This window comes from Paenibacillus sp. IHB B 3415 (assembly GCF_000802655.2).
Classification (GTDB): Bacteria; Bacillota; Bacilli; order Paenibacillales; family Paenibacillaceae; genus Paenibacillus_AQ; species Paenibacillus_AQ phytohabitans.
In genome coordinates, this window is record NZ_JUEI01000066.1 from 1 (window position 1) to 57671 (window position 57671).

Genomic DNA, 57671 nt, shown 5'->3' on the forward strand with positions numbered 1-57671 from the left:
TCAAAAAAACCGCTCCCAGCAAGGGTTTGGAATTATGAAATTGTCTCTTTCATACAACAATTCCGGATTTGGGGCGATATGTGAGGGGAAATGTTGTATTATGTGCAGGATTTCAACCATCTGCTGAAACGCTGAGACAATATCTAGGCCGCACGCAGAAATGGCACCTGTCCCGGAAGGTCCGGGGAGGCGCCATGCTTTTGATATCAGAAACCGGGCAGCCGTTCACGCCGCCTTTCGTTTATATACACGCATCGCAAACAGATATGCGGCAACCAGTATCCCCAGGCACCAGGCAAGTGCAGTCCAGATGTCATGTCCGGCAGGCTGCCCCGCCAGCAGGGCGCGGATAGTCTCCACAATGGAGGTTACCGGCTGGTTCTCGGCAAAAGCGCGGACAGCCCGCGGCATGGTTTCAGTCGGCACAAACGCAGAGCTGATGAAGGGAAGGAAGATTAGCGGGTAGGAAAAGGCGCCTGCGCCGTCCACCGATTTGGCGGACAGTCCGGCAATCGCCGCGATCCAAGTCAGGGCCAGCGTGAACAGCGCCAGTATACCAACCACGGCAAGCCATGCCAATACTCCTGCCGGAGAGCGGAAGCCCATAAGGAGTGCTACAAGAATGATGACGGCAACCGAAATCGCATTGGACACGAGTGAGGTCAGCACATGCCCCCAGAGCGCCGCCGAACGCGCAATCGGCATCGAGTGGAACCGTTCGAAGATGCCGCTCTGCATATCCATGAACAGCCGGTAGGCCGTATAGGAGATGCCACTGGCAATTGCGATCAGCAGGATGCCGGGCAGCAGGTAATTCACATAGTTGTCTGTACCGGTCTGAATGGCCCCGCCGAACACATAAACGAACAGCAGCAGCATGGCGATCGGAGTGATGGTGACTGTGATGATGGTATCCAGGCTGCGGATAATATGGCGCATGGAACGTCCAAGCATAACGCTCATATCACTGAGGAAGTGTCTCGCTGTCATTTCCATTTTACTTTCCCTCCCTTTTACCGGTGATGGCGAGGAATATCTCTTCTAATGTGGGTTGTTTCTCCACATACTCCACCTTGTCAGGCGGAAACAGCTTCTTCAGCTCCGTGAGTGTGCCGCTCGCAATGATCCTGCCCTCATGCAGGATGGCGATTTGATCGGCCAGCTGCTCGGCTTCCTCCAAATACTGCGTGGTCAGGAATACGGTTGTGCCCTTAGCAGCAAGCTCTTTGACCGTCTTCCAGACTTCGCCCCGCCCTTCGGGGTCAAGTCCGGTGGTAGGCTCGTCGAGAAAGATAAGCTGCGGCTCTCCCACAAGGCTCATGGCGATGTCCAGTCTCCGGCGCATACCGCCCGAATAAGCAGACACCCTGCGGCTCCCGGCTTCGGTCAGGCCGAACCGCTTCAATAGTTCATCCGCTATCTGATACGGATGGTTCAGGTGACGGAGTCTGGCGATCATGATCAGGTTCTCACGCCCGGTCAATATCTCGTCCACGGCGGCAAACTGTCCGGTCAGGCTGATCGACTGGCGTACATGATCAGGCTTCGATGCTACATCAAAGCCGTTTACGGTGGCACTTCCCCCGTCCTGTTTCAGCAGGGTAGTGAGGGTTCTGACAATCGTTGTCTTACCCGCACCGTTGGAACCGAGCAGCGCGTAAATTTCGCCGCGCCGCACCTCGAAATCGACGCCTTTCAGAACTTCTATATTATTGAAGGATTTTCGCAAACCTTTTACTTCTATTGCATTGCCCATTTCTGTTTCCCCCTTTCACTTTGTTTTATCCGTCACCTTTTTCATGGCCTTGGCTTCTTCCTGGTCTACAGATTCCTGATAGAGGTCAGCGTAGGTTTTGGAATCTTTGATGAGATCGTCACAGAACGCCGCTACATCACTGCCCGTCACTTCGAGCACCCCTTTTCCCAGGGCAGCACCCTCTGCAAAAAGATCGACAATCCCCGAAAGCAAACCATTTCCCTCTGTCAGCTCTACAGGACCGACCTTAAACAGATATTTTTGCAGCTCTTTATATACAATCTGGTAATCCTGCGGCAGTGCTTTGACACGCGCAACATGCGCCCGCCACTCTTTTTTGCCCTCGATCATATCCCGTATTTTCATAATATCCTCCTACTTCCCTAATTTTTTGGCAATATTATCGTTAAGCTGCTTGCGCCATTTGTCGCGGTAAGTCTTTGCTCCTTCTTCACCAGCCAGCGCTGAACAGAAGCCTTTGATATCGTCACCTAATACCTCGCCGGCATTCTGGCCGTCCGCCGCCGTTTCTTCCAGCAGGCCAAGCACACCGTCAAGAATGGGCATGAGGTTACGGCCGGTGAAATCAGAGTGCGGCCAAAGCTCGGCTTTAATTTTTTCCCAGGCCGCCTGATAATCAGCCGGGAGCTTTTTTACCCGCAGCTCAAAAGCCTGGAATTCTTTGGTCATGTCTCTGCCGGTGATTTTTTCCCAAAAATTCATTGATTTCTCTCCTTTAACTCGTTCATTTTGGATGATACAAACTCCCATTTCCCCCAAAACTTATGCAGCTCCTCACGCCCCGCATCATTCAGCGCAAAGAATTTTCGCGGCGGTCCCATATCCGAAGGTTTCTTAGAGGTATCTACCAGCTTGCTTTTCTCAAGCCGGATCAGGATGGTGTACACCGTTCCCTCTACAACATCGGTGAAGCCGAGGGCATTCAGCTGCCTTGTGATTTCGTAACCGTAGGTTTCGTTGCGGCTTATAATTTCGAGGACACAGCCCTCAAGTACGCCCTTGAGCATTTCTGTCAGATTATCCAGCACAATTCCTCCTCACTACTCTGTATGACTGGTATTCAGTATTACTTACTACCACTACATAGTAACACGTAGTAGTGGATTGTCAATAGCTGTTATTCTGATAATTAAGCTAAAGGGCGGGTTTGTTTAATCCACCCTCCTCCGTTAAACTAAGGTTGTATCCGGCAGGCTAAAAAGGAACATAAGGAGGCTGCATATGGGGCGTGTAATCCTGCAGATGAATGTGACACTGGACGGTTGCTGTGACCACACGCAGGTGATAGCGGATGAGGAGCTCCACCAGTATACGGTGGACTTGATGGACCAGGCCGATGGCCTGCTTATGGGACGTAAAATCTACCAGCTGATGGAAAGCGCTTGGCCAGCCATTGCTATTAGCGGTGAAGGACCACAATTTATGGTCGACTTTGCACATAAGCTCGACCGGAAACCCAAGTATGTCTTCTCGCGGACGCTGGATCACTTGTCGTGGCAGAACTCTTTTTTGCTAACGGGGACAGTATCAGAGGAAGTGCAGCAGCTTACTGCAGAAGGAAAGAGCCTGGTCGTTAACGGCGGTCCCGGCCTCGGCTCTACTCTGGCAGGACTAGGCTTGATAGATGAATATCACTTCCTGATTCAGCCAATCGTTGCCGGACGTGGTCCCCAATTGTTAGGGGGAGTCCGTGACCGGCTGGATCTGAAGCTGAGCGGGACCACAACCTTCGGCTCCGGCGTCGTGGTGCTCCGCTATATGCCCGTCCGTTAACCGTCTGACTGACCACCTAGGCTTTAGCACGGCATATATTTATGTCTAATGGCAAACGTTAGCACAAAAACAGCGATAGTCCGGGATTTATTTCGCCCGCGGCTACCGCTGTTTTTATAATTGGACCCGCTGTTATCCTGCAAAGTTTATGTAAGCTGCGGTTCAGCATAGCAAACCTGGTTTCTGCCTTTTCCTTTAGCCTCATATAAAGCTTCGTCGGCTTTCTCCAGCATTTCTGCCGGGGCAGATTCCGGAAAAGAAGAAACCCCTACAGAAATCGTAATCCTTAGCTGGGACTGGTCAGGAAGTACAAAGATGCTGTCTTGAACCGAGGAACGCAGCTTCTCGGCAACCGTCATGCCCTTATCCGCCGTACACCGCAGAAGCAGAACCGCGAACTCTTCCCCACCTTTGCGCGCACAATAATCGCGTATACGGATACCGGACTGGAGAATATCAGCGAGTTTGGACAGGACCACACCTCCGGCCGCATGACCGTATGTATCATTAACAACCTTGAAATGATCGATATCTATTAACAGCAGAGAGAACGTTTCATTCTGGAGCGCGCTTATTTCCGCCGTTTTTTTGAAAATCAGATTAAAGGACCGGGGATTATGGAGTCCCGTAAGGAAATCCCGCTCTGCCGCCTCTTTAAACATTTCTAATGCGTCATGGGATTTCTCCAGGTGGTTAATGAGCAGATAATTAAACAGGCATGCCATGAAACAGATCATGTCAAATAGAAGAATCGTGCCTATGTTAGTCCAGCCTACCAGCGGAAGCAGTATACAGGTGGAGAGTATGACCATCCCGCAAGCTGCAACCAGCCACCGGTAAAAAGCGGGGATTTTAAGCGAAAAAGCAAAAACGCCCACCAGAAAAGTAATCGCGATATTAACAACACCTAATAGGGTCGCTTCATTAATTTCACCAAGGAAAAAAAGCCGGAACAAAGCAATTAAACTTGTCGAAATCATCCCGGTAACAGGCCCGCCAAGATATGTGGATGCCAGAATCGAGACTTGCCGGAAGTCTATAATGGTGCCATCGCCTAAAGGAAAAGCAAAATACAGCTGAACAATGCCAAACAGTCCAAACCCGATTCCATATAAAGCATGTAATTGAAGCCTGGAGAACGCCCGCTTTCCTTTTAAGAGAGCCAATATCATATCCCCGAAAAAGATAAACGTAGTAAGCAATGAAAAATTGATGAGCAAATTAACAAGCATAACATACTCCTTACAAAATAAGTGATATCCCCTTTGATTCTATAATGAGGGATAGTTGAAGACACCCCATCAGTATAGCATGGACATTCGTGTAATTCTCTATCAAAATAACCCCCCAAATCGTTTGCATTTTTGTCGAAAGGTGGAGTCGTTTTATATAGAAAAAACTTCCTTTAATTGCTAAACTAATTGGAGTCAACCAATACATTAAAGGGGTTTATTATGTCACGTTCAAAAAAAGCTCTCATCATTAGTGCAATTGTTATTTTGTTTGAAATCCTCTTGCTATTATTCTTCCCTTTCCTTGTAGTAATCGCCTTCAATTTCCTTTTCCTTGCTCTCGCCGCCATCCCTGTCTGGTTATTCGGAATGATCTTCCCTCAGAAAGTGATCTGGTGGGGGAATGAGGATAACCGTAACCGGAAGAAGGTTACAAAGTACGCAGGTATTCAGCTGGTCATTTGTTTTATTATTGCAATCATCATTATCCCTGATACCCAAGACCCGGTTCTAAACACCGCTGCCCCCTTACCTTCATCCTCTCCTGCCGGGAAGAGTGTAAGTACAATTGCCCAGGCAACCCAAGAGCCGGGAGTTTCCAGAAATAAAATCGCCGCAGCTCAAACGCAGAAGCCTGAGGCTACACAGCAGCCCGCTCCTACAAAGAAACCTGCTCCAACTAAGAACCCCGTTGCAACTAAAAAACCCGTTAGCACAACAAAGCCCAAGGCCACCAAAAAACCTGCGGCCACTAAAGCGCCAGTTCAGGATGTATATTACAAGAATTGTGATGCTGTTCGGGCGGCAGGAGCTGATCCTATCCGCGCCGGAGACCCAGGATACTCGCGTAAACTGGATAAAGACGGTGACGGTGTAGGCTGTGAATAAAAATAGGCAATGACACTCAGCAGCATATCAAAGAGGCCATGCGCAAACCGCATGGGCCTTTCATATTTGAGTCTTTAATGTTCGGCTTGCACAGCCATTTCATTCTTCATAAATGTCCGTTTAATCAAGGAGTAGCCTTTCGCAAAGCCATACACGACGCAGAATGAACAGGCTACAGTTGTGAGATAAACCAGGACCAGCGCTACCAAGAACGGCAGCTGGTCAACTAAACCGCCGAACAGCTTCAACACGACGTACAGAATAAACACATTCGCTGTAAAGGCCCGGTACGCATACGTAGACAGCCATTTATAGAACGGAAGCGTGCGTGACTGCACAAGAAGCAGATGTCTGGCCAGCATATAGATGAGGGCGATGACCACCAGACTGTACAATGTCATGGATGGTTTCAGATAGATCAGATTGCCGAAGCTCATATCCTCAAATCCGAAGCTGAAGAACTCGCGATTGGTCCAGATGAGCAGCAGCAGCATGACGGGAATAAGAATGAACTGGATGCGGTGAAGAATCCCATCGAACTTATCCTTATAGACCCAGGCGATTCCGCCCAGCAGGCCATAAATAAAGTAGCTGACAAAGAAACGGTCCAGATAACGCAAGCTGGTAGCATACACACCGTGGAATACGTAGGTATCATACATCCACAGCCACGCGCCGAAGAACAGGAAGCTTACGACGAGCAGCGGGATCACCCGTGACGGCTTGGACAGGAACTTATAACAGGTATAGATCAGAACCGGCATCAGAACCTGGAATTGCAGCATCATAACCGTATACCAGTACTGAGATGAAGAGTTACCGACTACATAGGACTCAATCAGTGACCAGAAAGAGGTAGCATGACGGTTAACCTGAAGACTTGGAATGAAGATCAGACTGGCTGTTGCCCACAGGAAGTAGGGAATCACCAGCTCATAGAATTTCTCCTTGTAAAAATGGCCAGTCTTCGTATGCTGGTTCCCTTTCACCATTCCATACACAATAGCGAAAATAAACACTGGCGCGGTGTATTTCACAAGATTATAGATCACGGCCAGCAAGGCCAGATCAGAATTACCGTGGGCATGCTTCAGGAATATACCCAGCACACTCTGCAGGATTGCCCCGCTTACGGCAAATACCTTCAGAATATCGCTTTCGTTCATATTTAGTTTTGCACTCTCCGCTATTTCCTCCATAATTTGCACATAACCGTATGAGGATGGATCACCGCTCAACCGATTGTACTTCCTCCCTTTTTGCCTTTGATAAAAGCTTGATTCACCGCCAAGGGTTTCGGACTAACCTCGAGCCATGGATAGTCCGCAGTACCACCGAGTCTGTCAGACCGTTGACGAGTTCACGCAGGATATAAGCTCCCTCTTCAATCTCCCATTGAATATCAATCCGCGGACCGAGCTTATCCAGCTCACGCAGCAGAATTTCGGCCTGTCTGCGCCCGATCATTCCCGAACTGCCGATCACAAGATCGAGATCGCTAGTTTCCTTCAAGGAAGGATACCCTGTAACCATTTCAAAACCCGCACTGCCGGCCGGTCCCCAGTGCCATTCCTTCAGCAGCTCCGCGGCCTTATCCATGATTCTAAGGACGGGAAGCTCTTGTCTTTCAGCGGGCAAAGTCGTCCACAGCCGCTCCCTGGCAACCTCATACGGAGTAATACTCCGCCTGATTCCCTGCGGCGCAAGGCGGGCAGCAGCCCGCTGATTCCGCTCAGCTCCCCGGATTCCTACGGGAATACCGCCATCCTGGAGCTGCTCCGCCCGCCGGACGACAACAAAGGGGATGCGCCGCAGCGAGGCGGCAGTCCACTCTTGGTTCTCATCCATGCTGAGCCAGGATAGATCGGTGATTTCAATCAGATCATGCGTCCGGTTTACCACTGGTCCCGCAGTACCTGACGCACTTTAAGCGTTGCTGCGCGGCCGCCGGATAAAGCTTCCTCCGTCTGATAGCGGAAGCTGAGATCGCGGGGAGCGTCTATGGTGGACTCTATGGCTTCCAATATAGTCTGTTCAACTTTGGCAATATCAGCAGCCTGCGGTTCATCCGCCTCGATACCGGACAACAGTTTGTATAGTGGGCCCAGTGTGCTGTAGCTGTTCACGTCGTAGGCCATGGCCGGAACCTTCTTGCTGGCTTCTTCCAGCTCTTCAATTGTCCGCTTGGTGATCCGCGCTGCGGAAGCCTTGGACATCGCCTGGATATTGATCTCTTGATCATTCAGTGCGATCAGGCGGTTCGACTGAAGTCCGTGCGAGAGGAAAGCTCCAGAGATGGCATTGCCGACAATCACGCCAATGACGGGATGACCTTGCTGTCTTGCCGTTGCATAGGCATCGGTGCTTGCTGCAAGCGCCATACTGATGCCGACCATTTCTTCTTTATAGCCGTAAGCTTGGCTGGGTACATCAATGACGGCAATGATCGGGCGTTTGATCTCTTTGTCTTCGTCCTGCTTGATGACATCTCTTACGATTTGGGCAAGGGTCCAGCCTTCCAGCAAGCCGACTTCCCCTTTGCGGGCACGCTTGAAACGGCTGCCGGAATCAGGAACGACGGCAATCACTCTGGATAAATGTCCGTTCTTCTCCACATCGGCAGCAAGTACCGAAGGAACCTCACTGACCGGATGGGCAATCCCTGTCAATTTGGAGAACCAGCGGTAGCCTCTGCTGTCCGCAGCATCAGCCGGACCTGGCTGAGTTATTGGAACAGACTGCGGAGCAGCTGCCACCTGCTGATAGAAATCCCGGTAACGCTCAGGTGTCCATTCCGTATCCGTATCCAGTTGCTTCAGCAGGTTAAGATTGAAATCTACCTGCTCCGTTCTGGACGGCTTGGCCGGAGCTTCAAAAGCTGCAAACACCGCTTCGATGATTGCATCAGTTGAATCCTCTACTACCTTATCAACGAGGCCTGTAGCCAGACGCTGGTTCGCACCAATCGTATTCCAGATCAGCGCCTTGTCGCTGGCATCAAACTCCATCACGCCAGCTTCCTGCTCGATAACCTCAGGCCCATTCAGGCCGAGGCGGGCCTTCTTGGTAGCAATGATTGTCGTGAACAGCTCCGCTGTAATCGACATACCGCCGAAGGCTCCTACACGTCCGGGGATTAGCCCCACTACCGGAACAATCTTCCGCAGTGCTACAATTTGGCTGCAAATTTCCGAGATGGACAGCAGCCCGTAGTTCGCTTCCTGCAGCCGGACACCGCCGGTATCAAAAATCATCACCGGATACACGGTATTGCCTTTGTGATTCTCTTCCAGCGCCAGCTCCAGCGCACCGGCGATCTTAGCGCCGCTGACTTCCCCGATGCCCCCGCCCTGGAAAGCTCCCTCCATGGAGATGACCAGAACCTTCCGCCCCCGGATTTCCCCGAGCGCCAGCACAATACCGTCGTCACTCTGCGGAACGATGCCCTGCGGTTCAAGATGCGGGGACTGGATACCGTCCAGCGGGCCAAGCAACTCCCGGTAGGTACCGTGATCCAGTAGTGCCATGGCGCGTTCGCGTCCTTTTAACTCTACAAAACTATTCTGCATAATCCAGCACCTCCAATACCTGCGATAATCTGAGTGCAACTACCCCCGGAGTAGCTCCGAAGTCATGCACCGTAACCTTTGCGTGAATCGGATACCGTGTGAAGAACCGCTCCAGTACGTTGTTCCATACCTGGGAGAATCCGTCGCTTCCTGTAAGGACGCTGACTGTAGTGAATTCGCCCTCCGCTGGCTCCATAATAATCTCCAGGTCCCCTGATCCGACAACACCGATATGCGCCGGTTTCTCAATCGGCTTATTCGTTTTATATTGAAATTGCAGTTTCTCCATCTGCACGTACACCTCCAGATAAATTCTTATATTTCAAGAAACAATATAGCAGCAAGCAGATCTGCGCTGCCTCCAGGAGACAGACGTCTTGCAGTGCAGTACTCCGACAGCCGGTAAAATATCTTTCTGCCCGTCTGCGAGCTGAAGCCGCCTGCATGGAGGAAAGACGCGGACATCCCTTGGATAGCCGTCAGATCACTCCAGCTCCCACGGTGCAGGATGCAGGTATCTTCCACGGTCGACATCAGCGCCAGCAGTGCCTCGACACGCGCTTCATCCTCTGTCTTTCCGCTGGCTCTGGCCCGGAGTAACGCAGGCAAGGCAGCTTCCCTTATATGGGGGAATCCCAGTTGGGCTTCCTCAGCGGCACCGGTTACCTTGTATTTCCGCTTTACCGCCTGGCCGTTGGTTGACAAAAGCGGTGTGTAGCGGTCTTCAAAGGAAGCTATCTGACCCGCAATACTGAGGATACGGTACGGATCACATTCTTCCGGGCAGGCTGCGCGTGCACTGGTCAGCAGCCCGAGTGCCCAAATGGCCCCTTTGTGCGTATTCACACCACCAGTGGCCGCAAGCATCTGCTGCTCGCCCTCCCGGCCGATGGCAGCGATCGCTTCACGCAGGGACTGATTCACCGGATGCAGATATGAGATATCGGCGATGCGCCGAAACGTCCCTTCGAGTGCCCGGGCCGATGTGAGCATCAGTCCGATGGACATATCCGCGTGCGAGCCGCTGTCCCTGGCATCGACAAGTCCCGGCTTCGGTGTGAGCAGCGCCTCCTCTACCAGAGCCTGCACGGCCCCCGCGGCCAGCTCTGCCCCGAACGTTGTACTGGCTGCGGCTACCATAGGCTTAAGACCAGGTCCGGAATTTAGCCGGCGGCTGATACAAGCCATCCGACCAATCCACCAGATCATTAATCGTCTGCGCCGCAAGCAGAGAACGTTTGGCTTGTCTGCGCTGGATGCCGAGATCCTCCGGCAGCGCTACAATGCCTCTGCTGCGGAGCTCGGTCACATCCTGCTCACTGCTCTCCATACCGAGCGGTGTAACTCCGGCGACCGCTGCCAGCGCCTGCTTCCGTTCTTCCATGCTGTCTGTTTTGTACAGGTAGGCAATGCCTTCTTCGGTAACGACGTGCGTGACATCATCCCCATAGATCATTACCGGCGTAGTAGCCAGGCCGGATTCATCCTTCACCTTGATCGCATCCAGCGATTCCACGAAGACCGGCTTCTTGTTCGCACCGTAAGTCTCGATCATCTGCACAACAAGCTTTTGGCCTTTGGACAGCTCATGCGGTTTCTGAATCATATCCAGCCAAGCTGGAGTAGCATGACGGCGTCCGCGCGGATCATGCCCCATGTTCGGCGCTCCGCCGAAGCCGGACAAGCGGCCGGCAGTTACGGTCGAAGAGTTGCCGAGCGGGTCCATCTGCAGGGTTGAGCCGATGAACATGTCCACCGCGAACTGGCCGGCTACCTGGCCCATCGCCCGGTTGGAGCGCATGGTGCCGTCCTTGCCGACGAAGAATACGTCGGAGCGGGCCGAGATGTATTTCTCCATCCCCACTTCGCCGCCGAAGCTGTGAATGCTCTCCACCCAGCCGCTTTCAATAGCAGGGATCAGCGTCGGATGCGGGTTCAGCACCCAATGCTTGGCAATCTTACCCTTCAGGCCGAGCTGCTCTCCGTATGTCGGCAGCAGCAGCTCAATGGCCGCTGTATTGAATCCGATACCGTGGTTCAGTGACTGCACCTGATGTTTTCCGTAGATACCTTTGATCGCCATCATACCCATCAGGATTTGCAGCTCTGTAATGTTCTGCGGGTCACGGGTAAAGAGCGCTTCAAGCGCATATGGTTTGTCCGCCTGAACGATGACATCCACCCAGGATGCCGGAATATCCGTTCTTGGCAGCACATCAACGATTTCATTGACCTGCACAATCACAATGCCATCCTTGAAGGCGGCCGCTTCGACAATCGTTGGTGTTTCCTCCGTGTTGTAGCCGGTATACAGGTTGCCTTCGCGGTCAGCTTTGTCAGCCGCCACCAGGACCACATCCGGAATCAGATCGACGAACAGACGGCCAAATAATTCAAGATACGTATGAATATCGCCGAGCTTCAACGTTCCATCCTCAATCATTTGGGCAACCCGCAGACTCTGGGAGCCGCAATACGAGAAGTCCAGCTTGCCCGCAATCCCTTTCTCGAAGATATCCAAGTGCTCGGGTCTGGAGATACTGGACATAATCATGTGCAGATCATGAACCTTCGCGGGATCAACCTCCAGCAGCTTTTGGGACAGGAATGATGCCTGCTTTTGATTATCCCCTTCCAATACAACTCGCGCGCCCGGCTCAAGCAATGCCTCCATTAATTCAACAATCCGGGACGGATCGACGTATTTTCCATCCAGCCATTTCTGTACATTCGATAATTTTTCAAGCTTCTTGTCGCGTTTTTGTGACCAGGAACGTTGTACCTTATTCATTTTCCTGCCCCTTCCATTTTCTGATTAAATACTGAGCCGCTTCGGGTCCTACCTCGTCCACGGCAATCTGCCGGGTACCCGGGTGGGCCTGCTTCACTAGCCGGGATAATGTGTTGCCTGGAGGCATTTCCACGAAACAATCGGCCCCGGCTTCAACGCATATACTGGCCATATCCATCCACCGTACGGGGTGCGCCACATTCAGGGCCAGATCCTCGGCAATTTTCTCCTTGGCCCGGATCATTCGGCCTGTATGGTTAGACAAGTAAGGAATCTTGGCATCCTGAAGCGAAACTGTGGAGACTAATTTCAATAACTCCTGGGATATACTTAACATCAAGGGAGAGTGCGAAGGGATAGGGACCTTGAGCAACATGGTTTTGGCCGCTCCCAGTTGTTTGGCGTGCTGAAAAGCGAACTCTATTCCTTCCAAAGAACCCGAAACAGCGATCTGCTGCTCCGCATTCATATTGGAGAGATACACAGGTGCTTCTACGCTATGAGCCAGATCGACGGCTTGCTGAACTTCTTTCTTCGTAAGGCCGATAATGACGCCCATCCCATAGCCTCGGGTGTACGCTGTTTCCATCAGCTTAGCCCGCTGCCAGACGATCCGCAGCGCATCCTCGAACGGGAGAACCCCGGCAATTACCGCTGCCGGAAAAGCTCCTATCGAATGTCCCGCCACAAACTGCGGGGTGATGCCCGCTTCAATCAGCCCGTTCGCCGCTGCAATTTCCTTCACGAACAGCGCCGTCTGAATCCATACTGTTGAATTCAGCGCCTCTGCATCATCACGGATTTCTACCCCTAAGACATTTGTTGCCTTTTTCACATACTCAGGTATGTCATCTAGCATACCAGGGACCTGTGACCCCTGACCGGGGAACATAAATACAATATTCAGAATCACACCACCTTTAATCTTGTGCGGATTAGGGGCTCGTTACTTGTACAATTGTAAAGGCCGGACAATTCGCTGTAAAATACATAGATATGTATATTATTGATAACCTGCGGGTTATATATAGAGGAGATGGGCACCGATGGAGTTTCTGCAGCTCAAATATTTCCAGCTCACGGCAAAGCATGAGAATGTAACTAAGGCCGCAGGTGAGCTGTTTATCTCCCAACCGGCACTCAGCAAAATGATCCGGAATCTGGAGACTGAACTAGGGGTGCAGTTGTTTGACCGCGAGGGGAAGCATATTGTGTTGAATGCATACGGCAAGAAGTTTCTCAAACGGGTCGACCAGGCGATGTATACCCTGGAGCAGGGAGTTACTGAAGTGAAAGAAATGAAGCATGAGAAAATTGAGGTGATTACACTGTATATCGCCGTGGGCTCCATGCTGCTGCCAAGCATTGTCCGGCAATTCCGCGACCGCTATCCGCACATCCGCTTTAACCTGACCCAGCACCCGGCCCAGATTAAGAAGGGAATGGATTATGATTTCGCGATCACGTCTGAGAGAATCGAAGATAACGAGCAAATTGTGCTGTTAGAGGAAGAAATCCTGCTAGGGGTCCCCGCCGCTCACCCGCTTAGCGCTCTGAACACCGTGGCCTTGAAAGACCTGGAGCATGAGAAATTCATCAGCCTCACCACCGCAAACGCACTGCGCAGAACCACAGACCGCTTCTTCTCGAACATCCCATATGAACCGGATATCGTCTTTGAAAGTGATGATCCGGCTACAGTCAGAGGATTGATCCAATCCGGCCTCGGTATTTCCTTTATCCCTTCCGTGCTGTGGAACAGGGTAGTCTCCGATGATATCCGGCTCCTCCCGATAAGTGAGCCGCTATGCATGCGGACAATCTATTTGTCCTGGCCTGCCGGTAAGCAGTTTACGGATACGGAGAAGTCGTTCTTCGAGTTTATTTTGCAGCTATTTAGGGATATCAGTGCTTCAGGGCTGTAAGCGGAATGACCAATAAATGCAAAGCAGCAATTCTCCAGTAACGGGGAAATCGCTGCTCTGCTCACCAATAGATCAGATGAGGTTATTGCCCCATCAATATTTTGGCATATGGCGAATCAATCGGTATCATGATAACCGGCTCATTCTTCAGCGTAGTCACATAACTCTCCAGCGTACGATAGAAGCTATAGAACTCGGGAGACTTTCCATAGGCCTGGTTATAGATCCTGGCGGCTTCCCCTTCTCCTTCAGCGATGATTTTTTTAGAATCGGCTTCGGCCTGGGCCATCAGCTCTCTTGAGGAACGGTCGGCCTTGGAGGTTATTTTCTTGGATTCCTCGTCACCCTCGGACAGATAACGCGCGGCGATGGATTGGCGGTCCGATATCATCCGGTTGTATACACTTTGTTTGTTCTCCTCCGGCAGATCCGTACGTTTGATCCGTACATCAATCACTTCAATCCCGTAATTATCACGGGTTAAGGCGGCGATGACATCATTGGTGATCTCATCGTTAATATTGCCCCGTCCGGTGTCCTCACTGATAATATTCTCATAATTGACTTCCGACAGCTTGCGCCGCACGGAGTTATATACCGCTTCATCAATACGCTGAATCCCGCCGCCTACCGATTGTACTGTTCGCAGGAATTGCGAGGCATTGGTAATTCTCCAGACGGTGTAGTTATCAACCACAATCGGCTTCTGGTCCTTCGTCAGAATGCTGGTAGGTGAGCTTTCGTATGTCATCTGATACTTGGGGAGAGCTGAGACATTCTCGATAAAAGGGATTTTCAGCCTCAGTCCAGGCTCCTCAACAGTACGCATCGCTTCACCGAAGCGCAGGACCACCTTGTATTCGCCCTCCTTTACTACATACAAAGAGCCGGCAAGCAGAATAGCTAGCACAATAGTTGATATCAGTCCGATGATCTGGTTTCTTGTCACTCTGCATCTCCTCCTTGCGGCGTGGCCGAAGCTGCCGGGCTGACCGGAGTGCTTCGCATCAGCTCATTCAGCGGCAGATAATTCACAGTATCGCTATCCGAGTTGGTTATGAAGATCTTGGCGCTAGGTAATATAGTCTCCAATGTCTCCAGAATCAACCGGCTTTCGGTTACGCTCTTATTGTTGCTGTATTCGGCAAATATGGCGTTAAACTGAGCTACATCACCTTGCGCATTCAGGATACGTGATTTCTTCTCGCCTTCGGCGCTCTCGATCAGCGCCTGCGCTTCACCGCGTGCCTTAGGGATGATATCATTCTCATATTTCTTGGCGTTGTTAATCTTCGTGTTCTTCTCTTCACGGGCATTGGTAACCTCGCGGAAGGCTTCTTCTACCTGGCCGCTCGGCGGTTCAATATCCTGGAATTTGATATCAATGATCTGAATACCGGTGTTGTATTTCTTCTGCAGATCGACGAGCAGCACCCGGACCTTATCCTGAATAACCGTCTTTCCGTCTGTTATAGCATAATCCAGCTTCTCGGAACCAATGACCGCACGGATGGAGGAGCTGGCCGAGTTACGCAGAAATTTGTCCGGGTCATCAATGTTATACAGATAATTGCGGATATTGCTGATCTTCCACTGTACTACAGCATCGGCAGATACGATGTTCTCATCACCTGTAATCATCATCGCCTCATCTTCAACGGCTACAGCTCCATCAGCCTCCTGACGGTACCCGATATGTATCCGCTGGGTCAGTTCCGCAGGCACCGTTATCACTTCCTGTATTGGATAAGGCCATTTGAAATGAAGTCCTGCCGAGGACTCGTTGGTGTATTTGCCGAAGGTCAGGATAGCTGCACGTTCCTGCTCCTGCACGGTATAAAATGAAGATGCTCCAATATAAATCAACACAGCGGCAGCAGCTACCCCTATTCCAATCTTCTTATACATTCCCGGTTTCAGCTCGGGAAGCTTGCGTCCCGGGATCGGATTGTTCCCATCCCCATTCATGAAATTCAAGATGCATCGCTCCTTTTTACGTATTTAAGTCTATATAGAGATACATATACGTAAATAAAACAAAAAAGTCGCAAATTTCGCAACTTTGTTCAATCATGTTGGATTTTACTTCGTTTTTCTCATTCGCAGTAAGAATAGCGCCGGATATCGGCATGAAAAATTTCTTTCACATAAGAAACTGCACACAGAACTAACGGGATCGCGATCATATTCACAGGCAGCACATAACGGATCCATATTCCGTGCTTCTGCGGAAATGCTCCAGCAGCGGCTGCAGCACAAATTCATCCACGGCATGCGTATCGCACATCCCGTCCACATAGATCAGTGTTGCCCGGTTGGTCCCGTCAATGCTTCAATTCCGGTACATAATATCAGAGCAGCCCAGAAACTCCAGCTCCATCCGTTCTACGTTGAATGCAAGATCCGGATACAACCTCTCTGGCACATTATGCTGTTTGGCTGTTTGTTGTTGTTGGCATTCACCGTTTAAGCCAGCTCAGTCCCGATCCCCATTTCTTTCGCCTTTTTAACATAATGCACCGCCACAGCGATATCAATAACAGCCATGCCCATCGGACAGAAGAGGATTGGATCATCGGCAGCGAATGTACTGAGGCTGCGGCGGCAGACGACATCGGCAAGCGTCTGTGTTCCGGAACGGGTCAGCCCCTGTTCCAGGTGAAGCTGCTCGATATCCGTATTCTCCCGGCATACTTCCTCCCAGTCGTCGACGATGATCGCTTTCAGTGAAGCCAGCGCCTCCGGCTTGTAATCACGCAGTGAAACATTCAGCAGCAGCATGCCTTTGGCGGGGGGAATATCAATATACCGGTGATCGGACACTGTACAGGTGATAAGAATATTAGAATGCAAGTAGACATCCGCCCACGTCTCTGCCACTTCCATCCGCTTCATGTATAGAGATGGAATTCCTGACAAGTCTGCTCCCCGTATATCGTAGATACGGATCCGTTCAATCCGGTCTCCGAACAGAGCCATAGCCATCTGACAATGATATTGCCCGATAGGCCCCCAGCCGATAATGCCAAGCTGAATCCGCTCCATTGAACGGCTCTGCAGCACATGACGGATCATCAGCCCGCTGACAGAAGCCGTTCTGACGATACTGGGAAGCGGCGAGTTCAGAATAGCTGAGGGCTGGCCCGTACCCTGGTCATTTAATACGATGATACTATGCGCACGAGGGAGACCCGATCTGATATTGTCAGGGAAGCTGGAAATCCATTTGATCCCGGCTGTATTGACATTCCCCCCGGCATAAGCCGGCATGGCAATGATCCGGTTACGGGGATTCTTGTACCTCAGGTAGGGCTTTACCGGCTGCACATAATCACCGGAATGGATGAGGTGCACCGCTGCTTCTGCTGATTCTGCAAGAGCAGCCCAATTCAGGCCCACTGTCCGCAGATCCTGGTCATTTAAGTACAGCAACCTGTCTCCTCCTTATGCGGTCAAGTTAGGAACTTTTCATCTGCTGGCGGCAACTGTTGTCCGAACTGGCTCTGAACCCAGGAATCCGAGAATACCGTATCGAGATAACGTTCACCCTTATCATGCAGAATAGCGGCGCAGACAGCTCCGGGAGGGAGCACCTGCTTCATCTGCCGGATGGCCGCGAGAACTGCCCCGGAGGACGCTCCGGCCAGAACCGATTCCTTCCGCGCAAGCGCCCGGCAGCCCTGAACCATATCGGAATCGGTAACATGCACAATATGGTCAATCAGATCTGTTCTGCAAAAAGGCGGCACAATGCCGGCACCAAGGCCGGGGAACCGCCGTTTCTCCTGATTGCCGCCAAAAATTGCGCTGCCCGCTGCATCAACAGCCACAATCTGGGTCTGCAGCCCGTTGTTCTTCACGTATTCTGCAAGCCCGCGGATCGTCCCGCATGTACTGACAGCGCAGAACAGATAATCCACCTGTCCAAGCTCAGCCACGATCTCTTTCATGGTTGTATGATAATGGGACAGATAATTATTGGGGTTCGCATACTGGTTCGGCCAGTAGCTGCCCGGTACCTCCGCGAGCAGCTGCTGCACTCGCTTCAGTCTGGCCGGCAGAAATTCCCCTGTTTCGGGATCGGGACAGGCAACATAATCGATGGTTGCGTCCAGGGCCTTCAGAATCTGAAGATTCACCTCTGTCGTCCTGGAATCCACAACGCTGATGAAGCTCATCCCCAGATTGTTGCAGATCATAGCCAGGCTGATCGCCATATTTCCCGAACTTGATTCAATGATGACTGTACCCGGCCCGATGAGCCCTTCCTTCCAAGCCTCCCGGATCATCCACAGTGCCGGACGGTCTTTCGCGCTTCCTCCCGGGTTCATCAGCTCCATCTTCGCGTAGACGCTGAACCCGCTTCGCGGAAACAGATGGTCCAGCCTGATCAATGGCGTCTTGCCGATGGCCGACAAGATACCGGTGTCCAGGTTCAGCTCTGCCCTGTCATTGACTCCATCCTTCTGATAATACAGCTTCTTGTTCTTCACCTGTCCGGTCTGGAGCTTCCCGTCCTCTGCTGCCAGAATGACCTCAATATCGTCAAGCAGATGATTGCGGATCATCAGACCGATTTCCGGAATGCATTCCCTGATTTCTTCCCTGATCGCCGGAACTGCGGATGGAACCGCAGATCTGCTCTGGATATACACAGTTAATGCATTATTGCTGACCTGGACCCGGATCATTGCATCCTGGAGATGACGGTAGACCACCTGTTCAATATCGTAGATGCTGATCTTCTCCCCGTGCTTCAGCTCGCGGCCCACCCGTTTGACGATGGACCCGAAGCTCTGCTTCTCCGCCCCGTCTATCTTCACTGTCCTGAAATCCCTTACGACATCATAGGTAACAAAACGGATGGCGGGCAGCAGCCTGCGGACAGTTGAGGTAAGCACCAGGATGCCTTCGCCAACTCCCAGAGGGTCCAGCCCTTCCCCTAATGCCTCAGTTCCGATGGCTTCCGCAACAATTCCGTCAGCAAAGATATACCGGCCCAGATCATGCGAATAGTACGCGATTGTTCCCATTTCAATAGACCCGTACGTATCGGTAATGTCCTGCGGCTCAAGGCCGAACAGCCGGGCCATATTCCGCTGCCACTCCACTGTAGCGATCTCACCGACCAGAATGATCTTGCGGATTCCGAGCGAACGCGGATCTTCAGCAGCATATACGATATGGTCCAGGATAGATGGCATCGTATACAGCAGGTCGGGCTTAAATGCCTGAATCCGCTCGATATGCTGCTCTATCGGCAGCTCGAAGGGGATTGAGCTGTTGACAAGTCCCAGCCGTTCGAAAATGGCCAGCGCCGTATTCGCAGCATGTCCGGTTCCCATATCGGCCAGCGCCCTTGTACATCCGCTTCCTGCAATCAACTCACCGAACAGCTTTGTTTTGATATTGATATAATGGGCGTCATCTTCTTCTGAGTAGACTATAGCCTTACGCCGGCCTGTACTTGTACCCGATGTCCGGTATACAGCGAGTGAAGCATCGGGTGAGCTGCTATAATAATGGGTTTCAAGAATGTCCGCGGTCATCAGGGGAAGATTCTGCAGACTGTAATTCATGGTCTCACTGCTAATGAGCCCCTTGTACCAGGGGAACTGCCCGATGACTTCAAGTACTTTATCCCGCCAATTGTCCATCAGCATCATGGATGCCTCCTGCTCCGGCTGCATGCCGCAGCCTCTTGGATTCACACCTTCAATAATCATATGTAGCAATCTCCCGGTGTGTTCTGCCCATCACGTCTGCCCAATCAAAAGCCCGCTCTCTGCCGTACTATGGCCTATAAGAAGCTTACCGGACGGAGGGTTACGATGAAGAAGCAGATCAGCCGTATTTCCAATAAACTGACGAAGACAAGAGTACTGGCGGAGAAGCCGGAATTAAAGAGGCATATCCCGGACACACGAAGAATGAGCCGGAGTGTTCTGCATGCAATGCTGCAGAAATACCAGATGGTATATATTAAGCCCTGCTGCGGCTCACTGGGCGAGGGGGTTATCCGGGTTGAACAGAGGACACCTACAAGCCGGGGCAGCTCTGGCGGGAGAGATTCTGTCGTGACGCAAAAATGCACCTACCGCTATCAGGCAGGTACACGGGTGAGCACATTCAGTGATTATGACAAGGCATATCAAGCAATCATGGAGGAGACCGGAGGGAAATCCTATTTAGTACAGAAAGGTATCCGTCTTCTGACATACGGCGGGCGGCCGTTTGATATCCGCGTAATGGTGCAGCGCAATCTTCAGGGAAGGTGGGAAGCTACAGGAGCGGCAGGACGCGTCGCGCATCCGCAGAAGGTGGTTACGAATGGAAGTCAGGGCGGGACCATATATCCGGTCGAGGAACTGCTTGGCGTTCACACCAGCGTGAAGAAGCACAGCGCTCTGATCACGCAAATGAACGAACTTGGCGTGAAGTCTGCCATTCAGCTAAGCTCTGCCTATCCGGCGCTGAATGAAATCGGCGTGGATTTCGCCTTAGACCGGCGGCTTATCCCATGGATTCTGGAAGTGAACACCGCCCCCGATCCCTGCCCGTTCACCAAACTGAAGGACACCCGTATGCTTGACCAAATGATCAGATACGCCAAAGCCTACGGCCGCACCTATAATCTGAAGTGCATGAAGGCAAAACGCGGGATTGTGTGAAGTGCATGGAGACTAGTTGGACGCTGTCACGCATGACCGTAAATACCGCTAATGCAGAAGTGATCCTGTGGATAATGACCCGCAATATCGGCATCGCCGGTCTAAGATTGATTATTTGGTGAAATGCTGAAAGACCGTGATGATGACTCACGGTCTTCCTTTCTGTTCAGACAGAACTTATGCATAATATGCACACGCATAGCCAGTCTGTATTTTCATTAGAACCGTAGCGCTCTTTAGGGTGTTAAGCCTTGTAAAACTTGATTCAAGATAATCTTAACCACTGTTCCCTTACCCCACACACTTGTAATGGAAATCACACCCTCGTGACTCTCAATAATTTTGTAACTGACCATTAAGCCTAACCCCATACTATTCTGTTTCGTAGAATATATGGAAGCTCCCAGGTTGACTAGCTCATCCTCAGGTATACCGGACCCATTATCACTAAAAATAATGTTTACTGATTTCTTGCCATCGATCTTTACCTTAATCAACATATCCCCGCCAGCAGGCATTGCCTCAATACCATTTCTAATAATGTTGCTAAATACAATTTTTAGCTGATTGGGAACACATTTGACGAAGAGTACCGGATCGGCAAATTTCGTTATCATCTCTACATTGAAGATCGTTGCCTGCGGTTCATACATGGAGATGACTTCCTTCAATATTTGGACTACATCGTTTGATTCGAAATTCTGCTTTTGCGGACTAGCCAGGACTAGTAATTCATCCGTTATGGCTTCGATTTTCCCGAGCTTCGAAGTTGAGGTATCCGTATCATGAATCTCCTGTTCGATGCCTGCTGCCAAAAGGCCTATAACCGAGAGCATCTCCGAGGAATGTAATAAATCCAGCTTGTTTTTCTGCTCCGTAAAATCTTCAGACATTCTTGCATTCTTAAATTCCGTAATATCAATTAACGTAACTGCGATTCCTTGATAGCGTGAATCATATGCTGAATAGGGTAATAGAATAATACTGAACCATTTACCATTTGAATTCCGGATTTCTTTTTTGACGCCTTCACCCGAAAAGAGAACTTTCATTGCGTCTGCCATCAGTTCGTTATATTGCAAATTATGTTTGATATCGCCGATGGAACGGCCTATATCCATGTCTGCCAAATGAATTTCTTTGCTAACTGCAGGTGTGAATTTACGTACATTCATCTTTTCATCCAGAAAAATAGTAGCGATATAGGTGTTGTTAAAAAAGTTTGACATATCATTATTAGAATCGGTTAATTCCTGAATTTTAGTCTGATATTCTTGATTTACAACCATCAATTCTTCGTTACCCGACTGTAACTCTTCATTCGTGCTTTGCAGTTCCTCATTGGAAACAATCAATGCTTCGTTGACCAATCCCAACTCTTCGTTAGAGGTTTCTAATTCTTCGTTGTACACCTCTAATTTAGCATTCGCAGTATGCAGTAATTCTCTCGCATGAACCAATTCTTGATCCAGGTCCTGAATATGCTCCTTGTCATGTAATGCTGGAAACTGATGATTTTGTATCAAGTCTGCATCTGTTCCATCCTCGCTAAGGCCTTCTTTCTGTTCAGCAGTCTCTTCAAAAAAGAGAATCATCAATTTGTCATCTATCGAATCAATTGAAAAAGACTTTGCTCTCAAATGAATGGAGTGTCCTTTATAACTATCCTTAATGGCTACATCTCTATAAATAATTTCCTTAAGTTCTTTTCTCGCTTTTTGAAGCAAACTCCCAATAACAACCCCCAAATATTCAGGAACCAGTTTAAACACATTCAGTGTCGGTTTACCCTTAGGGAAGACTAAATATTGGTTGGCATTTCCATTGATATGAACGATATCGTTGCCGCTATCAAGGATAATGCAAGCAGTCACGTATTCTTCGATCAGCTTGGTATACACCGTTTCCAGTTTAAGAACCCGTTCCGCTTCCTTTAATCTTACAATCACATTATTTTTATGACTCATTTTCTTATCATTCACACGTTCTCTGATACCAGAGAAACCCACTGCAGACAACGAATCACTTACCTTATGGTGGTATATATTCCATCTATTATCCTGAGGTATAAATAGATTGGTTAGTTTGCCCAAGGTTTCACTTGGACCCAAAAAGAGATACCCGTCTGATTTCAATGAAAAGTGAAACAAGGAAATCACTTTTTTTTGAACAGGTTGTTGCAAATAAATCAACAGATTACGGCATAAAATTAGATCCAGCTGGGTAAAGGGTGGATCACTAACCAAATTGTGCTGAGCAAAAATAACCATTTGCCTAATTTCTTTATTTACTTTGTACTCATTTCCTTGGCGGGTGAAATAAGCATCCAAGTACTCCTCTAACACGTTCTTAGAAATGATTTCTGAATATACTCCTTTGCTGGCGAATTGAATAGAATCCTTGTCCAAATCGGTGGCAAAAATGGTCACATCAAAAGTTTCTTCAATGTCCTCCATATATTTTCTAATCAAAATGGCTATGGAGTACACTTCTTCTCCGGTAGAACAACCAGCAACCCACACCCTTATTTGCTTGTCTGCACCACATTGCTCAAAGATGGTAGGCAATACCTTATCTGCAAGAATAGCAAAGGCAGCCGGATCACGGAAAAATTGCGTCACTCCAATTAATAAATCTTTCTGCAAGGCAGTGACCTCATTGGAATGATTAAATAAATATTGATTGTATTCCTTAAGGTATTGAAATTCTTTAATACTCATCCGTCTTTGAATACGGCGCATAATACTTGCCTGTTTATAAACAGAGAAATCTACACCCGTAGACTTCTTCAGGATCGCAAATAATGTACTTAGTTCTTCAGCAATGGATTGTTTGGTCTGATTCATATAAAAATCAATATATTCAGCAATATGTTCCGGCATTTCCTCCGGAGTAAGAAAATAATCGGTCTGATCAATTTCAATATCACTTCCGGTCAAGCGAACAGGATTTGTCATATCCGTTTCTTCAACTATGATTAGCCCATTAGCTTTTGAAATACTATCGATACCAAGCATACCGTCTCTACCCTCATTTGAAAAAAGGATAGCTATCGTATTGCTTCCAAGAATTCCCGTAAGTCCATTTAAAAATCGATCAGCCGATAAGTCATTGCCTTTATTAGCAGTAACGCCTGTTAAAGTTATTATTCTTGATTGAAAGCTAATATCATGATGGGGAGGTAACAAATAAATACAATCCTCATGGATCTCCATTTGATCCGCTGCGTGAAAAATCTTCATATGGGTATGCTTAGAGAGCTCTTCTAATGGAAATAACTCCGACTTGGCAGACTCGTGTTGAGCAATGATAAAAGTCAGTCCATGGAGAGTATCCAGATGATCCAGAAATTGCTTCAGCCCATCCAACTTTTCGGTTGAAGCTACAATGCCAACTATGCTAAATTCTTTGATGCGTTCATAGTCCGAATTATTCTGATAGTTTATTAGCTTTTCCATTAGACATAATCATTATCCTTCCCCTTAAATCTATAATACGAATTAATAAGCTTATGTTCTTCCACTTCACCAACGATTACCAATATAGTACCACAAAAAATTATGTCAAATTCAGCATAGTCCAATTAATATATAGATTGAGCTTGTGGTTTTTCTATTTGGGATTGGCCGTGACAATTCCAAAAACGCCGAGGGAACTGAAGAGACATTGATACTATGATTGAAATAAATCAAGCAAAATGTCCCTCATCCACAAGTTGGTGATTTAATTTTTTGGAATGAGGATGAATTGACACCAGAGCAGATTGTCAAACAGGCGTTGAGCTACAAACCAATCCAACTGCTATAAACAACGCTGCAAATGATTGAACTATCGGTTAAAGATAGCTTCATAAAATAGAAGGGGGCCCCCCCCCCCCCCCTTCTTTATTTATCCTTTTAATAAGCGTATCCGGCTCCATATCACTTTGAACTCCAAAAATCTGCGTAAAAGGATACAGGTGCTGACGATGAAGCCATTGGAATACGGATTCAGCGAGAATCCGATGTTTAAAGCAAACGGATATAAACCGCCCAATTCACACAAATGGGGACCGGGCGTCCGCGATGTGTATGCTCTGCATTATATTCTAAGCGGGAGAGGCTATTTGAAGACATGCCAGACAACATTTCTGTTGCAGACCGGCGAGAGCTTCATTATTTTTCCGCATATGGAGGTGTATTATCACCCTGATCCGCAGGATATAGAACCCTTGTATCACAAGGTCAAGGCCGCCGGCATAGAGCCATTTGAACGGGAACGTTCCAGCATAAGAATATATTGAAACTAACTATTGGAATTCTTCCTTATCGGTTCTGGATGTAGTGGGATTCGTCAAAATTGAGCGCAGCTATTTGTTCCGGGTGTTCAAGAAAGAAACGTCTTCAAAAAAGCAACTTCGTACACTCCGTCCCAATATAGAGAGGCATTCAGCGGGTTCCCCAAAACTCCGCAGGGAATTGAAAAAGCTGCTCCCTGCGCGATTGTTACGCACCGGGAGCAGCCCTTGGAGAGATGCTTGCTGATATACTATTCGAGCCTGATTCAGTTGTCTGTAACCGGAACCGGAACGGATTTTCAAATCTGCTTGAACACCATCCGTTGTTTCCATGAGAACCGGCGGACCGGCCAGGTATTGCTTAAGCCATTTCAGCGCCGGACACTCTGATCCGTTAATTCGGTTCAATTGTGGTTTGTTGTTCACTCTCCTCATTAATTGGATAAACGTCATTTAATTTCATGCATTTCCCTTACTCTGATTGATTCGCAGTAAATTAAGTGCTGTTTTTCCAACTGTTTCCTGGAAATGACTCCTCCATCCCTGAGCAAGTGGAGAAAATCCAACTGCTAGTTCCGGCCACATACGCAGCCACACCTTACAATTGTCATAACGACGTTCACCATGGAAAATAATCCAGCTCTAAAGGAGATACTGTTACTCTTCTGACTTTTACCTCATCCCTGCCTGTACAGAGGCATCCGTTTGTTCTTCCACCGGATAGTTCTGACAATGGGTCCCCTGTTCCAGCTTCAGATCGACAAAATCCACGGCCTGCTGTAACAAATGAATCTGTTTCACCATATGTTCGCGGTGCTGCCGCATGAAATCAACCAACTCGGGATAATCGGCGGAGTCCCCGTCGGCAGACACCTTCAAAAAAGGCTTCATTCTCTCCAGGGGCATCCCCGTCTTCTTCAGGAAACCGATCAGCCGGAGGGTCTCGATATCCTTATCCCGGTAAACCCGGTGACCGTTCTCTTGCCTGTCCACCCGTGGCAGCAATGAAATCTTCTCATAATATCGGATGGTATCCTCGGGTATGCCGGTATGCCCGGCAGTTTGCTTGATACTGAATGCTGCGCCTTAACAAAGGAAAAATTCAATCACTCCCCTTCAGAGAGTCGGCTCCACCACTGATTAAACGCCTGGAAGAGATTTATCGCCAGCAATATAAACATGAGGCCGGAAAGGATGACTATGCCAGAGAATAAGCACATATGACAGATGGATGAACGCTATAACAGCAAATCAAAAAAACCTATTGGCAAGCAAGCGGTCCGCAGCATCCTGTCCGCTGCTACACTGGCCATGGCCTCGCTTGCAGCCGATGGACCGGATGCCGGACCGGATGTTCCCGCAGGCTCCCATTGGCTGCTTGTTATTACCAAGACTCCAGCAAAGTTCTGGGTACATGGCGGGCTTAAGCTCTTTCCCGCTCACAATGTAATCCTCTATCGTCCAAGCAAAAAGTCTATTACCGGGCCAGCGCCGGTTCATTCGTCAACAACTGGATCCGCTTCAAATCCGATGAACCGAACACAATTTCAACCGGAATTGCAAAGAATCCTCCATCGATTATCTGCTCCGGACCTTGTTCAACAAACTGTGGGAAACCTATTTCCAGGATAATATTACAGCAGCAATGCGAATCGCATATTCTATTCCGCTAACCGAAGCTCTCTGTCTGGCTTCCTCTATTGGAGCTGTCTGATCCCCGCAAAGCTCGAGATCAGCCTCCTGCAGATCACTGCGGTGAGGAGGCAGCAGGGTTCCCGGATTCAGCTTTGTGAAAATCCCGCTTTCAACAATCGCCCTCTGAAATAGACCCTCGTTCTGGGGTGAAGTGAGCTGGCTCATGACACTCCCGCCGCCGGCTGACTGTCCGCCGATGGTAATATTTTTACTAAGGATGTGGTTATTTCTGAAATCCGCAGCTTAAAAAGATATTCGATCTGCCAGCCGGGACAGCAGCGGCAGCCGTCTTCCCCGCAGCAGCGTGTAGACCGGAGCGATCATTAGAACCGCAAGAAGAATGTAAACCAGATAGTATCCGGCATAGAAAGTGATATAATTGATGCCCGGTACGAAATACAATAGCGGCAGTACGAATTTTAGAAGGGTAAAAACAACAATGAGTGTAAGAATCGCCTTCAAATGATCCTGCAAATATGTATTCGTGATGAATAAATAAATGACACTGAGAATGACAAAGAAGTAGGACAACTTCAGATACGGACCCACCAGCAATGTATATTCATAACCGCCAGACTTGGAATAAATATTGTACAGAACCGGTACCGCCGCCAGAATATAGAGCATAATCATACCTAGCTTAGCGGTTACCACTGGGCCGGAATCATGGTTACTGCCGAAAGACAATTTGACGCTCTCCTGCTCCGTCTTCCCGGCCGGTTCTCCATGTTCTACCGGCGGCAGTTTAACCAGAAACAATACCGTCAGCACGCTGACAACCACTGTATAGATCAGATTGGTTGGCCGAAGAATCTGCGACGGGTGCAGGCATAGCTGGTACAGAATAGATATCAGCTCCACGGACAGAAACATCAGCACCAGACTATGCCTTCTCCCAAACCATATCACACAGACAACTGCAGCTGTGGCTGCTACTATCGATATTAAGCCAGCCATACTACCGCTAGAACTTTGGTTGTTGTCGATATAAGCGATAAAGCTATAAAACCGGTTACTGAAAAGAGTGAACAGAAGCTGCAAACCAAATAATACATACACTATCGCATTGAGCTTACCCGGGCGAACGCCGCCTGTTTCCAAAGTCATCTTCCCTTTCAAATATAAGGATATGCGACCTTTATTCTCTACTCCAGACGATTTCTCCTGCTTTATTGATCAGACATGCGGATTGTTCATTGTTGATATTTGTGAACCCTTTGCCTGCTCCGGCTTTGAAATCCCGTACATCTGAGAAAGCAGGCTTTACGATCACATCGCCTGCCACATTTTTGAAGCCGAACCCGCCGTCCTTATAAGAAATCATGCCATCGCCATAACCATTAATTTGATCGGCACCCGGAATGGCAATAATATTCCCATTAGCATCAACAAGCCGCTGCTTGTAATCGTGTTCGCCCCCGCTCAGCGTCAGCACAATATAACCGTCGTGGAACCGCCCTACGAATCCGCTGCCAGTGTTGAACTCAGGCTTCAGAATGAAGTTCCCTTTGGGGTCGATGAGACCGCTTTTGCCGTTCAATGCCGCGGTAGCAACGCCTTCAGAGAACGAACTCGCAGAGTCATAGATTGGCTTGATTGCCCAATTCCCTTTAGTGTCGATAAAGCCGGTCCGGATGACGCTTTTACCGCCGCTTGTGGTACGTACAGTAACGAGTGCCAGACCATTCGAGAACGACTCGCTATTCTGCAGCCCGGATACGCCTGGTATAACTATTTTTCCATTGTGGTCGATGTAAAAGGTTTTGCCTCCGGCTACCTTCGCGAGCCCATCCGAGAAATCATATACACGGCTGTAGATTGCCGGAATGACGATCTTTCCTGCACGGTTCATAAAGCCCATTTTTACTGAAAAGCCGCCGCTTCCCGTCTTGACCCTATCCTTGAACCAGGCCAATCCCTCATAGAACTGTCCCACTTGATAATGCGGCGTATCTAACACCAGTTCTCCTGCCCGGTTCATAAAGCCAGCCGTATAGGCGGATGTCTTCACCGGAAGCAGTTCTTCATACCCAAAGTCATACACCGGAGTATTGGAAGTCCGTAGTTGCTCCTGGCCCTGATTATTAACAAATACCGTTTTGCCCTTATCCATGAAGTTGAACCAATACTGCTGCTCCAGCTGCTCCTGGGCATCGCCTGACACGGGACGAAGCTGAATCAGATTTGTCCCGGGAACTGTAGAGTGTCCTTGACCGCCCATGGCTCCTGCCAGCGCCAGATCAATAAACCATGCACCGTTGTAGTTACGGGGAATCTGCGCCATCAGCTGCGTTTTCGAACCGCCGTCATAATCGAGCAATGCTGTTTTGGTGCCCAGCCGGATTACGGCTCTGTGCCCTTCCGCATTCTTAAGCACAATTTCCTTATTGCTTACGGACACAAAGGTATAGCCAAACCGCTCCGCTATCGGGCGCAGGGGCACCATAACCACTCCGTCAATCTCAATTGGCCCCTCCGAAAAAAATAAATGCTCGCCCTGGTCAAACACCTCCCAGCGGTCCGCATGGGCATATGCGCTGCCAAGCCCGAAGAAAGCGGCCAGCGCGAACAAACCCGCTGCCAAAACTGCCGCCAGCCGGTGATTCTGAATAAACGAACGCTGTGAGTACATAGAATAAATCCCCCTGTGAAATGCTCCGAATGGATGATACTGGAATCTATTCTTTTAGACGCGAGTATTGTGAATTAGTTGCTGAGCTACAATACTCCGGATTAGTCTACCCTCTATGCACCTGTGACTGGCGGAGGATAACCTGCTCCCGGTTCGGGCCGACCGATACTGTCGTAATCCCCACTCCCAGTTCTGATTCTATATAATCGATATAATCTCTTGCGGCTTCGGGTAAGTCTTCCAGCTTTGTAATCTGCGATATATCGCATTTCCAGCCCGGAAGCTGTTTATATACGGGTTTGGCCAGGCTTAACTTATCCTGGTAAGGGAATTCGTCTACGACTTCCCCCCCGATCTCGTATCCCACACATACCGGAATCTCATCTAAATAACCCAGGACATCCAGGTTTGTAAGAGCTACGCTGGTTGCTCCCTGGATTCTGCAGCCATATCGGGTCGCGACCGCATCAAACCACCCTACTCTCCTAGGCCGTCCTGTTACCGCTCCGTACTCACCAGCATCTCCACCCCGGCTTCGAAGCTCATCGCCTTTCCTGTCTTCCATTTCCACAACGAATGGCCCTGCGCCGACGCAACTGGAATAAGCCTTTGTAACCGCCACGATCTTCTCAATCGAATACGGCGGAAGCCCGGCCCCTACCGAAGCATATCCGGCAAGTGTAGAGGAGGAAGTCGTGAAAGGATATATCCCATGGTCAGGGTCTCTAAGCGCCCCAAGCTGTCCTTCCAGCAGAATCCCCTCTCCATTCCGATAGGCATTATGCAATAACGCTGTTGTATCACACAGGTAAGGAGCGATAGCTTCTACCTGCTTGCTTAACTTGTATAACCACTCCTCTACCTGAATCGTTGACTGTCCATAAAGATGCCGGAGCAGTATATTTTTACTCTCCAACAGATTTTCCAAACGTTCACGAAGATAAGCCTTGTTGAATAAGCCGGAGATTTGAATTCCAAGCTTTGCATATTTATCGGAATAGAACGGGGCAATCCCGCGTTTCGTCGAACCGAAGCTGCGGCCTCCTAACCGGTTCTCTTCGAGCTCGTCCAGCAACCGGTGCACTGGCAGTACAATTTGGGCTCTCTCCGATATTCGTAATTGAGGGGCCGGGACTCCTCTTTCGGTTAATGATTCCAGTTCATGCAGCAGCACTTCGATATCCACGTATTACTTATATGCATTATTCTAATATACTTTGCTTAGATTATCATTAGTTTTGTAAGCAAATTAGGATTGGAGGCCATGAATATGACAGTAACAGCAATCGTGGGTGCAAATTGGGGAGATGAGGGCAAGGGGAAGGTGACAGACATGATGGCAGCTGCTTCTTCTTATGTGGTGAGATATCAAGGCGGAAGCAATGCAGGACATACGATAATTAATCCTTTCGGGAAATTCGCGCTGCGGATGCTTCCTTCCGGGGTTTTCTATTCCAATGTGGTGAACGTTATCGGCCCCGGAGTGGCTTAGGTATAAAGAGAGGTAATATGAATGCCTATCAATTTGGAATGGTATCGAGTCTTTTATTGGATTGCCAGAACTGGCAGCTTATCGCGGGCAGCAGAGCATCTTCATATCACTCAACCGGCTGTCAGCCATACCATTAAACAGCTGGAGAACTCCCTTGGTGGACAGTTGTTCTTCCGCACTGCTAAAGGAGTCATCTTGACCAAGGAAGGCGAGGTACTGTTTCATTACCTGGAGCAGGCTTTCAATTTCGTTGATATCGGAGAAAAGGCCCTTGCAGAGATGAATAACTTAAACAGCGGAGAAATCGCAATCGGGGCAAGTGACACGTTGTGCAAATATTTCCTGTTACCGTATCTGGAGCAGTTTCATGCCCTGCACCCCCGGATCAGAATCCGGGTCACTAACCGGACGACACCAGAGACAATAACGCTGCTTAAGGAAGGAAAAATCGACTTCGGTATAGTCAGTCTGCCTGCCTCTGACAAACAGGTCGAATTCTACGAGAGCCAACCGATCCAGGACAGTCTTGTCGGGGGAAAGGACTTTCAGAATTTGGCGGCAGAAGGCCCGCTTGCCATCGAAGCCCTCCATCACTATCCTCTGCTGATCCTGGAGCCGGGAAGCAGCACAAGGCGTTATCTGGATCATTATGCCGCTTCATGTGGAGTAAAGCTGGAGCCTGAATTCGAGCTGGGAAGCGTGGATCTTCTCGTGCAATTCGCTAGTAGCGGATTTGGTCTTGCTTTTGTCGTTCGGAATTACATCACCGAGGAGCTGAAGTCCGGTAAGCTCTTTGAAATCCCCTTGAAGCCACCGATTCCTGAACGGCGGATCGGGATTGCGACGCTGCGGGGAGTCCCTCTATCTTCGGCGACCCGGGCTTTCTTAGAGCTATTACCTAGAATGACCTGAATACGTTCAGGCAAATCGGGCAGGCAATCATAATCCAATCTTCCACTCCGTGTCTCCCTTTGTTACGCAGGAATTTACATTAAATTTTATGTTTATAATTTTCATATCTTCAATTAATGCTAAAAGCTGTCGATATACATTTGACACCTATTTTTGCGCAGCATATTGAGGAGTGGGAAACATGAAAGACACACAGAGAAACCTGTTGGGGAGCATGAAGTTGACGATTCGCATGAAATTATTGATGGGATTTCTGGTTGTGGTTGCACTGCTCGCCTTCGTAAGCACCTATGCCTTAAATCAGATCTATGTAATGTCCGAAACCTCCGAGGAAATCGATCAGGTGTGGATGCCAAGCGTCAGCTTGCTTGGCATGATGAATGGTGACGTTTCAGATGTGGAGCGTCTGGCTCTTGCAGTTATCGTTGAGACGGATGAGAATGAAATTGCGAAGATGAATGAAGCTTTGGAGCAGCTCAAGGTCAAGATTGAGGAGGAGCGCAAACAGCTGTTTACCCTCATTGAGGGCAGTGACGAAGCGATGGCAATGTATGATACCTTTAGCACCAACTATGATGCCTATTTGGAGAAAATGCCTGCCTTTATCGAATTTGGGTTAGCTAACAACTTTGAGGATGCCAGCAGGCTGCATTCAGAGGCTTACCCGCTATGGTATACAGCCAATGATACACTCGCTCAGTTAATTGCCATGGGCAATGATCTATCGGGACAGGCTACAAAAGATTCACTGTCAGAGGCAAATCGTGCATTCATTATCATTTTGGTGGTGACGGTTATTTCCTTCCTGATCGCCTTATTTATGGCCTTCTTCATTGCAAGTATGATCTCAAGACCCATTCAGAAAATGAATGCTTCGGCGTTGCTTATAGCGAACGGGGATCTAACCGGGGAAACCATCACGCTTAAAAACAAGGATGAGCTCGGTACATTGGCTGCCTCCTTCAATACCATGACAGTTAACTTGCGTGCGATGATTCAGTCCGTCTCCATGACTTCCGAGCAGGTAGCCGCTTCTTCGGAAGAATTGCTGGCGAGTGCAGAGCAAAATACGAAAGCCTCCGAGCAAATCTCCGAAATAGTCGAGGAATTGGCTGTGGGTACCTCTGATCAGGTGAGCATGGTGAAAAATTCCTCCCAGGCCATGAGCGAGATGGCCGCCGGATCAGAACAAATCGCACATCTTGCGCAGAATGTATCCGTATTGGCTATAGATGCCGCGAATCAATCGGCTGAAGGCAATAAGATTATCCGGCAGGCCGCGGAGCAAATGGGCTCTGTCCGCACTTCTATATCGTCACTGACCGAGCTTGTTACCGGACTGGGAGAACGTTCTGCAGAGATTGGCAGTATTACCGGGGTCATCAATAATATCGCAAATCAAACCCATCTGCTCGCATTGAATGCGGCTATCGAGGCTGCACGTGCAGGTGAACATGGCCGGGGTTTCGCCGTTGTTGCCGGAGAAGTACGTAAACTGGCCGAGGAATCCTCCATATCCGCGCAGAAAATCACCGATCTGGTACAGCTCATTCAGAAGGATACGAACCATGCTGTGCAGGCTGTGAAAGTGAACAGCAGTGAAACAGAAGCCGGAATTGAGATTGTTACTGCAGCGGGACAAGCATTTGAGCATATCTCCGAAGCGGTGAACAAGGTCGCTGATGAAATTCAGGAGGTATCTGCCGGATCGGAAGAAATGTCAGCAAGTACGGATGAAGTGGTCCAGTATATAGAGCAGATATCCAGTATTGCCGGGGAAGCATCCGGCGGGGTTCATAATGTATCTGCTGCAACCGAGGAACAGCTCGCTTCCATGGAAGAGATTGCAGCATCGGCAGAATTCCTCTCCAGGATGGCAGAAGAATTGCAGGGACAGATCAACAAATTCAAAGTGTAGGTAGTCACCACCAAATACTGCTCGTATGGAAAAGAGTCAGAATAAACAATATACTAGCTATACAGTTATTTGTTGAGGTGAATATCAAATGGATGAAATCGATGAATCAAAACAACTTGTATTACAAATCGGCAGTGCCTTGAAAAGGTACAGAAAAGAAAATAACATGAGTCTGGAGGACTTAGCGGAATCAACGGGCGTAAGCAAACTTACTCTGGGGAATATCGAACGCGGCGAGACCAATCCGACTTTGGCGATGATATGGAAAATTTCAAAAGGCATCTCTTTACCGCTGTTGGCCTTGTTCAAATCAGAAGACCCCGTTAGCTTGTACCGGGCAGGCGAAGGCCTCCGGTTTTCGAATGACAATAAGAATTGGAGCATAGAGCCCGTCTTCAAAAATGCCAGCAACGATATTGAAATGTGCCGGGCTTATTTAAATCCTAATAGTTCGTACCATCCTGAAGGTCATCATGTAAATACAACTGAAATTGCAACAGTAATGACGGGCTCTATTGAAATTCAAGTCAATGGAGAGCGTTACACCTTGAATCAATATGATACAATCAGTTTTCGTGCAGATAGTCCTCACTCTTATACCAATAATACGAATAGCGAAACAGTACTCCATATAGCCTTGAAATATGGTTTCTAAAATTAAAATCTCACTATAATATGCAACTCTGTATTCCATTTATATATGGGAACACAGGGTTGCATTTTTGTTTTTATCGAATGTAATAATTTTAAATATTCAGGAATTAAATTCCTTAAAATCGTTAATTATAAAATACTTATTGTCAATTTTAATATATTATATTATACTTTCGTTGTCCGCGCGGATATTATAATATATTTTTCTGGTAGGAGAATGAAGAATGCCGAATAAAAAAATTTTACCATCATCTATTGGGCTGCTAATACTCGGCATTATCATTATTGCAGCTAATTTACGTGCTCCCTTAACCTCGGTCGGTCCATTAGTGAGTCTTATAAGGGATGACGTTCATATTTCCAATACTTTAGCGGGCCTCTTAACAACGGTACCTCTGCTTACCTTTGCTTTATTATCGCCTCTAGTGCCAAAACTTGGACGGAAGTATGGAGTGGAACTTTTAATTTTGATTGCCCTGATTTTTCTGACTGTTGGTATTGGAGTACGTTCTTTATCTGGCGCTGCATATCTGTATATGGGAACAGCAATTCTCGGATTCGCTATTGCAGTTTGTAATGTATTATTACCGAGTCTAATCAAACGTAACTTTCCTGACAAAATCGGTTCCATGACTGGTATTTTTGCAATTTCAATGAGTTTATCCGGAGCCGTCGCATCGGGAATCAGTGTGCCGCTAGCCGCGAATGCTGGTTTCAAATGGCAGGGATCCTTGGGAATATGGGGAATCCTAAGCTTTATATCGATTCTCTGCTGGTTACCTCAAATGAGAAATCATACGAAGCAAACAACCTCGACGAGTCAACAGCATGCTGGCAATGATGTGAATGTTTGGCGTTCACCTCTTGCGTGGCAAGTGACCCTGTTTATGGGTACGCAGTCCATGATTTTCTATGTACTGATCGCTTGGTTGCCTGAAATTCTACAACAGCAAGGCATTGACTTAAACCAATCAGGATGGTACCTCTCAATTATGCAGTTATCGCTGCTTCCATTTACCTTTATTGTCCCTGTTATTGCCGGGCGCATGTCAAACCAGCGTTCCCTGGTGGTCATCACAACCATTTTACTTTTGACAGGAACGCTCGGAATGCTTTATGGAAGCTCCAATATCATTTTGTTGTGGATCATAATACTCGGAATTGGTGGGGGCTTCGCCTTTAGCTTATCCATGATGTTTTTCGGGTTACGTACTCATAACGCGCATCAGGCAGCAGAACTGTCAGGCATGGCGCAATCGGTCGGATACCTTCTTGCCGCAATCGGTCCTGCCCTTATCGGTTATCTGCATGATGCCACAAATAGCTGGAACCTGCCGCTCTTCATTCTGCTTGGAGCTTCAGTCCTACTCTTCATAGTCGGTATAGGAGCAGCAAGTAACCGTTTTGTAGGCAGCAAGTCAAGCCAACGTGGCTAATAGCCGCCACAAGGATTCATAGATATAGTAACGTAGAACATTAGCTCAAAAAAACAGCGGCAGTCAAGGATATTATTACATCCATGGCTACCGCTAAATATGTAACTTAAGATTATTGCAGTTTCATTAACGCTGATGATCAAAATACACTTACCATATCGCAATACCAACCTTATCTTTTTCCGTAAGTGCTATCTTTATCATTTCCAAAGCATTTCCTGCTGCAAATTCAATAAAGTCTCTAAAATCGTCTATATGTAGTTGTATACCATCTAAATTATCCAGCAAAATCAGGAATTCACTTCTCAGCTTATCTAAATCTTCATCATATGCATAAATATTTGTACTTCCTAGAGAATATAACATCTTACATCCCAGCTCATTTATAAAATCGTTTCCCCAGAGCTTTTCTCTGTATGACTCAAACCCGAATAAATTATTATGTGGTTCTGGTACCTGCGCTTCCAATAATTCAGTATCTACAATTATATCTCTTTTTTTAATTATGCTAACGATCAAACTCATATTAGTTGAAACACCTCTCTATATTTAGCTATAATTCTTGGACAATCCCTGCTACCTGATTTTCTTTTTCAATATAGAAAAGCTTTCAGATAACTGCACGGTAATAGTCACTGCTGGGAAGCCGCGGCATCGTCAGCCTTCACACAATCAATGGCGACCACAATCGCGATGATGATGGACTCCATCTCCTCTTTGAATACTTGAACACTGTAGCTATCGCCCCAGGTGAACCACTTCTTGTTGACTTCACCTATGACGGCTCCGCGTTGGATGACCTGAAAATCCATGTCCCACCAATTCCCATGCACCTCAATGTCAGCCGAATCTATCGTATAGCGTGCTTTCAGGAAAGAAAACTCCTTCTTAATCGTGAGCACCTCCCGGCCGTCCACCTCCACAAAAAACTTCGGTAAAAAGCTGAATACCTTCTTGGTAATCAGTGCGACTTCCTCATCAGCTGTATTCATAATGGAGAATGTCTTTGGAATCCGCATAAAACTGCCCTCTACATAATAGACATCCTGCTCCTGCTGATTCTTCACCGTAAACTTCTCTCTTAGACTGAACACCTTCTGCTTAATAAAAAGCTCCGTCATCCCCGTCTCCTCCTATGTCATAGAGTCTGATTGCTTTCTGAATACTATAAGTATGAGGCAACTATTTAACATTAACCAGCAATGTAATCATTGACATACGCCCATGTATACATAAAAAAGCCTGAACCCTATGAACAGGCTCAGGCATTCAGGCATTTCAGTCACCGGCCGGGCTTGATGCCTACTTGAAGGTCTCCCTCCAATTCTCTGCATTCGTCGCGAGATATAACTCCTTCAATTTACCGTATTTCTTATACGGACAGCAAAATTCCTTACGCAGTACAAGCAGGCAGGCGTTACAGGAAATACAATCCGCCCTGGTGAGTCCTTCCCCGTGCAGCCAGCGGTTAGGCAAATCCGGCTCGGAAATAAGCGGACGGCACAGCGACAGGAAATCGGCATTTCCGTTCTGCGCGATCTCTTCCATCCGCTCAATATTACGGTGTCCGCCTACCAGGATAAGCGGAATGGAGAGACGGATATCCTTGATATAATCATAATAATACGACTGCTTGGCAAGCGCGCCAATTTTCGTTCTTGCTTCGGGAATCGGGACCGGTGTAAAGCCTAATTCGTCCTCGGTCCGGACGAGACAATCCCACATGCCCCCGCTTACCTCGATGGCGTCGACGCCGGTCGTTGCGATTTCGTCCAGCAGCTCCGGGAAGTTGTCCTTGTTAATGCCGCCTTCTACGTGATCGTCGCAGTTCAGCTTGATGAGGATCGGAAAGTCTCCAACTTCCTCTCTCGCCAGCGCAACGATGTCCCGGATAATGTTCGCCCGCTTCTGCACTGAACCGCCGTACCTGTCAGTACGTCTATTCGTATAAGGGGACAGGAAGGAGCTGAGCAAATAGCCATGCGCCGCATGAAACTGCACACCGTCGAACCCGGCTTTTTGAACCCGGACAATCGCGTTGGCGAAATACTGGATGATTTGCCCGATTTCATCCGGCTGCAGCTCCCGGGCTTTTTTGATCAGAATCGGAGATTCCACAGCCGAGGGCGCGATGCAATCCGCCGTTACATAGTGATGCACCTGCCGGCCGGGATGGTTTAACTGCGCGATGACGATGCATTCCGGATCTGTCTCATGAACGGTGTGCGCGATTTTGGCTACCTCGGGAATGAATTCGTCATCGTAGATGCAATATTGGCCCTCCGTTCTTTTGGCCGTCGGCGTTGCCGCCATGGCGCCGGTAACGATGGTTCCGACTCCGCCCAGCGCCAGATCCTTGTACACCTGCAGAACCGATTGCGATATTTTCCCGTCCGTCGACATTTGGCTCTCACCTGTAGCAGAGCGCACCAGCCGGTTTTTCATGACGAGATTGCCGATTCTTCCTTCGGAATATACCTTATAATGCTGCCTGCTCATGAGTAAGTCCCCCATTCTAATGATTCGCCCTCTGTATTTGATTCGCTTCAATTAACGCAGCGATCGCCTCGGCCGGCGGACCTTCCATACGGTACAGCATTCTGCAAAACGTTCGTACCGCTTCCATCGCGCGCAGATCGGACAACATCCGGTAATGGCTGTCCGACCCGGCCGTCATAACCGACATGCGGGGCAGCCATTCTTCCCACGCCTTCCAGTAAGGGATAGCGTCAGCCGGTCCTTTCCCGTTGTCATCCAGGCAAAAATAAGGCTCCAGCTCTCCATAGAACGACCCGCCCCGGCAGCGGAAATAATAACAGGACGGTTCTTCCGGCGCATCCAGTGGCGTAATAACGTACCGGTCAAGCCCGTAAGCCTCCTGAACGCGGATGCTTTGCGCCATACGCTCGCGCCAAGCTGTCTCGGACCCGTTCAACCCCCGTGCACTGGCCATCCCGAGCAACTGCTCCAGGAACAACTCCGGATCTTCGTGCAAATAAGCACGGGCCTCGTCCTGATGAATAAGACGGCCCGCCCATGATTTGGGCTCCGGCGATAACGCGGATAAGAGTGCCGAGTTCACCGCTTGCAGCGCAATCGTTTTTCTGTAGAATGCCTCGTCTTGAAGCGCTTCCCGGTAAGGGGTGTGCAAATAAGAATCGAGCATGACGATTGTCTGAACGCCCTCTCCAAGCTCTTGAAGCTGCCGGGCAACTTCGTAAGCGATACGCCCGCCAAGCGAGAAACCTCCGAGGTCATACGGACCTTTCGGCTGAACAGACATGATGATATGGACATAGTACGCCGCCATCGCTTGAATGCCGTGCAGCGGCTTGCGGCTGGACATCCAGCCCCGGGCCTGGATGCCGTACATCGGACGCTCGGCTTCTTGAGCGATCTGCTTGTAGCCGCTGACGATGGCGCTTCCTCCGTGAATCCAAAACACAGGACGGCCGGAAGTGCGGTGATTGAGCGCAATCAGCTCGGGAAATAAAGGCCGTGAGCTGGCGGCTTGGCCGGCGGGTTCAGAGCGCTCAGGCAGCTTAATTGGGGCTGCCTGAGCAGTTGCATGCACTTCTTCTACAGGCTCATATATGGGCAACGTGACAGTAGGGAACTGTTCCGCAGGGACCGCTGCCGCCTCTGCGTTCACGGCGGAAGCCAGCCATACCGAAAGCTCCCGCAGGCTCGCGTTCGCATGGATATCCTCCAGGGTAACCGGGACGCCGAAGCGGTTATGAAGGTCCCGGACCCATTCGACCCCCGATATGGAGTCCAGCCCAAATTGGGTGAACGGCTCCTCCGCGTCCACATCCCCCGGCAACATGTCGAGAACGCCAGCCAAGCTTACCGCCAGCTCTTCCCTCAGCTTCTCCGCAGTTGCGGTTCCCGCTGCAGCGCGGGAATGTCCTTCATCTGCAATGCCCGGCAGCAAGGCTTCGGATAAAGGGCGAAGCTTAATGCCGCCCGGCTTCGCGGACGCCAGGGGAGACACCGCGGGCTCCGCTTCCGGTGATAACCGCTGCACCTGGTGACCAGCCACAGCGTTGTTAGAGTGAGAGCGGGCAGCGGATAGCTCCCCGTTCAGTTCTTCAAGCACATTGCCGTGAAATTGCCGCAGCAAATCAAGCGCCTCGGCCTTAGCCAGACGATGCTGTTTCATCTCATTCAACACATATTGCAGGAATTCAGCCATAGGTCCTCCTTTGACGGATCACGTCTCTTATATTCGATTGGATCTCATCGGCCGCACGGTCGATGCTGATGGAATCGTCCATGATCCGATCCAGCAGCTTGCCGTAGAAGCTGCTGTCAAATACATCGCTGCTCAAGCCGCTTGCAGCTGTTGACGCCAGCATGCCGGGGGTCCCGGTTCCTGCCGTCATGAGTTCCGCGGCTGCCGGTTCTTCCTTACGCGGGACCGGGATCGCAAGCGGCTCCGCCGACGGCTGTTCCGCCAGTGGCTGACCTTGGCTGCTTCCCCCTCCGCCCTCCGTAAACCAATACCGTTCTCTGGCGAACGGATAGGCCGGCAGGCTGATGCGCTGCGGATGCGGGCCGTCGTAGAGCTGTGACCAATGGACCTGCATGCCTTTGGTCCACAAGCTCAGCAGCTTGTCGAACTTGCGCTGCCGCATCCACTTGATCAGGACCTCCTGCATTTCATCGTCGGAGCTGAGTGCGGCGATTGTGTCTTTGTTCTCCTTAACCCGTCCCCGGTATAGACCCGGTGCCTCCGAAACACCGTTGCCGAGAAGCTGCAGCACTGCGCCTAACTCTTCAAGTGTTCCGGCAACGCAGGCAGCTCTTTCTTCCATCGCTTCCCGCCCCGTCTGGAGCGTATAAGCGATCCGGCTCAAGTCTGATTCTTCATACCGTCCTTCCTGAATGGCAGACGCAAGCTGCTGGGCGATCAGCTTTAGCTGATCCCCGCTTCTGGCCGACAGCACAATGAGGCACGGCCTGGATGCATCCGTTCTCTGCTGCGGCACGGTGTACGGATTCGGCATATATTCCTCCACGACAAGATGCGCATTGGCGCCTCCCGCCCCAAACGAAGAGATGCCGGCCCGGCGCGGATATTCCCGCCGGGTGCCGTCAATGGTGAGGACAGGCCGGTTCCAATCGGCAAGCTCCTGCTGGACGACGAACGGCGTGTTACCGAACTCGATGCCCGGATTCAGCGTTGTCGCGTGCAGAGAAGGGACGAGCTGCCGATGGCGGAGCATAAGCAGCACTTTGGTCAGCCCGGCGATGCCGGCTGCGCTCTCAGAGTGCCCGATGTTGGACTTCACCGATCCTAGAGAGCAGAATTGCTTATCTTGCGTATCCCGTTCAAACGCCCGGGTCAATCCGGTGATCTCAATCGGATCGCCAAGCGCAGTTCCAGTCCCGTGGGCCTCTATGCAGCTAATCGTTCTGGCATGGACATTGGCCCGTTTGAGCGCATCTGTAACGACCTCATACTGGGCCAGCGGGTTAGGGACCGTATAACCGTTCGTCCGGCCTCCGGCATTGAGCATGCTTCCTTTAATAACGCCATAGATGTGGTCGCCGTCCCGCTCCGCTTTGTCCAGCGGCTTTAGCACAATGGCGCCTACGCCTTCCCCATCAACGAAGCCGTCCGCTCCGGCACCGAACGACCTGCACTGATCCCCGGAGGAGAGCATGTTCATGGCCGACAGCCTTAAATAATGGTTCGGAGACTGAATCAAATTGACACCGCCGGCGATTGCACATTCGCTTGTGCCGTTGTTCAGGCTGTCAATGGCCAGATGAATCGCCGTTAACGAGGAGGAACAGGCCGTATCGACCGCCATGCTCGGGCCACGGAAATTGAACAAATAGGAGATGCGGTTCGCGATGGACCAATAACTGGCACCCGTCGGATAATTCCCGTTCATCGCCCCGACATAAACGCCTACCTTGCCGCTGGCGCATAGCGTAGCAGGCGTATAGCCCGCATCTTCTATGCTTGCATAAGCGGTTTCGAGGAATAGCCGTTCTTGAGGGTCCATCTGCTTCGCTTCTTTCGGCGAGATGCCGAAGAACAGCGGATCGAACCGGTCGTACCCTTCAATGAATCCGCCCCATTTGCTGTACATCGTCCCTCTTTTGCCGCGCTGCGCTTCATAATAATCCGCCCAGTCCCAGCGATCCTTGGAAACTTCGGTAATGCCGTGTCTTCCCGCCTTCAGCTGCGCCCAGAATTCCCGGATATTTCCGGCACCCGGATAACGTCCCGACAGCCCAATGATAGCGATATCGGCTGACGCCGTTACGGCGGCGGATGTCCGGGCAGTATTCTGCGGAATCGAAGCAAACCGGCTGCCCGGCCGCGGATTTCCGGCTGCGCCTGCAAGTGCCGGCTCCGGCTGTGGCTCTTGAATACCGCTGCCATTAGGCCGTGCCCCGCCGGTCCCGGATTCGTCCGGTCCGAGCAGCACCGCGAGCGTCTCCTGATGTGCCGTCAAGAAATATCCGGCAAGCTCTTCGACCGTCTGATATTCGAAAAATACCGTACTGTTCACGCTGCCGAACTCTTCACTTAACGCATTCGTCAGCTGTACAACCAGAATGGAGTCGATTCCGTAGTTTTCGAACCGCTCCCTCGGATCGAGCTGTCCGGTTGGCATCTTGAGCACTTCCGCTATGCGCCGGCGCAAATACGCAATTGTCTTCTCCCTCAGCGTGCCTGCGTAACGCTCTCCTGCCCCTGCCTTCACCGGCTGGACGGGCAGAACGCTAACCCGATTCTCCTTGTTCGCCGCCTCGCTTTTCTCTTGAACGGGCTTCACCTGCTGCCGTACCACGCCATCGCTTTCCGCCATAATAATCTGCTGGCCCCATGCGTGAACAGGCTCAGCAGGGAAATCGACCGAACGGAATCCTTCGTCTTCAAGCACGTTCAGCCACGTCCCCGGCGATAAACCGGGTGAGCCCGCAATACGAAGCCGGGCGTCTTCATACCGCCACCACCCATCGAGCAGCCCGAAGGTCAGATGCGTAAACATCGATTGCCCGTGCAGCTCGTTAAGCAGCAGCAGTCCGTTCTTTTTGAGTAAGGCTTTGGCGTTGCGCAGCGTGTGGCGAATGTTCTTCGTCGCGTGAAGTACATTGGCCGCAATGGCGATATCGTATTCGCCCGGACGAATCTGCTGGCCGGATAGCGGTGACTCGACATTGAATAGCTGATAAGTCAGGAATGGATGGTCCGGTCCATATGTCTCCTTGGCATGGATCAGGAAGGCTTGCGAGATATCGGTATAGCGATATTCCTGAATGTTGTCCGCATATGCCTTCAGCTTGCGCAGGACGCCGGCGCTCGTGCCCCCGGTTCCCGCCCCGATCTCCAGAATGCGAATGCGGGCGGACGGATCGAGCTGAATCCGCTGCTTCACATAAGCGGCAATGATATCGCCTAGCACTTCATTGAAAGCGTCCGCCACCGGATTATGCTTATAGACGCCTTCTACGAGCTCCATGGATGAATTCGGAAATATAATATCCGTTGCCGGAAGCTTGCCCGATAAAATATCCGGAAGTGCACGCAGCGCCGTCTCCGCGAGCGCAATCTGCGCCGCCATTCCGCCGAAAGCGAGCCATTCCTTCTTTTTGCGGTCCCATTCGGACCACAGCGCCTCCATCCTGGAATTGGCTGGATACAGCCCCTTGCCGGCGCTATCTTGCTGCACACCATTTCGCTCTCTAAGTAGTGCAATGCTCGCATCAAGCCATCTTGAATACCGGCCATGGACGCCGTTTCCCTGCACGTAGCCAGTATTGTCCGCTGCCCGGCTGAACATGCCGGACGCAAGCAGCTGCCCTTCGAGCATCCGGCAGAGCTGCGACTCCATATCCTGAAGCGCCGCATATCCTTCCCCGGTAAGCCCTGCCGTCGCGGCCTGCGGGTCAGGGAGAACACGGGCAAGCTGCTCCGCCGATTGAACGCTGTTGTCCGGATGCAGGAATAGCTGTTCGTCCTGCGAAATGCCCTCGATCGTAAGGCCCCCAGTGGTCTTGAGCAGAGCCAGCTGATTCAGCGGGCCGGACAGAAGCCCGCCAAGCGCCTCCATCGCCTCCTCCGGCTCAATGGAGCCTATCCCCATCTGTGCCATGCGTTCCTGATAAGCATCGGAAGCAACGACACCAACACCGCCCCAGTAACCCCAGTTCATCGTTTTGACCGGGTAAGGCGAGCGGGCGGCAAGCTGATGCGCATAAGCATCCATGAATGTGCATCCGGCGGCGTAATTGCTTTGACCCGCCGATTTCATGAAGGCATTCATAGACGAGAAGAACAGAACGAAATCGGGCATTTCCCCGCCGAGCAGCTCCGCCATATTGACGCTCGTATCGACCTTGGCCGCAAGGGCGGACCGAAAACGCGCTTCGTCCATGTTCGCAAGACTTTGGTCCGCCAGCACGATGGCCGAGTGAACAACACCGTCAATGCGGCTGAACCGTTTCTTCGCCGTGTCGTAGGCAAGCTGCAGGGAGCTGCGGTCGGATGCGTCCCCGGAAATATAGACAGGTGCTTCACCGAAGGCACCCAGCCGGTCAAGCTTCGTCTGGATCAGCTCATCCTTCTCGCGCCGTCCGATCCAGACGATATGCGCCTGCCAGGTGCGGATCATATATTCGCTCCACACCTCGCCGATGCCGCCGGCTCCGCCGATCACCACGTAGACGCCGCCTTTTCTGTACAAAATCCGTTCCGGGGAATTATTGCTGCCCCGGTTGACCGGAATGAGCTTCTGGCGGAACCACTCGCCGCTTCGGTAAGCCCAGGCGTTGCCCTGCCGGTCTGCGGGGAGCGACAATAGCTCCTGAAGCGGCCACTGACCGCCGGACTCCAGATCGATTAGCCGTACGCTCCAGTTCGGATATTCTTTGGCGAGCGAACCAATCAGCCCGTGCACGCCGGCGTGTGCCGCATCGACGCCATCTCTCCGGCCTACGCTCTGCGTCTGTCCGGTAATGACCGTCCAGCCGGTCTTGCTGCCTCCTCCGCCTGCAAGCAGCACGGCCTTGATCAGCTTGAACAGCTGGAAGACGCCGCCTTGCTGCGCGCGGGTCAGCGAAACACCGGGCAGCGAGCCGTCGGCAGCATCTGGCGCAATCCAAACGATATGCTCCGGCATCCCTCCGTCCGCAAGCCGCCGGGCGATCTCTTCGATCGTATCCTCCGGCTGGAACCTAAGTGATTGCGCGTGTGGAAGCAGCTGTTCCAAAGCGGAACTGTTCTTAGGACCGGCATCGCCGACAATCGTTATGCGGCTGTCAGGCTTCGGCCACTCTTGAACCCGTTCGACAGGCACGGTGTCCCATACGGGGTGTAACGTCATAAGAGCGGAAGGAGTCTGTCTATCCGCTGCCGCCGTTGCCATAATCCTCGGCTCCGTCCGTACAGCGGTTACGGCATCGCCATCCATCCCCCTTACGGAATAGCCTTTCAGACTTGCGATAACACCGCCCTGTTCATTGCACAGGTCAATGTCCATCTTCCGTACTTTGCCGCTGGCCATGTCGCCCCCGCTCCAACGGACATAGGCCCATACAACGGAGGAGTAACGGCCGTAAACGGTCAACTCCTCAAGCGTAAACGGAAGCATCGGCTTCAAGCCGGCGTCCTCCTGCCCGATGCCGTCCATCAGACCGATCGCGGCTTGGAACGCCGCGTCCGTCAAGCTCGGATGCAGAATGAACCGGTCCGCCGAAGGGATGGCCGATGCAGGAAGAACCAGCTTCGCAAGCGCGCGCCCGTCCCCCGCATACACGCAATCAACAGCCCTGTGGGCTGCGCCGTACTCAATCCCCATCCTTTGGAACGCCGAATAACAATCATCGGCCGTCAGGACGCGAATGCCGCACTTTGCGCGCAGGGACGCCAGTTCCAGTGCAGGAGCAATTTCACTGCCGCTCCATTCCGCACGTCCTTGGCTATAGATGTTATCCCCGCTTGCTCCTGCATTGCCGCCGTAGATCTCGAATGCGATGTCCCCGCTCTCCTGCGGGCGCAGCCCGATATGAACATTCGACGTCCCTTCGCTGATTGTGCAAGGTCTCACCCAGACAACCTCCTTCAGCCGAAGGCCGACCGGAATGCCTTCACTCCTGCCGCTGGCTTGGGCCGCAGCATAAATGGCCATCTCCAGCTGCGCCGCGCCGGGCAGCACCTTCTGCCCCCTGACGACATGATCGGCAAAGAAAAACTCGGTTCCCGTAAAGGCCGAGCTGTAACGCTGCTCCGAGAAGTCGGATGTATTGGCGTACAGCAGCGGATGCAGCAGCTCACCGGCAGGAGCAGCAGACCCGCTCCCCTCGCCTGCGGAGCCGGTATGACCGCCTCCCGCATCCGCCCCCGGCTTCGGCGACCAGTACCGGTTCTTCGCGAACGGGTATAGAGGGAGGGCAATTCGCCGAGGCTTCCGTCCCTGGTACATGCTGCTCCAATCGACCGAAAGCCCTTGCACCCACCAGTCGAGCAGCTTCGTATACTTTCTTTTGGCAAGCCATGCATCGACCGTGTGCTGCAAATCCTCATCTGCCGTTAAGACGGCCGCTGCGCCGTCATTAAGTCTTCCCCGGCCGTAGAACAGATCCCCGGTCGTACGGTCTCCTCTCAGGTAAGCGGCCAGCTTGCTCTCAACCTCGCCTATGCTGTCTGCCAGAAGCGCGAGCCGTTCCTCCATCGCCTCCCGGCCGGTCTGCAGCGTATGGGCTATACTGGCCAAGTCGGCATCGGTGAACGCTTCTTCACGAACTGCATCCAGCAGCGCCTGCGCAAGCGCGCGCAGCCGCTCCTCGTTCTTGGCGGACAGCACGATCACCGCAGGCAGTGGATAAGCCGCCGCGGGACCCGCACCCGCCTCTGCGGCAGGAATATATTCCTCCACCAGCAAATGCGCATTGGAACCCCCGGCCCCGAAGGACGATATACCCGCCCTGCGCGGATATTCCCGCAGCGAGCCGGACTCACGCAGGACCGGCCGCTTCCATTCCGCCAGCTCCCGCTGTACGACGAATGGCGTTGAGGAGAAATCGATGTTCGGATTGAGCACGGAGGCATGCAGGGACGGCGCCAGCTGCCCATGCTTCAGCTGCAGCAGCACCTTCGTCAAGCCGGCAATGCCGGCCGCGCTTTCGCAATGGCCGATATTGGACTTGGCCGAGCCGATGGCGCAAAATGCCTTATCATCCGTATATGCCGAGAACGCGCCCGACAAGCCCGCGATTTCTATGGGATCGCCGAGCGATGTCCCGGTACCGTGAGCCTCGATGTAACTGACCGTTCTCGGGTCGAACCCCGCCCTGCTCATCGCCTGCTTGATCACTTCAGCCTGGGCATTGGGATTCGGAACCGAGTACCCGTTCGTTTTGCCGCCGTGATTGATTGCACTTGCTTTGATCACGCCGTAAATCCGGTCCCCGTCCGCAATCGCTTCGGACAACGGCTTGAGCAGCACCGCGCCGACGCCCTCCCCGGGCACGTAGCCGTCGCCGCCTTCGCCGAAGCTTTCGCAGCGGCCCTTGCTCGACACGAATTTCCCCTGCGCAAGCATCAGATATTTGTTCGGATGAAGCGACAGGTTGACGCCTCCGGCAACGGCTACGCCGCACTCCCCTTGCTGGATGCTTTGACAGGCCAGATGAATGGCGGTCAGGGACGAAGAGCACATCGTATCGACGGCTATGCTGGGCCCCTGGAAGTTATACCAATAGGACACCCGGTTCGCAATCGAAGACGGGCTGCCGGCGTACGCGATTCTTCTGCCCGAAAGCTGCTCCTGCGCCCCGTACAGCTGGTACTCCTCATACATGACGCCGGCATAAATACCCACCGGAATCCGGCGGTTCAGCTTCCGGTTGAACGCAACCGATTCCCTCGTATAACCGGCGTCCTCCAGTGTATGGTAGACGCATTGCAGAAACAGCCGCTCCTGGGGATCCATTACTTCTGCCTCCAGGGGCGAAATTTGGAAGAACAACGGATCGAACTGATCCATCCCGTCCAGGAAACCTCCCCATTTGCTGTAAGTGGTGCCCAGCTTGTTCTTATCTTCGTCGAAATAAAGGGAGTGATCCCATCTTTCCGGCGGGATCTCCGTAATGCAATCCCGTCCCTGCTGCAAATTGAGCCAGTATTCCGCCACATCCGGCGCTCCCGGGTAACGTCCCGCTATGCCGATAACGGCAATATCGATTGGACCGTCTTGCCCGTGCTGCCTTAGTGCCGGGGAAGGGCTGCCTGCCGTCGCCAACGCCGGTGAAATCCGGGAACGGGGCTGCCTGCCTGTAGAAGGCCGGATTAGTCCGGTCACCGGAGGTGCTGTCTTGGCAGCAGCTCTGTTATCGTCCGCAGGTGGTCTGCCGGAGCCCAGAAGCTCCTTCAGTTTGGCTTGATGCGCCCTGAGGAAATAGTCCGTTAAGGCGGCAAGGTTCTGGTATTCAAAAAACAACGTTTTGGACAAGGGGCCGAACACTTTCTCCAGTTCTCCGGTCAGATCCATCACCATAATCGAATCGATCCCGTACTTCTCCAGCGGGACATGCTCGTCGATCCGGTGGGACGGCAGCTTGATCGCAGACGAAAGCAGCCTTTTAAAATAATGGACCGCCTGCTCCCGGAATGCGGCCGGCAAGTCGGCAGGCGCGGGGGAACCCCCTTCTGCATGCACCGCCGGAGCCTCCAGTGGTTCAGCTTCCCTTGGAGCCGGCATACGTTCCGCCAAATGCTCTGCCAGCTGGCGAATGGTCGGATATTCAAGCAGTTCGACCGGTGTTACCTTGAACCCGACAGCCTCGCCTATGCTCACTGCGGCAGTTTGCATCTGATGCGCATCGAAGCCGAATTCGTCCCAATCGGTATCGATATGAATCTCGCTGCCGGGAACGGTGAGCAACCCGGATACGGCACGGACTGCGGCAGCGAGAATCTTTTCCTTCGTTCCGCCATCCGTATTCCGCTTCACAGGAGCTGGCGCCGGGGATGGGGTTGCCCCAACCTTTGAGCTAGCCGCCAGCTTGTGCAAGGCGCTCCGCAATTGTGCCGGCTTGCCTTGGACGACCATGACCTGGCTTCGCTCTGAAGCGAAGGCGCGATAAAAGGCGGAGAAGCCGCTGTCCGTCTGAAGCGGCACGAAGCCGAACGTATCCTGGAGCCTCTTCACCGTGCTTTCGCTCACGCTCATCCCGCCGTCCTTCCAAAGCGGCCAATTAATGGACAGCGTGCGGCCTTGGCGCTGCCCGGCTGCCGCCAGCTCGCTGCGGTATGCAGCGAATGCATCCATATAGGCATTGGCTGCCGCATAATCGGCTTGACCGGCATTCCCCATGCTGCCCGCAGTGGACGAAAACAGCACAAAAAAGTCTAGCTCGAGATGGCGGGTCGCCTCATCCAGATAGGCTAAACCGGTTACTTTAGGAGCCAGTACGTCCGCAAGCTCCTGTATGCCCTTCTTCACGATCAAGCTGTCACGCACGATTCCCGCGCTGTGGATAATACCCTGCAATTTGCCAAAGCGTTCCCCGATATCCCGTATAAGGCCGAACATGGCCTGCCTGTCGTTCATGTCGGCCTGCCGGTATTCGGCCCGGACGCCTGCGGCGCGAAGCTGCCGGAGCTGCTCCTCCTTATCCGCATCGAGCGGAGACCGTCCGGTCAGAACAAGCGTTGCCTGCTTGGCCTGCCGGCCTGCCTCCTTGGCGAATAGCCGGCCGAGGCCGCCTGTGCCGCCTGTAATTAAGTACACTCCATTGTCTCTCCACGGCGCAGCAGTAAGCCCGCCGGATGCTTCAAGCTCATTCCAGCGCAATACATAGCGGATGCCGTTCTGATAGCGGATTCTCGTGTCCTGTGGGCTTCTGCCGTCGTTCTGCAGCTGAATGGCGAAGTCCGGAGCACTGCTTCCGGCTCCGGCTTCCGCTTCGATCAGCTGAACGGCAAGCTTCGGATGCTCCAGGGCGGCCGTCTGCAGCATTCCTGCCAATCCAGCCAGCAGCCGCTCTTCGCCCTTGCCGGAGATGATGAGCTGCACCAGAGCCGAGCCGATGGAAGAATCGTTCACAACGGCTTGCAGCTCGTTCAGTGCCAGCGCTGCGTACCGGCCGAAACGCAGACAGGTTTCTTCCTCCGCAGCAACCAGATTGCAAATGCGCCAGCGGCGGCTAAGCGGCATGCCGTTCCAGCAAGCGTCCAGGCTGTCTGCCAGCTCTTGCTGCCCGCACAGCATGACGAGATGAAGATCGAACGGTGCCGTTCTGCTGCCCTGATCGGATTGGCCCGCTGTTTGCTCTTCCCAGACTGGCTCAAGCAGCAGCGTTTCCGTTGAATCTTCTTCCGCCGGGTGATCCAAAGCACGAACGGAGAAACCTCTGATCTTCACGCATACGGCTCCTTGTTCATCGCATAGGTCGGCATCAAGCTTCCGAACGCCGCCGTACACCTCTCCTTCGCCTGAGCGGATGTACACCCACATCGACGAAAGACAGGGACGGATAACCTCCACGTTCTCCACGGCAAAAGGAAGAAGCGGGTGAAGGGGCGCCCGACTTTCTTCCCCGAGCAGCAGCCCGAGCGACGCCTGTAAAGCGGAATCCAGCATGCCCGGATGCAGAACGAAGGCATCGCCCGTTCCCCATACCGGTTCCGGAAGCTTAAGTCTGGCAAGCACCTGTCCCTTGCCGATATACATCTCTTCCAATCCCCGGTGGGCCGGACCATACCGGATTCCCATCGCTTCGAACCGCTCATAGCTTTCGGAGGCAGTTATCCGCGCTGTACCACATTGCGAGCGGATCGCATGCAAATCGATCACGCTCCGCGCTTCGGATGAAGCCTCCAGCATCAGGCGGCCTTGGCTGTGTACGGCCGCGATGTCCCCGGATTCAGCTGAGGAGCCGGTGATCTCGAAGGATACGCTGCCGTCCTCTTCCGGATACAGCGCGATATGAACCTGAACAGGCTCTTCCCCTGCGGCGAGAGGACGGGACCACGAGACATGCTGAAGCCGGATTCCTGCCGTTCCGGCCCGAAGCGATTGCTGTGCGGCAGCGTCTGCCGACTTCTCCAATGCGGCCCGGGCCATTTCGAGATAGGCCGATCCCGGCAGGAGCCGCTGGCCGTTGACGACATGATCCCTGAAGAAAAACTCGTCCCCCGTGAACACGGAGGTGAATTTCTGCCCGGCAAGATCGGACGTATTGTGCTGCAGCAAAGGATGACCCGGCGCTGCCGGACCAAGCCTGTCCGCCAAGCGTGTGCTCAAGGCGGGCTGGATGTCAGGAATAGCAAACCTTTCCCTGGCAAAAGGATGTGTCGGCAATCCCGCCAGCCGCTTGGCGTCCGTTTGGCGGTACTGGAGGACAGCCTGTCCCACATCGGTTCCGCCAATCCACAGCTCCGCCAATTTTTTGTATTTCCCGCCCGTCAGCAATTGCTGCAGGAATTGTCTGCCTTCCGCCGTGTCGGCGAGATCGGTGCCTTCCTTCTTGCCGGCCGCTCCGGCATAACGGCCCAGTGCCGGTGCCGGAGCAAGCCGTTGCTCCCCCGCCAGTTCCTCCAATTGCTGCGTAAGCTGGGCTATGCTGCCGGTTACGGCCGCAAGCCGGTATTCCATCGGGGTTCTGGCGGCTTGATACGTATACAGGAAGCTCCCGGTGTCCACGTCAGGGTGTGAACGTAAATACGCATGCACAGACCGGGCGTACTCCCGCAAGCTTGCCTCGCTGGCCGCAGAGAGCATGAACAAGCCTTGTTCCACGGCAGCCGGCCTGTCATCCGCCAACGGCACGGCTGCTTCATGCGCCTCAACGACGAGATGCGCGTTCGTGCCGCTGAAGCCGAACGAGCTTACCGCAGCGAGCCGCGACGATTTCGCGTTTAGCGGCCATTCCTGCAGACATGTGTTTACGTAGAAAGGGCTGCCTGCGAAATCGATATGCTCATTCTCTTTGCGGAAGTGGATCGAAGGCGGCATCTGCATATGCTTGAAGCTAAGCAGCACTTTTATTAAGCTAAGCACGCCTGCGGCGGCGGTCGTATGCCCGATATTGCCTTTCAGCGAGCCGATGGCACAATACTGTTTGTTCGATGTAAATTTGCCGAACGCATGGCTCAGCGCGTGAATTTCAACCGGGTCGCCCAGCTTCGTAGCCGTTCCGTGCGCTTCCGTATATTGAATATCCTCCACGTTGATTCCATACCGCTCATACACCGATTGCTGCAGCTTGCTCTGGGAGAGGAAGCTCGGCGCCGTAATGCCTGAAGTTTGACCGTCCTGGTTGGTGCCGCTCCCGCGAATAATCCCATAGATCGAATCGTTGTCGCGCAGGGCGTCCTCAAGCCTTTTTAGAATGACGATGCCTGCGCCGTCACCGACGACGATGCCATCCGCATCGTTATCGAACGGGCGGCACATTCCCGTAGGAGACAGCATGCCGGCATTGTTCATGAACAGAAAGGCACCGGGATGGGTATAGATCGTTATTCCGCCGGCAATGGCCAGATCGATAGCGCCATTCCGCAGCTTCTCACAAGCAAGGTCGATGGCGACTAGAGAAGAAGAGCATGCCGTGTTGACCGCAAGCGCCGGACCTTTGAGATCCAGGCAATACGCAATGCGGGCCGCCATAATACTCGTGTCGGTGCCCAGCATAGTATGGTGGGAGTAATCCTGCGCGGAGGGATACCCCATCGAGCCTATGAACGTGCCGACCTGTCCGCCCTGCCGGGCATATCCGGCATCTTCCAGCGCCCGGTAGCATTCCTGCAGAACGATGCGCTGCGCCGCATCCATCGCTTCCGCTTCTTTGGGCGATATATTGAAGAACAGCGGATCGAAGTGCTCGATACCGTCCATAGCGCCATACCGGAGGGGCACAGGCGAGGAGGAATGCGCTTGGATGTAAGCGATCCACTCCGGATTGTCCATCATCCGGGTGCAGTCCTTTCCTTGCGAAACGATCTCCCAGAACTCGTCTTGATTAGCAGCCCCGGCGGTCCGGCACGACAGCCCGATGACGGCGATCCCGCCGGAGACGGACCCTGCAGGGTTCGCCTCCCCAGAACTCGTCTTGATTAGCAGCCCCGGCGGTCCGGCACGACAGCCCGATGACGGCGATCCCGCCGGAGACGGACCCTGCAGGGTTCGCCTCCGGCGGCCGGGATACACTCCCCTGTTGCTGCGATTGCTGCACCTTCTCCTCGCGGGTAGGTACACCGGCAGGCATTCCGGCCGGTCCGGGAACCGGAACGAAGTCCACCGCGGGAACCGTCATTTTTGCCGTGAATTCTGATGACACCTTCGTTACCGGCCCGGCGGACGGCAGAGCACCGCTTGCGTGCATCTGCCCGGCGACATAAACGGCCAACGCTTCGAAATTATGGCATTCGACGAGAATGCTGGTCGGGAGCGACAAATCGAAGCGGACGTTGATTGCTTCCAGCAATTCGACCAAATTAACGGACGAGATGCCAAGCTCCTTCAGCGATTCCGCCTCCAGCAATTCTTCCCGGTCCAAACCAAGGACCTGCCCGAATACGAGCACCAAGCTTTCTCTAACAACATCCAGCCTTTCTTCAAGTGAATCCGGCCTATTCCCAGAAATCATAAGATTGCTCCCTTCAACGGTCTCTCCTGCTGCGTTATAGACGTCGGCGGATAGGTCTTCTGCCCGAGATGCTTCATTTCGTTCAGCGCTTCCGCGTACGGGGTTTTGTGCGCGATTCTGATTTCGTTGAACGATTTCAGCTCCGCTTCGGTCATCGCCGTCTCCTTACAGAGCTTGAACAGGCAGTAGCTGGTCCAGCCCCGCTCGAGCGAGATGGCGTTATTGGCATAGCTGCGCAGCGAATCACGCGCGACCGGAACTAATCCCTCCGTGTTCCGCTCACAATCCGGATCGTACAAATAATTGGCGACCCGGGATGAAACGTCGATAATCTCCTCGATAGCCAGGCCGCAGCGCGCCAGCACGCCGGCCCATTCCGCCGCAGTCGCAATCGCAATGCCAATGTCCGCATCAACGATCGGCCCGCGCAGATTCGCGATGAAATCCATCAGCAGCACTTGGCCGTCTTCCGCCAAGGAAGCGGCAATATTCGCGAACAAGGCGGTTTTGTCCGGGATGTGGCAGCACACCTCAATCCCGATGACGAGATCGTAGCAGTCAGGGAAGCGGTCAACCGCGCTGTCCCGGTGATAAATTGCTGCACGGGAGCTTAGATTCAGCCCTTCAATCCGTTTGTTGCCCAGCTCCGCCTGTCCCTTCGAAATGGTATACCCGTGCGCCTTGATATCTGGATACAGCGAAGCGATTTGAATGACATCGGTACCATGGCCGCAGCCGATATCCAGTACGGAGCGGACACGGCGGAAATCCGCTTTATAGAACAATACCTGCCGCAGTTCGATCTGTTTATCCTTGACAAGGGCTGCTTCATCCGGATACCGCTCCGGATTCAGCAGCACCCTGCTCATCGAGAAGCCGGGAATCCGCGATTCGAACGGGCAAAACGTTAAATATTCTTCCTGAAATTCCGCCGAGCGGTCGACGGTGTTGAACGAGTACAGCTCCGCCGCCTTATTGCCGTCGTCCGGCCCCGAAGGAGGCAGGCTGACAGCCATATGCTGAACGGATACGTTACGGTTCTCTTGCGGCCAGCATTTTCTTTTCCTGAAAGGATACCCCGGAGCTGAAACGATTCTGGCGCTTCCGGCTTCGTACAGTTCTGCCCACGGCACCTGCATCCCCCCGGCCCAAAGCGAGGCGAGCTGGAGAAGGTCGCGCTCCCTCACCGCCTTACCGGCTGTCTCGGCAGTGGCGGATGCAGGCGTCTGATGTCCGTGAGTTCCCGAACTTCCGCCATAGATGGCAAGCCCGCCGGGAAGCGTTGCGGCCGTTCCGTCGATATAAGCGCTTAAGCCTTGCACCAACGCCTCTTTCGATGGTGTCACAATCGCAAGACGACATTTCATCGCCTCTCTGCCCACGCTCAGCGTATAAGCCAGGTCGCGCAAAGCGACGTCAGCCGAACGGCCGCTGTCCATATAATCTGCTAATTGCCGGGCCGCCGCCTGCAGGCGTTCATCGTTCTGCGCGGACAAAATAACGGCATAAGCCGCCGGTGAAGGGCACTCCCCCTGCGGCTCCGCTAATGAAGGAATATATTCTTCAATCACGGCATGCGCGTTCGTCCCGCTAATTCCGGTCGTGGATACCGCTCCAAGTCTGGCCTGGCCTGGCCGGGATGTCCATTCCCGCACTTCCTGTGCAATATAAAACGGGCTTTCCTTGAATGAAATCAGCTCGCTCAGCGATTCAAAGCCGGACACCGGCATAATCGTCTTCCGGTGTATTGCCGTCACCATGGCGATTAGACTGACAACCCCCGAAGCGGCGAAGGTATGGCCGATCAGCGGCTTGACGGAACCGACAGCGCAGTGGCCTTTTACATCGCTAAGCTTCCGGAATGCAGATGAAAGAGCCTCCATTTCGATCGAGTCTCCGATCTTCGCGCCAACGCTGTGTGCCATCAAAAAACCGATTTGTTCAGGACGTATGCCGCTGCGTTCATAAATCTGCTTAATCAGCTGCTCCTGGCTTAACGGGTTCGGAGCGGAAATGCCATTCGTCTGGCCGTCATAATTGACACCGCTTGCTTTGATCGTGCCGTAGATGCGGTCGTTATCCGCAATTGCCTTCGACAGCGGCTTGAGCACGACAACTGCCGCCGCCTCGCCCGGAACGAGTCCGTTGGCCCGGCCGTCAAATACGCTGCATATACCGTCCGGCGACAGCATGTTCGCTTTGCCAAGTCCGGCATACATGCGGGGCGATACGGTTAGGCTGACGCCTCCCGCCACCGCCATGTCGCAGTCCCCGCTCCGCAGCGCCAGACAGGCTTGATGCACTGCTACCAGTCCGGAGGAGCAAGAAGCCGTCAACGTGAAATTCGGCCCTTTCAAATCCAGCTTGTATGCGATCCGCGCCGACAAAGTTGCATTCTGATTGGAGCTGATCTGCCCTTCCCCTCCGGTGACATCAGCATATTGGCTCTCTTCCGCTCCCACATACACACCGCAGAGCTTCCCTCTGATCCGTTCGCCCATGTAGCCCGCATCCTCCAGAGCATGCCAGGCTTCTTCGAGGAACAGCCGCTGCTGAGGGTCCATCAGCTCCGCCTCTTTGGGCGAGATCTCGAAGAACAAAGGATCGAACCGGTCAATATCCGGGACGAACCCTCCCCATCGGGACACGCTGGTTCCCGGCTCCTTGCGGGGATCGCCGCTATACCTCCTCCAATCCCATCGTTCGGGCGGTATTTCCGAAATGGCTCTTGTTTCCGTCACAAGATTGCTCCAGAAGGTGTCAATGTCGGATGCGCCGGGGAACCTCCCGCTCATGCCGATGATCGCAACCGGCTCCGGAATACCGGCCGTTGAAGCGCCCTTCGGCACCTGCGCCGCCGGCTGCGGCGAAACGGATGATTCGGATAACAGGGCAGATTTCTGCTCACCGGAAACCTCACCGGACATCTCGTTGAGAACAGGTTCCAGACTTGCCTGCACATCAGCTTCTTCAGCGCGCCGGTAATAGGACCGGACAGCATTCTCATGGCCCGTAAGCAAATATTCTTTTAGCTTCTCAATCGTCGGATAGGCGTAAAATAACGAAGGCCCGAAGTCGATTTCATACTGCTTGGCCAGCAGCTTGGCGAACTGCGTGAGCGAGATGGAATCGAAACCATAGTCTACGAGATTCTCCCCTGAATCCAGCTTGTTCAGCGGAATGCTGAGCAGGCTGCCGATATGATTCTTCAGATCGCGCTCCATGCACTCCTCCAGACGGAGAGCACCCTGCGCATGCTCCGCTGAGCTCTCTAAGCGGACGAAAGATGCAGGCGCGAAGTCCGCTGAAGAGGTTCCGATGCGCAGAAAACGCCCGATTCTTCTGCTGTCCCCGGCAAGCACCAGATAGCGTCCGCCGGCCCTTGAGATGAGATCACTGAATACAGCAAGCCCTTCTTCCACTTCAAGATACCGCTGTCCGCTCGCTTTCAGATACATGCCGCTCTGCTCTTCCTCCGAGAAGCCCATGCCCCCGTCTCTCCATAGAGGCCAGCCAACGGCAGCCGTATGGCCGCGCCGCAGCCCCTGCTTCCGCAGGGCGTTCCGGTAATCCGCATAAGCCATCTGGAACCGGTTGGCGGCGGCATAGTCACAGGAACCGAAGTCACCCAGTACGGCAGAGGTTGAAGAGAACAGACAGAAGAAGTCAAGCGGCTCCTCCAGCAGCAGCTCGTCCAGGACAGCCGTGCCCTCCGTCTTCGGACGAAGCACCTGCCGGAATTCCTCCGCACTCTTCTCCATAACGCTGCGGTTCACCTGGATACCCGCAGCGTGAATAACTCCGTTAATCGGGCCGAACCGTGCTTTGGCCCGGGCGATTCCCTCCTGCATACGCGGAAGATTGCATAGGTCCGCCTGCATGTATTCGACACAGCTGCCCAGTGCCTCCAGCATCCCGAGCTTCTTCTTAATCGTGTCATCCACAGCCGAACGGCCGGTTAGAATAAGCTGAACCCCGTGCGTCCTGGCGGCGTGCTCGGCGAACAGATAACCAAGCCCCCCGCAGCCGCCTGTAATTAAATAGGTGCCCCCCTTCTTCCATACCGGCTGAACGCAGACGTGATCCGCTGCCCTGCGTACTGTGCAGACGTTCCGCTTGCCTTCAACATACAGCACATTCCGTACGCCGGAAGAGCGCAGCTCGGTGCCTATTTGCTCCAGCCAATCCTTCATGTTCGCGTCTTGCCCATGTAATCCGGCCTCCGCCAGCCATACACCCATAGACGTATCGGGAAGCACGTTTCCAAGCGAGCGCTGTATCCCGATCCACGATTCGGCATAGCAGCGCTCAAGCCCGTTCGCAAAGGCAGCCGCAGCTATTAATTTCCGCACCTCCAATTTGGTAGAGGCAAGTGCCTGAATGGTATGAACAAGTGCAGACGGATCTTGAACATGCT

At 52.1% G+C, this 57671-nt stretch carries 39 protein-coding genes and 4 pseudogenes (1 of these 43 running past the window's edge); 12 read left to right on the forward strand and 31 right to left on the reverse strand.

From position 1 onward, the window contains the following. Nucleotides 1-225: 225 nt before the first annotated feature. The 5 genes from QW71_RS26135 to QW71_RS26155 are packed head-to-tail and all read right to left on the reverse strand — an operon-like array spanning nt 226 to nt 2784. Nucleotides 226-996: an ABC transporter permease gene (locus tag QW71_RS26135; protein ID WP_039306164.1), complete on the reverse strand. Its 771-nt coding sequence runs from the start codon at nt 994-996 to the stop codon at nt 226-228. Nucleotide 997: 1 nt separating this feature from the next. Continuing rightward, the gene (locus QW71_RS26140; protein WP_039306167.1) at nt 998-1756 is read right to left on the reverse strand and encodes an ABC transporter ATP-binding protein; all 759 of its coding nucleotides are present in this window, start codon (nt 1754-1756) and stop codon (nt 998-1000) included. 15 nt (nt 1757-1771) lie between these two features. Further along, nucleotides 1772-2122 (reverse strand): DUF1048 domain-containing protein, encoded by a 351-nt coding sequence (locus QW71_RS26145; protein WP_039306170.1) that lies wholly within the window; start codon nt 2120-2122, stop codon nt 1772-1774. Between the two features lie 9 nt (nt 2123-2131). Beyond that, nucleotides 2132-2479, reverse strand: a complete 348-nt coding sequence (locus tag QW71_RS26150) for a DUF1048 domain-containing protein (RefSeq protein WP_039306173.1) — start codon at nt 2477-2479, stop codon at nt 2132-2134. Continuing rightward, on the reverse strand, nt 2476-2784 hold the full coding sequence (locus QW71_RS26155) for a PadR family transcriptional regulator (protein ID WP_306766067.1): 309 nt from the start codon (nt 2782-2784) through the stop codon (nt 2476-2478). Before QW71_RS26155 ends, QW71_RS26150 begins: the two co-directional genes overlap by 4 nt. A gap of 214 nt (nt 2785-2998) precedes the next feature. On the opposite strand from QW71_RS26155, the gene QW71_RS26160 reads away from it, so the two are divergent. Then, nucleotides 2999-3550 (forward strand): dihydrofolate reductase family protein, encoded by a 552-nt coding sequence (locus tag QW71_RS26160; protein ID WP_039306178.1) that lies wholly within the window; start codon nt 2999-3001, stop codon nt 3548-3550. Between the two features lie 146 nt (nt 3551-3696). Here the strand turns inward: QW71_RS26160 and QW71_RS26165 are convergent, their stop codons facing one another. Beyond that, nucleotides 3697-4782 (reverse strand): diguanylate cyclase, encoded by a 1086-nt coding sequence (locus QW71_RS26165; protein ID WP_039306180.1) that lies wholly within the window; start codon nt 4780-4782, stop codon nt 3697-3699. A gap of 222 nt (nt 4783-5004) precedes the next feature. On the opposite strand from QW71_RS26165, the gene QW71_RS42275 reads away from it, so the two are divergent. Beyond that, nucleotides 5005-5670, forward strand: coding sequence for an excalibur calcium-binding domain-containing protein (locus QW71_RS42275; protein ID WP_039306183.1), 666 nt, complete (start codon nt 5005-5007; stop codon nt 5668-5670). 74 nt (nt 5671-5744) lie between these two features. Here the strand turns inward: QW71_RS42275 and QW71_RS26175 are convergent, their stop codons facing one another. The 7 genes from QW71_RS26175 to QW71_RS26205 are packed head-to-tail and all read right to left on the reverse strand — an operon-like array spanning nt 5745 to nt 12922. After that, nucleotides 5745-6908, reverse strand: a complete 1164-nt coding sequence (locus QW71_RS26175) for an acyltransferase (RefSeq protein ID WP_235441554.1) — start codon at nt 6906-6908, stop codon at nt 5745-5747. 43 nt (nt 6909-6951) lie between these two features. Then, nucleotides 6952-7572 carry a malonate decarboxylase holo-ACP synthase gene (locus QW71_RS26180; RefSeq protein ID WP_039306186.1) on the reverse strand — a complete coding sequence of 207 codons (621 nt, stop codon included), beginning with the start codon at nt 7570-7572 and terminating at the stop codon, nt 6952-6954. Then, nucleotides 7566-9239: a biotin-independent malonate decarboxylase subunit beta gene (gene mdcD, locus QW71_RS26185; RefSeq protein ID WP_039306189.1), complete on the reverse strand. Its 1674-nt coding sequence runs from the start codon at nt 9237-9239 to the stop codon at nt 7566-7568. Before mdcD ends, QW71_RS26180 begins: the two co-directional genes overlap by 7 nt. Then, on the reverse strand, nt 9229-9528 hold the full coding sequence (locus QW71_RS26190; RefSeq protein WP_039306192.1) for a malonate decarboxylase subunit delta: 300 nt from the start codon (nt 9526-9528) through the stop codon (nt 9229-9231). Before QW71_RS26190 ends, mdcD begins: the two co-directional genes overlap by 11 nt. 26 nt (nt 9529-9554) lie before the next feature. Next, nucleotides 9555-10379 (reverse strand): triphosphoribosyl-dephospho-CoA synthase, encoded by an 825-nt coding sequence (locus tag QW71_RS26195; RefSeq protein ID WP_039306252.1) that lies wholly within the window; start codon nt 10377-10379, stop codon nt 9555-9557. 4 nt (nt 10380-10383) lie between these two features. Beyond that, nucleotides 10384-12030, reverse strand: a complete 1647-nt coding sequence (gene mdcA, locus QW71_RS26200) for a malonate decarboxylase subunit alpha (RefSeq protein WP_039306195.1) — start codon at nt 12028-12030, stop codon at nt 10384-10386. Then, nucleotides 12023-12922 (reverse strand): ACP S-malonyltransferase, encoded by a 900-nt coding sequence (locus QW71_RS26205; RefSeq protein ID WP_373604793.1) that lies wholly within the window; start codon nt 12920-12922, stop codon nt 12023-12025. Before QW71_RS26205 ends, mdcA begins: the two co-directional genes overlap by 8 nt. Before the next feature lie 154 nt (nt 12923-13076). Here QW71_RS26205 and QW71_RS26210 point away from each other — a divergent pair, with 154 nt between their 5' ends. Next, nucleotides 13077-13955, forward strand: coding sequence for a LysR family transcriptional regulator (locus QW71_RS26210; protein WP_039306198.1), 879 nt, complete (start codon nt 13077-13079; stop codon nt 13953-13955). Nucleotides 13956-14037: 82 nt separating this feature from the next. On the opposite strand, the gene hflC is transcribed toward QW71_RS26210, so the two are convergent. The 4 genes from hflC to sbnA form a co-directional block, all read right to left on the reverse strand. After that, on the reverse strand, nt 14038-14904 hold the full coding sequence (hflC, locus tag QW71_RS26215) for a protease modulator HflC (RefSeq protein ID WP_047013985.1): 867 nt from the start codon (nt 14902-14904) through the stop codon (nt 14038-14040). Continuing rightward, nucleotides 14901-15923, reverse strand: a complete 1023-nt coding sequence (gene hflK, locus QW71_RS26220) for an FtsH protease activity modulator HflK (protein ID WP_083442733.1) — start codon at nt 15921-15923, stop codon at nt 14901-14903. The genes hflC and hflK overlap by 4 nt, the downstream gene beginning before the upstream one ends. Nucleotides 15924-16421: 498 nt before the next feature. Beyond that, nucleotides 16422-17387, reverse strand: a complete 966-nt coding sequence (locus tag QW71_RS26225; RefSeq protein WP_039306201.1) for an ornithine cyclodeaminase — start codon at nt 17385-17387, stop codon at nt 16422-16424. Between the two features lie 20 nt (nt 17388-17407). Beyond that, nucleotides 17408-19681 carry a 2,3-diaminopropionate biosynthesis protein SbnA gene (sbnA, locus tag QW71_RS42035; RefSeq protein WP_306766066.1) on the reverse strand — a complete coding sequence of 758 codons (2274 nt, stop codon included), beginning with the start codon at nt 19679-19681 and terminating at the stop codon, nt 17408-17410. Nucleotides 19682-19786: 105 nt separating this feature from the next. Here sbnA and QW71_RS26240 point away from each other — a divergent pair, with 105 nt between their 5' ends. Beyond that, nucleotides 19787-20626: a YheC/YheD family protein gene (locus tag QW71_RS26240; RefSeq protein WP_039306204.1), complete on the forward strand. Its 840-nt coding sequence runs from the start codon at nt 19787-19789 to the stop codon at nt 20624-20626. Between the two features lie 236 nt (nt 20627-20862). Here the strand turns inward: QW71_RS26240 and QW71_RS26245 are convergent, their stop codons facing one another. Then, complete coding sequence (locus QW71_RS26245) at nt 20863-24084, reverse strand: CheR family methyltransferase (RefSeq protein ID WP_039306207.1); 3222 nt, start codon at nt 24082-24084, stop codon at nt 20863-20865. Nucleotides 24085-24593: 509 nt separating this feature from the next. On the opposite strand from QW71_RS26245, the gene QW71_RS26250 reads away from it, so the two are divergent. Further along, nucleotides 24594-24908 carry an AraC family ligand binding domain-containing protein gene (locus QW71_RS26250; protein WP_039306208.1) on the forward strand — a complete coding sequence of 105 codons (315 nt, stop codon included), beginning with the start codon at nt 24594-24596 and terminating at the stop codon, nt 24906-24908. A gap of 666 nt (nt 24909-25574) precedes the next feature. Here QW71_RS26250 and QW71_RS26255 read toward each other — a convergent pair. Then, a complete protein-coding gene (locus QW71_RS26255; protein WP_083442729.1) occupies nt 25575-25973 on the reverse strand; it encodes a MerR family transcriptional regulator in 399 nt (132 codons plus the stop codon). 156 nt (nt 25974-26129) lie between these two features. Here QW71_RS26255 and QW71_RS26260 point away from each other — a divergent pair, with 156 nt between their 5' ends. Next, a complete protein-coding gene (locus tag QW71_RS26260) occupies nt 26130-26534 on the forward strand; it encodes a hypothetical protein (protein WP_039306211.1) in 405 nt (134 codons plus the stop codon). Here QW71_RS26260 and QW71_RS42040 read toward each other — a convergent pair. From QW71_RS42040 to QW71_RS26280, 4 genes are all read right to left on the reverse strand, one after another. Next, nucleotides 26520-26762 (reverse strand): hypothetical protein, encoded by a 243-nt coding sequence (locus QW71_RS42040; RefSeq protein ID WP_039306214.1) that lies wholly within the window; start codon nt 26760-26762, stop codon nt 26520-26522. The two genes, QW71_RS26260 and QW71_RS42040, sit on opposite strands and share 15 nt — an antisense overlap. Before the next feature lie 78 nt (nt 26763-26840). Next, nucleotides 26841-27476: a hypothetical protein gene (locus QW71_RS26270; RefSeq protein WP_039306217.1), complete on the reverse strand. Its 636-nt coding sequence runs from the start codon at nt 27474-27476 to the stop codon at nt 26841-26843. Nucleotides 27477-27735: 259 nt separating this feature from the next. Beyond that, the gene (locus tag QW71_RS38265) at nt 27736-29229 is read right to left on the reverse strand and encodes a WG repeat-containing protein (RefSeq protein ID WP_052770240.1); all 1494 of its coding nucleotides are present in this window, start codon (nt 29227-29229) and stop codon (nt 27736-27738) included. A gap of 106 nt (nt 29230-29335) precedes the next feature. Beyond that, nucleotides 29336-30415 carry an adenylosuccinate synthetase gene (locus QW71_RS26280; RefSeq protein ID WP_083442730.1) on the reverse strand — a complete coding sequence of 360 codons (1080 nt, stop codon included), beginning with the start codon at nt 30413-30415 and terminating at the stop codon, nt 29336-29338. A gap of 84 nt (nt 30416-30499) precedes the next feature. Here QW71_RS26280 and QW71_RS26285 point away from each other — a divergent pair. From QW71_RS26285 to QW71_RS42280, 4 genes and pseudogenes are all read left to right on the forward strand, one after another. Further along, a pseudogene (locus tag QW71_RS26285) lies at nt 30500-30718 on the forward strand (adenylosuccinate synthetase); the annotation flags it as partial. Nucleotides 30719-30742: 24 nt separating this feature from the next. After that, nucleotides 30743-31633, forward strand: coding sequence for a LysR family transcriptional regulator (locus QW71_RS26290; protein ID WP_039306225.1), 891 nt, complete (start codon nt 30743-30745; stop codon nt 31631-31633). Between the two features lie 214 nt (nt 31634-31847). Then, a complete protein-coding gene (locus tag QW71_RS26295) occupies nt 31848-33551 on the forward strand; it encodes a methyl-accepting chemotaxis protein (RefSeq protein WP_039306284.1) in 1704 nt (567 codons plus the stop codon). A gap of 88 nt (nt 33552-33639) precedes the next feature. Then, nucleotides 33640-33831, forward strand: a pseudogene (locus QW71_RS42280) (helix-turn-helix domain-containing protein); the annotation flags it as partial. Nucleotides 33832-33874: 43 nt separating this feature from the next. Here the strand turns inward: QW71_RS42280 and QW71_RS42285 are convergent. Beyond that, nucleotides 33875-33922, reverse strand: a pseudogene (locus QW71_RS42285) (hypothetical protein); the annotation flags it as partial. A 77-nt stretch (nt 33923-33999) separates the two neighbouring features. Between QW71_RS42285 and QW71_RS42290 the strand changes: the two are divergent. Both QW71_RS42290 and QW71_RS26305 read left to right on the forward strand, forming a co-directional pair. Beyond that, nucleotides 34000-34206, forward strand: a pseudogene (locus QW71_RS42290) (cupin domain-containing protein); the annotation flags it as partial. 223 nt (nt 34207-34429) lie between these two features. Next, nucleotides 34430-35641 carry an MFS transporter gene (locus QW71_RS26305; RefSeq protein ID WP_039306231.1) on the forward strand — a complete coding sequence of 404 codons (1212 nt, stop codon included), beginning with the start codon at nt 34430-34432 and terminating at the stop codon, nt 35639-35641. A 150-nt stretch (nt 35642-35791) separates the two neighbouring features. On the opposite strand, the gene QW71_RS26310 is transcribed toward QW71_RS26305, so the two are convergent. From QW71_RS26310 to QW71_RS40070, 7 genes are all read right to left on the reverse strand, one after another. Beyond that, nucleotides 35792-36166 carry a hypothetical protein gene (locus QW71_RS26310; protein ID WP_039306234.1) on the reverse strand — a complete coding sequence of 125 codons (375 nt, stop codon included), beginning with the start codon at nt 36164-36166 and terminating at the stop codon, nt 35792-35794. A 107-nt stretch (nt 36167-36273) separates the two neighbouring features. Then, nucleotides 36274-36762: an LURP-one-related/scramblase family protein gene (locus tag QW71_RS26315; protein ID WP_039306237.1), complete on the reverse strand. Its 489-nt coding sequence runs from the start codon at nt 36760-36762 to the stop codon at nt 36274-36276. Between the two features lie 181 nt (nt 36763-36943). Continuing rightward, nucleotides 36944-38140 carry an NADH:flavin oxidoreductase gene (locus QW71_RS26320; RefSeq protein WP_052770244.1) on the reverse strand — a complete coding sequence of 399 codons (1197 nt, stop codon included), beginning with the start codon at nt 38138-38140 and terminating at the stop codon, nt 36944-36946. 16 nt (nt 38141-38156) lie between these two features. Next, nucleotides 38157-39836, reverse strand: coding sequence for a thioesterase domain-containing protein (locus tag QW71_RS26325; RefSeq protein ID WP_039306240.1), 1680 nt, complete (start codon nt 39834-39836; stop codon nt 38157-38159). Beyond that, a complete protein-coding gene (locus QW71_RS41515) occupies nt 39829-52728 on the reverse strand; it encodes an SDR family NAD(P)-dependent oxidoreductase (RefSeq protein ID WP_306766069.1) in 12900 nt (4299 codons plus the stop codon). The genes QW71_RS26325 and QW71_RS41515 overlap by 8 nt, the downstream gene beginning before the upstream one ends. Next, a complete protein-coding gene (locus QW71_RS41520; protein WP_052770249.1) occupies nt 52628-53254 on the reverse strand; it encodes an acyl carrier protein in 627 nt (208 codons plus the stop codon). The genes QW71_RS41515 and QW71_RS41520 overlap by 101 nt, the downstream gene beginning before the upstream one ends. Beyond that, on the reverse strand, nt 53251-57671 hold part of the coding region annotated (locus tag QW71_RS40070; RefSeq protein WP_039306246.1) for an SDR family NAD(P)-dependent oxidoreductase (this coding region is incomplete at its 5' end). The annotated region continues 11999 nt past the right edge of the window; 4421 of 16420 annotated nt are visible. The genes QW71_RS40070 and QW71_RS41520, both read right to left, overlap by 4 nt.

Coding starts and splice junctions, on each gene's coding strand:
- QW71_RS26210 (WP_039306198.1), top strand. CDS start 13,077: ATGGAGTTTCTGCAGCTCAAATATTTCCAGCTCACGGCAAAGCATGAG.
- hflK (WP_083442733.1), bottom strand. CDS start 15,923: ATGAATGGGGATGGGAACAATCCGATCCCGGGACGCAAGCTTCCCGAG.
- QW71_RS26320 (WP_052770244.1), bottom strand. CDS start 38,140: ATGAGCAGGCAGCATTATAAGGTATATTCCGAAGGAAGAATCGGCAAT.
- QW71_RS26290 (WP_039306225.1), top strand. CDS start 30,743: ATGCCTATCAATTTGGAATGGTATCGAGTCTTTTATTGGATTGCCAGA.
- QW71_RS26315 (WP_039306237.1), bottom strand. CDS start 36,762: ATGACGGAGCTTTTTATTAAGCAGAAGGTGTTCAGTCTAAGAGAGAAG.
- QW71_RS26260 (WP_039306211.1), top strand. CDS start 26,130: ATGGATGAACGCTATAACAGCAAATCAAAAAAACCTATTGGCAAGCAA.
- QW71_RS26155 (WP_306766067.1), bottom strand. CDS start 2,784: ATGCTCAAGGGCGTACTTGAGGGCTGTGTCCTCGAAATTATAAGCCGC.
- QW71_RS26240 (WP_039306204.1), top strand. CDS start 19,787: ATGAAGAAGCAGATCAGCCGTATTTCCAATAAACTGACGAAGACAAGA.
- QW71_RS26205 (WP_373604793.1), bottom strand. CDS start 12,922: ATGTTCCCCGGTCAGGGGTCACAGGTCCCTGGTATGCTAGATGACATA.
- QW71_RS26135 (WP_039306164.1), bottom strand. CDS start 996: ATGGAAATGACAGCGAGACACTTCCTCAGTGATATGAGCGTTATGCTT.
- QW71_RS26310 (WP_039306234.1), bottom strand. CDS start 36,166: ATGAGTTTGATCGTTAGCATAATTAAAAAAAGAGATATAATTGTAGAT.
- QW71_RS26295 (WP_039306284.1), top strand. CDS start 31,848: ATGAAGTTGACGATTCGCATGAAATTATTGATGGGATTTCTGGTTGTG.
- QW71_RS26250 (WP_039306208.1), top strand. CDS start 24,594: ATGAAGCCATTGGAATACGGATTCAGCGAGAATCCGATGTTTAAAGCA.
- QW71_RS26245 (WP_039306207.1), bottom strand. CDS start 24,084: ATGGAAAAGCTAATAAACTATCAGAATAATTCGGACTATGAACGCATC.
- QW71_RS42040 (WP_039306214.1), bottom strand. CDS start 26,762: ATGAGCCAGCTCACTTCACCCCAGAACGAGGGTCTATTTCAGAGGGCG.
- QW71_RS26325 (WP_039306240.1), bottom strand. CDS start 39,836: ATGGCTGAATTCCTGCAATATGTGTTGAATGAGATGAAACAGCATCGT.
- QW71_RS42275 (WP_039306183.1), top strand. CDS start 5,005: ATGTCACGTTCAAAAAAAGCTCTCATCATTAGTGCAATTGTTATTTTG.
- QW71_RS41520 (WP_052770249.1), bottom strand. CDS start 53,254: ATGATTTCTGGGAATAGGCCGGATTCACTTGAAGAAAGGCTGGATGTT.
- QW71_RS26145 (WP_039306170.1), bottom strand. CDS start 2,122: ATGAAAATACGGGATATGATCGAGGGCAAAAAAGAGTGGCGGGCGCAT.
- mdcA (WP_039306195.1), bottom strand. CDS start 12,030: ATGAATAAGGTACAACGTTCCTGGTCACAAAAACGCGACAAGAAGCTT.
- QW71_RS26195 (WP_039306252.1), bottom strand. CDS start 10,379: ATGGTAGCCGCAGCCAGTACAACGTTCGGGGCAGAGCTGGCCGCGGGG.
- QW71_RS26160 (WP_039306178.1), top strand. CDS start 2,999: ATGGGGCGTGTAATCCTGCAGATGAATGTGACACTGGACGGTTGCTGT.
- sbnA (WP_306766066.1), bottom strand. CDS start 19,681: ATGATTATTGAAGGTGTGAATCCAAGAGGCTGCGGCATGCAGCCGGAG.
- QW71_RS26190 (WP_039306192.1), bottom strand. CDS start 9,528: ATGGAGAAACTGCAATTTCAATATAAAACGAATAAGCCGATTGAGAAA.
- QW71_RS26150 (WP_039306173.1), bottom strand. CDS start 2,479: ATGAATTTTTGGGAAAAAATCACCGGCAGAGACATGACCAAAGAATTC.
- QW71_RS26140 (WP_039306167.1), bottom strand. CDS start 1,756: ATGGGCAATGCAATAGAAGTAAAAGGTTTGCGAAAATCCTTCAATAAT.
- QW71_RS38265 (WP_052770240.1), bottom strand. CDS start 29,229: ATGTACTCACAGCGTTCGTTTATTCAGAATCACCGGCTGGCGGCAGTT.
- mdcD (WP_039306189.1), bottom strand. CDS start 9,239: ATGCAGAATAGTTTTGTAGAGTTAAAAGGACGCGAACGCGCCATGGCA.
- QW71_RS26305 (WP_039306231.1), top strand. CDS start 34,430: ATGCCGAATAAAAAAATTTTACCATCATCTATTGGGCTGCTAATACTC.
- QW71_RS26165 (WP_039306180.1), bottom strand. CDS start 4,782: ATGCTTGTTAATTTGCTCATCAATTTTTCATTGCTTACTACGTTTATC.